This is a genomic window from Geodermatophilus sp. SYSU D00691 (genome assembly GCF_054050275.1).
In genome coordinates, this window is sequence record NZ_JBJGYZ010000040.1 from 1 (window position 1) to 51,367 (window position 51,367).

60 protein-coding genes are annotated in these 51,367 nt (G+C 76.2%); 32 read left to right on the forward strand and 28 right to left on the reverse strand.

The window, feature by feature from the left end:
• The 8 genes from ACI797_RS23350 to ACI797_RS23385 form a co-directional block, all read left to right on the forward strand.
• On the forward strand, positions 1-199 hold a 199-nt coding region (locus ACI797_RS23350), incomplete at its 5' end, for a hypothetical protein (RefSeq protein ID WP_456861900.1).
• Positions 200-208: 9 nt separating this feature from the next.
• Complete coding sequence (locus ACI797_RS23355; RefSeq protein ID WP_456538725.1) at positions 209-895, forward strand: maleylpyruvate isomerase N-terminal domain-containing protein; 687 nt, start codon at positions 209-211, stop codon at positions 893-895.
• A gap of 69 nt (positions 896-964) precedes the next feature.
• The gene (locus tag ACI797_RS23360; protein WP_456861902.1) at positions 965-1,486 is read left to right on the forward strand and encodes a SigE family RNA polymerase sigma factor; all 522 of its coding nucleotides are present in this window, start codon (positions 965-967) and stop codon (positions 1,484-1,486) included.
• Positions 1,483-2,871, forward strand: coding sequence for a hypothetical protein (locus tag ACI797_RS23365; protein ID WP_456861904.1), 1,389 nt, complete (start codon positions 1,483-1,485; stop codon positions 2,869-2,871). The genes ACI797_RS23360 and ACI797_RS23365 overlap by 4 nt, the downstream gene beginning before the upstream one ends.
• Before the next feature lie 109 nt (positions 2,872-2,980).
• On the forward strand, positions 2,981-3,670 hold the full coding sequence (locus ACI797_RS23370) for an LppU/SCO3897 family protein (RefSeq protein ID WP_456861906.1): 690 nt from the start codon (positions 2,981-2,983) through the stop codon (positions 3,668-3,670).
• 121 nt (positions 3,671-3,791) lie between these two features.
• On the forward strand, positions 3,792-4,361 hold the full coding sequence (locus tag ACI797_RS23375) for a DM13 domain-containing protein (protein WP_456861908.1): 570 nt from the start codon (positions 3,792-3,794) through the stop codon (positions 4,359-4,361).
• Positions 4,362-4,465: 104 nt separating this feature from the next.
• Entirely contained in the window at positions 4,466-4,891 is a 426-nt protein-coding gene (locus ACI797_RS23380) for a YciI family protein (protein WP_456861910.1), read from the forward strand.
• 31 nt (positions 4,892-4,922) lie between these two features.
• Positions 4,923-6,245 carry an RNA polymerase sigma factor gene (locus ACI797_RS23385; RefSeq protein WP_456861912.1) on the forward strand — a complete coding sequence of 441 codons (1,323 nt, stop codon included), beginning with the start codon at positions 4,923-4,925 and terminating at the stop codon, positions 6,243-6,245.
• On the opposite strand, the gene ACI797_RS23390 is transcribed toward ACI797_RS23385, so the two are convergent.
• Entirely contained in the window at positions 6,178-6,540 is a 363-nt protein-coding gene (locus ACI797_RS23390; RefSeq protein ID WP_456861914.1) for a hypothetical protein, read from the reverse strand. The genes ACI797_RS23385 and ACI797_RS23390 overlap by 68 nt on opposite strands.
• A gap of 12 nt (positions 6,541-6,552) precedes the next feature.
• Complete coding sequence (locus tag ACI797_RS23395) at positions 6,553-6,981, reverse strand: MarR family winged helix-turn-helix transcriptional regulator (protein ID WP_456861916.1); 429 nt, start codon at positions 6,979-6,981, stop codon at positions 6,553-6,555.
• Positions 6,982-7,050: 69 nt separating this feature from the next.
• On the opposite strand from ACI797_RS23395, the gene ACI797_RS23400 reads away from it, so the two are divergent.
• Together ACI797_RS23400 and ACI797_RS23405 are read left to right on the forward strand one after the other, a co-directional pair.
• A complete protein-coding gene (locus tag ACI797_RS23400; protein ID WP_456861919.1) occupies positions 7,051-8,457 on the forward strand; it encodes an alkaline phosphatase PhoX in 1,407 nt (468 codons plus the stop codon).
• A gap of 51 nt (positions 8,458-8,508) precedes the next feature.
• Positions 8,509-8,898, forward strand: coding sequence for a VOC family protein (locus tag ACI797_RS23405; RefSeq protein ID WP_456861921.1), 390 nt, complete (start codon positions 8,509-8,511; stop codon positions 8,896-8,898).
• 476 nt (positions 8,899-9,374) lie between these two features.
• Here ACI797_RS23405 and ACI797_RS23410 read toward each other — a convergent pair whose 3' ends face one another.
• Both ACI797_RS23410 and ACI797_RS23415 read right to left on the reverse strand, forming a co-directional pair.
• The gene (locus ACI797_RS23410) at positions 9,375-9,677 is read right to left on the reverse strand and encodes a hypothetical protein (protein ID WP_456861923.1); all 303 of its coding nucleotides are present in this window, start codon (positions 9,675-9,677) and stop codon (positions 9,375-9,377) included.
• A gap of 145 nt (positions 9,678-9,822) precedes the next feature.
• Positions 9,823-10,284, reverse strand: a complete 462-nt coding sequence (locus tag ACI797_RS23415) for a GNAT family N-acetyltransferase (protein WP_456861926.1) — start codon at positions 10,282-10,284, stop codon at positions 9,823-9,825.
• A gap of 106 nt (positions 10,285-10,390) precedes the next feature.
• On the opposite strand from ACI797_RS23415, the gene ACI797_RS23420 reads away from it, so the two are divergent.
• From ACI797_RS23420 to ACI797_RS23450, 7 genes are all read left to right on the forward strand, one after another.
• Positions 10,391-11,413 (forward strand): iron ABC transporter substrate-binding protein, encoded by a 1,023-nt coding sequence (locus tag ACI797_RS23420; RefSeq protein ID WP_456861928.1) that lies wholly within the window; start codon positions 10,391-10,393, stop codon positions 11,411-11,413.
• A gap of 212 nt (positions 11,414-11,625) precedes the next feature.
• Positions 11,626-13,008, forward strand: a complete 1,383-nt coding sequence (locus ACI797_RS23425; protein ID WP_456861930.1) for an ABC transporter permease — start codon at positions 11,626-11,628, stop codon at positions 13,006-13,008.
• A complete protein-coding gene (locus ACI797_RS23430; RefSeq protein WP_456861932.1) occupies positions 13,005-14,057 on the forward strand; it encodes an ABC transporter ATP-binding protein in 1,053 nt (350 codons plus the stop codon). The genes ACI797_RS23425 and ACI797_RS23430 overlap by 4 nt, the downstream gene beginning before the upstream one ends.
• A gap of 30 nt (positions 14,058-14,087) precedes the next feature.
• The gene (locus tag ACI797_RS23435) at positions 14,088-14,885 is read left to right on the forward strand and encodes an aldolase/citrate lyase family protein (RefSeq protein WP_456861934.1); all 798 of its coding nucleotides are present in this window, start codon (positions 14,088-14,090) and stop codon (positions 14,883-14,885) included.
• Positions 14,882-15,736 (forward strand): NAD-dependent epimerase/dehydratase family protein, encoded by an 855-nt coding sequence (locus ACI797_RS23440; protein WP_456861936.1) that lies wholly within the window; start codon positions 14,882-14,884, stop codon positions 15,734-15,736. The genes ACI797_RS23435 and ACI797_RS23440 overlap by 4 nt, the downstream gene beginning before the upstream one ends.
• A complete protein-coding gene (locus ACI797_RS23445) occupies positions 15,733-16,416 on the forward strand; it encodes a glycosyltransferase (RefSeq protein WP_456861938.1) in 684 nt (227 codons plus the stop codon). Before ACI797_RS23440 ends, ACI797_RS23445 begins: the two co-directional genes overlap by 4 nt.
• Positions 16,417-16,475: 59 nt before the next feature.
• Positions 16,476-16,715, forward strand: coding sequence for a hypothetical protein (locus ACI797_RS23450; protein WP_456861940.1), 240 nt, complete (start codon positions 16,476-16,478; stop codon positions 16,713-16,715).
• A gap of 1 nt (position 16,716) precedes the next feature.
• On the opposite strand, the gene ACI797_RS23455 is transcribed toward ACI797_RS23450, so the two are convergent.
• Both ACI797_RS23455 and ACI797_RS23460 read right to left on the reverse strand, forming a co-directional pair.
• On the reverse strand, positions 16,717-18,156 hold the full coding sequence (locus ACI797_RS23455; protein WP_456861943.1) for a hypothetical protein: 1,440 nt from the start codon (positions 18,154-18,156) through the stop codon (positions 16,717-16,719).
• A 31-nt stretch (positions 18,157-18,187) separates the two neighbouring features.
• Positions 18,188-18,700, reverse strand: coding sequence for a DUF6328 family protein (locus ACI797_RS23460; protein WP_456538705.1), 513 nt, complete (start codon positions 18,698-18,700; stop codon positions 18,188-18,190).
• Positions 18,701-18,800: 100 nt separating this feature from the next.
• Here ACI797_RS23460 and ACI797_RS23465 point away from each other — a divergent pair, with 100 nt between their 5' ends.
• Positions 18,801-19,037: a hypothetical protein gene (locus ACI797_RS23465; protein WP_456861945.1), complete on the forward strand. Its 237-nt coding sequence runs from the start codon at positions 18,801-18,803 to the stop codon at positions 19,035-19,037.
• On the opposite strand, the gene ACI797_RS23470 is transcribed toward ACI797_RS23465, so the two are convergent.
• On the reverse strand, positions 19,034-19,309 hold the full coding sequence (locus ACI797_RS23470) for a DUF2277 domain-containing protein (protein WP_456861947.1): 276 nt from the start codon (positions 19,307-19,309) through the stop codon (positions 19,034-19,036). The genes ACI797_RS23465 and ACI797_RS23470 overlap by 4 nt on opposite strands.
• Positions 19,310-19,339: 30 nt before the next feature.
• Entirely contained in the window at positions 19,340-19,954 is a 615-nt protein-coding gene (locus ACI797_RS23475) for a hypothetical protein (RefSeq protein ID WP_456861949.1), read from the reverse strand.
• 90 nt (positions 19,955-20,044) lie between these two features.
• On the opposite strand from ACI797_RS23475, the gene ACI797_RS23480 reads away from it, so the two are divergent.
• Together ACI797_RS23480 and ACI797_RS23485 are read left to right on the forward strand one after the other, a co-directional pair.
• Positions 20,045-20,452 carry a hypothetical protein gene (locus ACI797_RS23480; protein ID WP_456861951.1) on the forward strand — a complete coding sequence of 136 codons (408 nt, stop codon included), beginning with the start codon at positions 20,045-20,047 and terminating at the stop codon, positions 20,450-20,452.
• A gap of 38 nt (positions 20,453-20,490) precedes the next feature.
• Positions 20,491-21,375, forward strand: coding sequence for an SDR family NAD(P)-dependent oxidoreductase (locus ACI797_RS23485; protein WP_456861953.1), 885 nt, complete (start codon positions 20,491-20,493; stop codon positions 21,373-21,375).
• Between the two features lie 102 nt (positions 21,376-21,477).
• On the opposite strand, the gene ACI797_RS23490 is transcribed toward ACI797_RS23485, so the two are convergent.
• Complete coding sequence (locus ACI797_RS23490; protein WP_456861955.1) at positions 21,478-21,885, reverse strand: nuclear transport factor 2 family protein; 408 nt, start codon at positions 21,883-21,885, stop codon at positions 21,478-21,480.
• Positions 21,886-21,998: 113 nt separating this feature from the next.
• Positions 21,999-22,811 (reverse strand): AraC family transcriptional regulator, encoded by an 813-nt coding sequence (locus tag ACI797_RS23495; protein WP_456861957.1) that lies wholly within the window; start codon positions 22,809-22,811, stop codon positions 21,999-22,001.
• Between the two features lie 59 nt (positions 22,812-22,870).
• Here ACI797_RS23495 and ACI797_RS23500 point away from each other — a divergent pair, with 59 nt between their 5' ends.
• From ACI797_RS23500 to eutC, 4 genes are all read left to right on the forward strand, one after another.
• On the forward strand, positions 22,871-23,485 hold the full coding sequence (locus ACI797_RS23500) for a TIGR03086 family metal-binding protein (protein WP_456861959.1): 615 nt from the start codon (positions 22,871-22,873) through the stop codon (positions 23,483-23,485).
• A gap of 191 nt (positions 23,486-23,676) precedes the next feature.
• Positions 23,677-25,029 (forward strand): MFS transporter, encoded by a 1,353-nt coding sequence (locus ACI797_RS23505; RefSeq protein ID WP_456861961.1) that lies wholly within the window; start codon positions 23,677-23,679, stop codon positions 25,027-25,029.
• Between the two features lie 18 nt (positions 25,030-25,047).
• A complete protein-coding gene (locus tag ACI797_RS23510) occupies positions 25,048-26,463 on the forward strand; it encodes an ethanolamine ammonia-lyase subunit EutB (protein ID WP_456861963.1) in 1,416 nt (471 codons plus the stop codon).
• A complete protein-coding gene (gene eutC, locus ACI797_RS23515; protein WP_456861965.1) occupies positions 26,460-27,170 on the forward strand; it encodes an ethanolamine ammonia-lyase subunit EutC in 711 nt (236 codons plus the stop codon). The genes ACI797_RS23510 and eutC overlap by 4 nt, the downstream gene beginning before the upstream one ends.
• On the opposite strand, the gene ACI797_RS23520 is transcribed toward eutC, so the two are convergent.
• Positions 27,167-28,459 carry a PP2C family protein-serine/threonine phosphatase gene (locus ACI797_RS23520; RefSeq protein WP_456861968.1) on the reverse strand — a complete coding sequence of 431 codons (1,293 nt, stop codon included), beginning with the start codon at positions 28,457-28,459 and terminating at the stop codon, positions 27,167-27,169. The genes eutC and ACI797_RS23520 overlap by 4 nt on opposite strands.
• Before the next feature lie 48 nt (positions 28,460-28,507).
• The gene (locus ACI797_RS23525) at positions 28,508-28,735 is read right to left on the reverse strand and encodes a hypothetical protein (RefSeq protein ID WP_456861970.1); all 228 of its coding nucleotides are present in this window, start codon (positions 28,733-28,735) and stop codon (positions 28,508-28,510) included.
• A 17-nt stretch (positions 28,736-28,752) separates the two neighbouring features.
• On the opposite strand from ACI797_RS23525, the gene ACI797_RS23530 reads away from it, so the two are divergent.
• Complete coding sequence (locus tag ACI797_RS23530) at positions 28,753-29,394, forward strand: hypothetical protein (protein ID WP_456861972.1); 642 nt, start codon at positions 28,753-28,755, stop codon at positions 29,392-29,394.
• Positions 29,395-29,712: 318 nt separating this feature from the next.
• Here the strand turns inward: ACI797_RS23530 and ACI797_RS23535 are convergent, their stop codons facing one another.
• Positions 29,713-30,669: a helix-turn-helix domain-containing protein gene (locus tag ACI797_RS23535; protein WP_456861974.1), complete on the reverse strand. Its 957-nt coding sequence runs from the start codon at positions 30,667-30,669 to the stop codon at positions 29,713-29,715.
• A 197-nt stretch (positions 30,670-30,866) separates the two neighbouring features.
• Here ACI797_RS23535 and ACI797_RS23540 point away from each other — a divergent pair, with 197 nt between their 5' ends.
• Complete coding sequence (locus ACI797_RS23540; protein WP_456861976.1) at positions 30,867-31,694, forward strand: alpha/beta hydrolase; 828 nt, start codon at positions 30,867-30,869, stop codon at positions 31,692-31,694.
• 14 nt (positions 31,695-31,708) lie between these two features.
• On the opposite strand, the gene ACI797_RS23545 is transcribed toward ACI797_RS23540, so the two are convergent.
• The 4 genes from ACI797_RS23545 to ACI797_RS23560 are packed head-to-tail and all read right to left on the reverse strand — an operon-like array spanning position 31,709 to position 38,100.
• On the reverse strand, positions 31,709-32,146 hold the full coding sequence (locus tag ACI797_RS23545) for a YccF domain-containing protein (protein ID WP_456861978.1): 438 nt from the start codon (positions 32,144-32,146) through the stop codon (positions 31,709-31,711).
• A gap of 40 nt (positions 32,147-32,186) precedes the next feature.
• Entirely contained in the window at positions 32,187-35,555 is a 3,369-nt protein-coding gene (cydC, locus tag ACI797_RS23550; protein ID WP_456861980.1) for a thiol reductant ABC exporter subunit CydC, read from the reverse strand.
• Complete coding sequence (gene cydB, locus ACI797_RS23555; protein ID WP_456861982.1) at positions 35,552-36,571, reverse strand: cytochrome d ubiquinol oxidase subunit II; 1,020 nt, start codon at positions 36,569-36,571, stop codon at positions 35,552-35,554. The genes cydC and cydB overlap by 4 nt, the downstream gene beginning before the upstream one ends.
• A gap of 11 nt (positions 36,572-36,582) precedes the next feature.
• Positions 36,583-38,100: a cytochrome ubiquinol oxidase subunit I gene (locus ACI797_RS23560; protein WP_456861984.1), complete on the reverse strand. Its 1,518-nt coding sequence runs from the start codon at positions 38,098-38,100 to the stop codon at positions 36,583-36,585.
• Positions 38,101-38,213: 113 nt separating this feature from the next.
• On the opposite strand from ACI797_RS23560, the gene ACI797_RS23565 reads away from it, so the two are divergent.
• Positions 38,214-38,555: a BlaI/MecI/CopY family transcriptional regulator gene (locus tag ACI797_RS23565; RefSeq protein ID WP_456861986.1), complete on the forward strand. Its 342-nt coding sequence runs from the start codon at positions 38,214-38,216 to the stop codon at positions 38,553-38,555.
• 3 nt (positions 38,556-38,558) lie between these two features.
• Positions 38,559-39,491, forward strand: coding sequence for a M56 family metallopeptidase (locus ACI797_RS23570; protein WP_456861988.1), 933 nt, complete (start codon positions 38,559-38,561; stop codon positions 39,489-39,491).
• Between the two features lie 7 nt (positions 39,492-39,498).
• Here ACI797_RS23570 and frdD read toward each other — a convergent pair whose 3' ends face one another.
• Genes frdD through ACI797_RS23595 form a run of 5 tightly spaced genes read right to left on the reverse strand, consistent with a single transcriptional unit; the run spans position 39,499 to position 42,955 of the window.
• Positions 39,499-39,846: a fumarate reductase subunit FrdD gene (frdD, locus tag ACI797_RS23575; protein ID WP_456861990.1), complete on the reverse strand. Its 348-nt coding sequence runs from the start codon at positions 39,844-39,846 to the stop codon at positions 39,499-39,501.
• A complete protein-coding gene (locus ACI797_RS23580) occupies positions 39,843-40,232 on the reverse strand; it encodes a hypothetical protein (protein WP_456861992.1) in 390 nt (129 codons plus the stop codon). The genes frdD and ACI797_RS23580 overlap by 4 nt, the downstream gene beginning before the upstream one ends.
• Positions 40,229-40,978, reverse strand: a complete 750-nt coding sequence (locus ACI797_RS23585) for a succinate dehydrogenase/fumarate reductase iron-sulfur subunit (RefSeq protein WP_456861994.1) — start codon at positions 40,976-40,978, stop codon at positions 40,229-40,231. Before ACI797_RS23585 ends, ACI797_RS23580 begins: the two co-directional genes overlap by 4 nt.
• A gap of 2 nt (positions 40,979-40,980) precedes the next feature.
• Complete coding sequence (gene frdA, locus ACI797_RS23590; RefSeq protein ID WP_456861997.1) at positions 40,981-42,735, reverse strand: fumarate reductase (quinol) flavoprotein subunit; 1,755 nt, start codon at positions 42,733-42,735, stop codon at positions 40,981-40,983.
• Positions 42,728-42,955 (reverse strand): hypothetical protein, encoded by a 228-nt coding sequence (locus ACI797_RS23595; RefSeq protein ID WP_456861999.1) that lies wholly within the window; start codon positions 42,953-42,955, stop codon positions 42,728-42,730. Before ACI797_RS23595 ends, frdA begins: the two co-directional genes overlap by 8 nt.
• Positions 42,956-43,097: 142 nt before the next feature.
• Here ACI797_RS23595 and ACI797_RS23600 point away from each other — a divergent pair, with 142 nt between their 5' ends.
• The 4 genes from ACI797_RS23600 (at position 43,098) to ACI797_RS23615 (ending at position 46,279) form a co-directional block, all read left to right on the forward strand.
• On the forward strand, positions 43,098-43,589 hold the full coding sequence (locus tag ACI797_RS23600) for an inorganic diphosphatase (RefSeq protein WP_456862001.1): 492 nt from the start codon (positions 43,098-43,100) through the stop codon (positions 43,587-43,589).
• Positions 43,586-44,653 (forward strand): epoxide hydrolase family protein, encoded by a 1,068-nt coding sequence (locus ACI797_RS23605; protein WP_456862003.1) that lies wholly within the window; start codon positions 43,586-43,588, stop codon positions 44,651-44,653. Before ACI797_RS23600 ends, ACI797_RS23605 begins: the two co-directional genes overlap by 4 nt.
• A gap of 5 nt (positions 44,654-44,658) precedes the next feature.
• Positions 44,659-45,027 (forward strand): VOC family protein, encoded by a 369-nt coding sequence (locus tag ACI797_RS23610; RefSeq protein ID WP_456862005.1) that lies wholly within the window; start codon positions 44,659-44,661, stop codon positions 45,025-45,027.
• Between the two features lie 196 nt (positions 45,028-45,223).
• The gene (locus ACI797_RS23615; RefSeq protein ID WP_456862007.1) at positions 45,224-46,279 is read left to right on the forward strand and encodes a zinc-binding dehydrogenase; all 1,056 of its coding nucleotides are present in this window, start codon (positions 45,224-45,226) and stop codon (positions 46,277-46,279) included.
• Positions 46,280-46,380: 101 nt separating this feature from the next.
• Here ACI797_RS23615 and ACI797_RS23620 read toward each other — a convergent pair whose 3' ends face one another.
• From ACI797_RS23620 to ACI797_RS23645, 6 genes are all read right to left on the reverse strand, one after another.
• The gene (locus ACI797_RS23620) at positions 46,381-47,067 is read right to left on the reverse strand and encodes an SDR family oxidoreductase (protein ID WP_456862009.1); all 687 of its coding nucleotides are present in this window, start codon (positions 47,065-47,067) and stop codon (positions 46,381-46,383) included.
• On the reverse strand, positions 47,064-49,364 hold the full coding sequence (locus ACI797_RS23625) for a heavy metal translocating P-type ATPase (RefSeq protein WP_456862011.1): 2,301 nt from the start codon (positions 49,362-49,364) through the stop codon (positions 47,064-47,066). Before ACI797_RS23625 ends, ACI797_RS23620 begins: the two co-directional genes overlap by 4 nt.
• A complete protein-coding gene (locus ACI797_RS23630; RefSeq protein ID WP_456862013.1) occupies positions 49,357-50,253 on the reverse strand; it encodes a hypothetical protein in 897 nt (298 codons plus the stop codon). Before ACI797_RS23630 ends, ACI797_RS23625 begins: the two co-directional genes overlap by 8 nt.
• Positions 50,254-50,260: 7 nt before the next feature.
• Positions 50,261-50,470: a heavy-metal-associated domain-containing protein gene (locus tag ACI797_RS23635; RefSeq protein ID WP_456862015.1), complete on the reverse strand. Its 210-nt coding sequence runs from the start codon at positions 50,468-50,470 to the stop codon at positions 50,261-50,263.
• 20 nt (positions 50,471-50,490) lie between these two features.
• Complete coding sequence (locus ACI797_RS23640) at positions 50,491-50,799, reverse strand: metal-sensitive transcriptional regulator (protein WP_456862020.1); 309 nt, start codon at positions 50,797-50,799, stop codon at positions 50,491-50,493.
• Positions 50,800-50,896: 97 nt separating this feature from the next.
• Positions 50,897-51,241, reverse strand: a complete 345-nt coding sequence (locus tag ACI797_RS23645) for a helix-turn-helix domain-containing protein (RefSeq protein WP_456862018.1) — start codon at positions 51,239-51,241, stop codon at positions 50,897-50,899.
• Between the last annotated feature and the right edge of the window lie 126 nt (positions 51,242-51,367).

Below are 51,367 nucleotides of genomic sequence, written 5' to 3' on the forward strand. Positions count from 1 at the left end.
GGGGCGGGTGTGCGGTGTGGGGGGGGTGTCCCGGGTGCCCGGGGGGGGTGGGGGGAGGGCGGGCATCGCCGCCGTCCGCACGGTGGTGGACGCCGCCGGCGGCGACCGGGCCCGTGCCATGGCCGACGCCGGGGCGCTGCTGGAGGAGGTCGGCGCCGGGCTCGCCCGCGAGGTCGTGCCCGCGGCTCCGGATCGCTAGCGTCGCGCCATGGTCCCGGAGACGCTCCCCTGGTGGGAGGACGGCGAGCGGCACCTCGCCACCGCCCTCGGCCGGCTGGTCGACGAGGAGTTCGACCGCCCGTCGCGGCTGCCCGGCTGGTCGCGGCGGACGGTGCTCGCGCACGTCGCCCGCAACGCCGACGCCCTGGTCAACCTGCTCACCTGGGCGCGCACCGGGGTCGAGACGCCGATGTACCCCTCCCAGGAGGCCCGCGACGCCGGGATCGCCGAGACCGCCCGGCTGGGGTCCGACGAGCTGCGCGGCGAGGTGCTGCTCGCCACCAAGCGGCTGGTCGACGCCGTCCGCGAGATGCCCGAGGAGGCCTGGACGGCCGACGTGCGCACCTTCCAGGGGCGGACCGTGCCGGCCGCGGAGGTGCCGTGGATGCGCTGCCGCGAGGTCTGGGTGCACGCGGTCGACCTCGACACCGGGGTCACCTTCGCCGACGTCCCCGAGGACGTGCAGGCCGCGCTGGTCGACGACGTGTTCCGCATGTGGGACCGCCGCGACACGGTGCCCGACGTGGTCGTCTTCGCCGGCGACCGCGAGTGGGGGACCGGGGCGCTGGCCGTCGCCGGGTCGCTGCCGGCGGTCACGGCGTGGGTCACCGGCCGCAGCACCGGGGACGGGCTGACCGCCGACGGTCCGCTGCCGGCCCTGGCCCCCTGGCTCTGACCGGGCGGCTGTCAACCCGGCCCGCGGCTCGCGGCGTGTACCCGGGTGAGGGACGGCTGGGGGTGGGCGATGGCCGCGCAGGACGACGACGCGTTCCGGCGGTTCGTCGTGCAGCAGCGCCGCTCGCTGCTGCGCACGGCCTACCTGCTCACCGGGGACCACGGGCACGCCGAGGACCTCGTGCAGACGGCGCTGCTCAAGACCTACCGGCACTGGGGGCGGATCAGCGCGCGCGGTGAGCCGACCGCGTACGTGCGGCGCGTGCTGGTCACCACCCACACCAGCTGGCGGCGCCGGCTGTCGAGCACCGAGCAGGTGATCGAGGCGGTGCCCGACCGGGCCGAGCGCCCGCAGGCCGACCGCGACGAGCAGCTGCTCGCGGCGCTGCGCACCCTGCCCCCGCGGATGCGGGCGGTGGTCGTGCTGCGGTTCTACGAGGACCGCTCCGAGGCCGACACCGCCGAGCTGCTCGGCTGCTCGGTCGGCACGGTGAAGACCCAGAGCTCCCGGGCGGTGGCCCGGCTGCGCACCCTGCTCGCCCCCGGCGCGAGCCGACCGGAGGCGGGACGGCGAGAGGCGGGACGGCGATGACCTTCGAGACCGAACTGCGCGACCGGCTGGTCGACGTCGCCGGCCGGGTGCCGGTCCGGGGCCCGGACGACGACGGCGCCGTCGACGACGTGCTCGAGCGGTTCCGCACCGGGCGGCGCCGCCGGATCGCGCTGGCCGCGGGCGCGGCGTGCCTGGTCGCGGCGCTCGCCGTGCTCGTGCCCGTGCTCGGCGGGAACGCCCCGGCCGACCGCGGGGCGCCCGCCACCGAGGCCCCGCCGCCGGCCGGCGGGCCGGAGTGGACCGAACCGGTGCGCGGCTCGCTGGCGGGCGACACGGCGTTCCTCGAGGAGGTGCTCGACCGCCGGGTGACCGACGTCGACGGCGCCGAGGCGCCGGCGGCCACCCACCGCGTCGTCTTCGCCGGCGACGGGGACGGCGTGCGGTGGGCCCTGGTGGCCGGCGTGGTCGACGGGCGGCCGGTCGCGCGGTGGTTCACCGGGCCCGCGGGCGCTCCCGCGGCCGACCTGGAGGCCGGGGGCAGCGAGGGCGGGCTGCGGCCCGGCCGCCCCCTGGGCTACGCCCGCACCACCGCCGAGGGGACCGTCGTCCTGGTCCTCTGCCAGCCGGGCGACACGGTGCTCTTCTCGACCGGCGTCGAAGTGGACGCCGACGGGTCCTTCGGGCGCACCTGGACCGCCGACCCCGCCGTCGACGGCACGGTGGTGCACCGCGCCCCGGCCGGGACCACCGGCACCGGTCTGCGCTTCCGGGTCGAGCGGGACGGCGTCCTGGTGGGCGCCGGGCCCACCGCGAAGACGTTCGCCGACGGCCCGGAGCCGTTCGACCCCTCCGCCGTCCTCACCCGGCCGCCGGTGCGCGGCGGCGGCACGGCGCCGGCCGCGGCCGTGGTGACGGCGGTGCACCGGGTGCTCGACCCGACGGGGCTGCCGGCCGACGCGGTCGACGTCGCCACGCTGTGGACCACGCCGCTCCCGGAGCACTTCGGCCGGGACGCGCGGGCGGTGGTCGTCGCCGTGACCGTGCCCTCGGGCGCCGTCGTCACCTCCACCGCCTACGGGTACGCCACCGGCGACGGTCCGGTGGCCCGGCCGTGCGGGACGGCGGTGCACCCGGCCGGCACCGCGCTCGACGACCTGCTGGTGGCCGCCGAGTGCGAGGTGGTGACCTCCGAGGGCGACCGCCGCTCGGTGCTGGTGTCGGCGCCGCCGGGAGCCGGCTCGGTGCAGCTGCTGTCCGCGTCCGGGGAGCTGCTGCGGGAGGCGGCGCTGACCGCCGGGGCCGCCGTCGTCGGCGACCCGGGGGAGGCCGACCGGGCGGTCGTCGCCGGCCCCGGGGTCGCCCCGCAGCAGGTGGCGGTGAGCCAGGGACCCCCGGACGAGGCGCTCGACGTCGACGGGGGGTGACCGGCCGGGAATCCGTGGGCGTGTCGCTCTCGGCGTGTCACGATGCCCGGGCCGCAGCGCCCCAGGGGATGCTGCCGCGACCGCATGCAGGCAACTCCCAGGAGCAACGATGACCCACCCCGGCCAGGACAACCAGCCGCCGCAGCGGCCGGCCGATCCCACGCGGGCCGTCCAGCTGCCGTCGGTGCCGCCCCCGCCGCCGGGCGCACCGCAGCACACCCCGCCGCCGCCCCCGCCGGCCGGTGGGCCGCAGCAGGCGCCGCCGCCCCCGCCGCCGGGCGCCCCCCAGCCCCCGTCGGGCTGGGCGCCGCCGCCCCCCGGCCAGCACGCCCCCGGCCAGCCGGTGCCCGGCCAGCCCGGCCCGCAGGGCGGCTGGACCCCGCCCGGTCAGCCCCCGCAGGGCCAGCCGCCGCAGGGCCAGCCCTACCAGCAGTGGGCCCCCGGCCAGGGTGCCCCGGGCCCGGGGCCGCGAAGCGGCGGCAAGGGCAAGGTGATCGGCATCGTCGCCGGCGTCGTCCTGCTCGTCGCGGTGGTCGTGCTCGCCCTTCTGTTCTTCGGCTCCGGCCGCTTGGAGGAGGGCGACTGCGCCACGATCAGCGCCGCCGGCGAAGCCGAGGAGGTCGACTGCGACTCCGCGGATGCGGTGTTCAGGGTGATCGGGGTGCAGGAGGGCGAGCAGACGTACGAGGAGTACCTCGCCGATCCCAACACCTGTGTGGACTTCCCCGAGACGACCCAGCCGATCTGGCAGGGCGCCGAGGGCGAAGAGGGCACCGTCCTCTGCGCCGGCCCGGTCTGAGCCGCTGACCCGGGCCCTCGGGGTGGCCTCTACCACCCCGGGGGCCCTGCGCGCCAGCGGCGGGTCGGACGGCGTCCCGAACCCCGCTCCGCCGGCTCCGCCGCCGCTACCCTCCGCCGCCATGGCTCTCCGGCGACGTACGTGGATCTGGTCGGTCGCAGCGGTGCTGGTGGTGCTCGCCGCCGTCACCCTCGTGTGGTTCCAGCCCCAGAAGCTCTTCTACGACCAGCGGGTCGACGAGGCGCTGCCCAGCGTCGCGGCCGGGGAGACCGACGGCACCGAGCCGCAGGCCGACGGGTCCGGCACCGCCGACCCGACCGAGCCGCCCGCGCCGACCGGCCCGGTCGAGCTGGCCAGCGGCACCTTCGTCTCCCGCGAGCACGAGACGGTCGGCACCGCGCGCGTCCTGCAGCTGCCCGACGGCCAGGTGATCATCCGCTTCGAGGGCTTCGAGACGTCCAACGGCCCGGTGCTGGTCGTCTGGCTGTCGCAGAACACCGCCACCGGGCCCGACGACGCCTTCGACGACGAGTACCTCGACCTCGGCCCGCTCAAGGGCAACATCGGCGACCAGAACTACGTCGTCCCCGAGGGGGTGGACGCCGCCTCCTTCACCAGCGTCGTGGTGTGGTGCGACCGGTTCAACGTCTCCTTCGGCGCGGCCGACCTGAGCCCGTCGGCGGCGTCCTGAAAGAATCTTGGGAGATCTCCCGCGACCGTGTCGATCCGGCGGCGGGCCGTTCGACGTTCGTGCAGAGCGGGGAGCGGCCCCGCCACCGACGAAGGGACAGCCCGATGCGCTTCATGGTGATCGTCAAGGCCGACGAGCGGACCGAGGCCGGCGCGATGCCGACCGAGCAGGAGCTCGCCGAGATGGGCTCGTACAACGAGGAGCTGGCCAAGGCCGGCGTCATGCTCGCCGGCGAGGGGCTGCACCCCAGCTCCAAGGGCGCCCGCGTCCGCTTCGACGCCGACGGGAAGGGGACCGTGATCGACGGTCCGTTCGCCGAGAGCAAGGAGCTCATCGCCGGCTACTGGATCCTGCAGGTCTCCTCGCGCGAGGAGGTGCTGGAGTGGGTGAAGAAGGCGCCGTTCCGCGGCACCGAGATCGAGGTCCGGCAGGTGTTCGAGGCCGACGACTTCGGCGAGGCCTACACCGACTCGATCCGCGAGCAGGAGGACCGGGTCCGCGCCTCGGTCGAGGCGCAGCAGGGCAGCTGAGCACGCGCCCGGCACCGGCGGGACGGCGTCGATGACCGCGGTGGACGTCCACCGCGTCGTCGACGCCGTCTGGCGCATGGAGTCGGCCCGGCTCGTCGGCGCGCTCACCCGCGTGACCGGCGACGTCGGGCTCGCCGAGGAGCTGGCCCAGGACGCCCTGGTGGCCGCCCTCGAGCAGTGGCCGTCGTCCGGCGTCCCGGACCGGCCCGGTGCGTGGCTCATGGCGACGGCGAAGCACCGGGCCGTCGACACCTTCCGCCGCAACGAGACGCTGCGCCGGAAGACCGCCGAGCTCGGCCGGGAGCTGCCGGAGGCCGAGGAGCCCGACTGGGCGGCGGCGCTGGACGAGGTGGTCGAGGACGACGTCCTGCGGCTGGTGTTCATCTCCTGCCACCCGGTGCTCAGCCGGGAGGCGCGGGTCGCGCTCACCCTGCGGCTGGTCGGCGGTCTCACCACCGACGAGATCGCCCGGGCCTTCCTCGTGCCGGAGTCGACGCTGGCGCAGCGGATCGTCCGCGCCAAGCGCACGCTCACCGCTGCCCGCGTGCCCTTCGAGGTGCCGGCCGGCCCCGACTTCACCGCCCGGCTCTCCTCGGTGCTCGAGGTGCTCTACCTCGTGTTCAACGAGGGCTACGCCGCCACCGCCGGCGAGGACTGGGTCCGCCCCACCCTCTGCCAGGAGGCGATGCGGCTCGGGCGGATCCTGGCCGCGCTGACCCCCGACGAGCCCGAGGTGCACGGCCTGGTGGCGCTCATGGAGATCCAGGCCTCCCGGCTGGGCGCCCGCGTCGGGCGCGACGGCGCGCCGGTGCTGCTCGCCGACCAGGACCGCAGCCGCTGGGACCACGTGCTCATCGGCCGCGGCCTGGCCGCGCTCGAGCGCGCGGAGTCGACCGGCCGGGCGCTCGGCCCGTACGCGCTGCAGGCCGCCATCGCCGCCTGCCACGCCCGCGCCCGCACCGTCGAGGAGACCGACTGGGAGCGGATCGCCGCGCTCTACGAGGCGCTGGCCGAGCTGTCGCCGTCGCCGGTGGTGGAGCTCAACCGGGCGGTGGCGGTGTCGCGCGCGTACGGCCCGGCCGCGGGCCTGGAGCTGGTCGACGCGCTGCGCGAGGTCGCCGCGCTGCGCGGGTACCACCTGCTGCCCAGCGTGCGCGGTGACCTGCTGGAGCGCCTCGGCCGGCTGGGCGAGGCCCGCGCCGAGTACGAGCGGGCGGCGTCGCTGACCCGCAACGAGCGCGAGCGGACGCTGCTGCTCGACCGGGCCGCCGCCTGCGCCGGATCGCTCAGCCCCGGGCCAGCCGGTCCGCGTGCTCCCGCTCCGCCGGCCGGACCTCCGACGCCGACGAGCTGACCAGCCGCCACCGCACGACCGCGCCGTCCGGCGTCCCGCCCGTCCCGCGGGCCAAGGCGTCGGCGATGCCCGCCCGCACCCGTTGCTCGTCGTCGGGCTCTGCGGCGAACAGGATCCGCAGCGCGACCTCCTCGCCGCTGCGGTCCGCCCTGGTGTGGTGCGGCGCCAGGGGGCACGGCGGCTCGTGCTCCCAGCTGCCGCACAGAGCCACGGTGATCGCCCCGCCCGGCGCCCGCTCGTCCTCACCGGGTGCCATCGCGAGCACCGCGTCGTGCGCGAACGGCCGCCGAGCCACGCGGCGATGGTGTCAGTCGGGCTGGGAGTTCTCCACCAGGTGAGCGAGCAGGCGGCGGAGCTCGGCCACCTCGTCGTCGTCCAGGCCGGCCTTGAGCCGGCCGTCGAAGGCCGCCGCGGCCCGGCGCAGCCGGAGGAACAACTGCTCCCCGGCGTCGGTGAGGGCGATGCGCTGCACCCGCCGGTTGCCCGGGTCGGCGGCGCGCGTGACCAGCCCGGCCCGCTCCATGCCGTCGAGGTGGTGGGTGAGCGTGGGCTGCCGGATGCCCATCGCCTCGGCCAGCTCGCGGTGGCTCCCGGGCGCTGTGTTCTTCAGTGACGAAAGCACCTGCCAGGTGGCCGCCGAGCCGCCGACGGCGGCCAGCGCGTCGTCGTACGCCCGGGTCAGCGCCTTGGCCGTGCGGCCGACCAGCAGGCCGATGGGGAGCTGTCCGGGGGCCATGAGCGCACCTTAGCCGCCTAACGGTTAGAGGCCTAACACTCGCTTGCGCCGGTGAGCACACTCCGGGGCATGACGACGCGCGGCGATGCGTCACCGGCCGACCTGTCCCGGCGGTCCTTCCTCGGCCGCGGGGCCGCGACGGGGCTCGGCATCCTCCTCATCGGCAGCGCCGACGCCGTCTTCGGCGCACGGCCCGCGCTGGCGGCCGGGTACGGGCCGCTGGTCGCCGACCCGCGCCGGGTCCTCGGGCTGCCGGCGGGCTTCGGCTACCGCGTGGTGGCGCAGGTCGGCGTGACCCGCCTGACCACGGGCCAGCCCACGCCCGCCGCTCCCGACGGCACCGCCTGCTTCCCGCGGCCCGGCGGCGGCAGCGTGCTGGTGGTCAACCACGAGATCGGGGGCGCCGAGCGCAACCGGGTGCCCGCGATCCCGGGCTACACCTACGACAGCGGTGCCGGCGGCGGGACGACGACCCTCGAGGTGGACGCCCGGGGCGACCGGGTCCGCGAGTACGTCAGCCTCGCCGGCACCTACCGGAACTGCGCCGGCGGCGTGACCCCGTGGGGCACGTGGCTCAGCTGCGAGGAGACCGAGGCCGTCGCCGGCGGCGCGCTGCGCCGGCGGCACGGCTACGTCTTCGAGGTGGACCCGCTCGACCAGCAGGCCAACCGGGACCCGCAGCCGGTCCGGGCGCTGGGCCGGTTCGCCCACGAGGCGGTCGCGGTCGACCCGGCCACCTCCCGGATGTACCTCACCGAGGACGCGTCGGGGCCGAACGGGCTGCTCTACCGGTGGACGCCGCCGGGCGACCGGGTCCCGCTCGGCAAGGGCTCGCTGCGGACCCTCGGCGCCACGGAGGGCGCCCTGGAGGCGATGCGCGCGCTGTCGGGCACCCGGCACGTGGCCGACCTGTCCGAGGCCACCGCCGTCGGCACGTCCTACCGCGTCGAGTGGGTGGCGGTGCCCGACCGGGACGCCCGCTCCACCGCCACGCGGCGCCAGGCGTACGCCCGCCCGGTCACCCGCGGCCGCAAGCTCGAGGGGATGTGGTGGGGCGGCGGCGGCGCCTACGTCGTCTCCTCCTACGCCCGCCGCTCGGAGGGCCAGGGCACCGACCACGACGGCCAGGTGTGGTTCCTCGACCCCGAGGCGCGGACGATCACGCTGCGGCTGCGGTTCGCCTGCACGCCCGCCGACCCCGACGGCGACGTCGACGGGCCCGACAACATCACCGTCTCTCCGTACGGGGGCGTGATCGTCGCCGAGAACGGGGCCGGCCGGCAGCACCTCGTGGGGGCCACGCCGTCGGGGCAGACCTACCTGTTCGCCCGCAACGAGGCGAGCACCGCGGAATTCACCGGCCCGGCCTTCTCGGCCGACCGCCGCTTCCTGTTCGCGAACATCCAGGGCGACGGCGGGTCGGAGGATCCCGGCTACGTCCTCGCGGTCACCGGGCCGTTCCGGACGCAGGCCTGACCCGCCGGGACGGTCTTCCGCCACACGGTTGCGCGCCACTAGCCTCCGCCCATGGCGCGGCTCTTCGCCTACCGCAGCTACCGGGACGCCCCGGCCGCCCTCGACTGGCTGACCGCCGTCGGCTTCGAGACCGTTCGGCGCCAGGAGGACGAGACGGGCCGGGTGGTCCACTGCGAGGTCCGCCTCGGCGACGTCGTCCTCATGGTCTCCAGCAACGACGCCGACTACGTCCGCCCCCCGCTGGTCGGCAGCTCGACCGGCGACGGCCTCTACCTGCTCGTCGAGGACGTCGACGGGTGCCACGACCGGGCGGTCGCCGCGGGCGGCCGCTCCGTGTTCCCGCCGGAGCGGACGCCGTTCCACACCCGGCGGGCGCGGGTGCTCGACCCCGAGGGCGGTGAGTGGAGCTTCGGCACCTATGAACCCGGGGTGGCCTGGTGACGACCGGGTCCCGGCCGGACGGCCCCGTGCGGGCCGCCACCGTGAGGAGTGGCGCGCGTGGCTGGCCGAGAACGCGGAACGGTCCGGCGGGGTGTGGCTGGTCGACGACGAGGGGCCCGGCCGGCTGCTCGGCTGCGACGACATCGTCGAGGAGTGCCTCTGCGCCGGCCGGGTCGACAGCCGGCCGCGCCGCCTCGACGACGCCCGGGCCATGCTCTACCTCTCGCCGCGGCCCGGGAGCCGGTGGTCGCGGGCCGACGAGCAGCGCGTCGCCCGGCTGACCGACGCGGGGCTCATGACGGCGCGGGGGACGGCGGTCGTCGCGGCCGCCCGGGCCGACGGCTCCTGGACGGCGCCCGACGAGGTGGAGGACCTCGTGGAGCCGCCCGATCCGAGACCCGGGCGGCCCGGGTGGCGACCGTCGTCGCCGAGGCCGCGGCGGGCCGGCGCCACCCAGGGGCGGCGCGGCCGACCGATCAGCCGAGGCGCTCCAGCAGGACGCGGGCGACGCGTACCGCGGCCTCGTCCACGGGTTCGCTCCGCGCGGCCGAGCGCAGCCAGGCCGCCAGCGGGCCGGCGACGGCGGGGGAGAGGCCCACGATCCACCGGGCGCTGCGGGCCCGCACCTCGGCCACGTGCTCCGTGGCGCCGTCCGGCCGGTGGGCGACCACCTCCGGGCGGCTGGCCAGCAGCCCGCCGACCCGCCAGTCGCCCCTCGGCGCCTGCCGGGCCACCTCCTCGACGCGGTCGGCGGCGCGGCGGATCTCCTCCGGTGTCACCCCTTGACGGTACGTGACCGACAGCAGTGGGCGACTTCTGTCGAAGCAGTGCCAGTCCTCGATCGGATCTTCGTCGATGTCGCCAAAGCGGAACTTGATCGTCATCGATAAGGTTCGTCCTGGGTCACACCGGGTGTCCCGGCGCTCACGGGGGTGCGCCGGGCCCCCGGCCCTCACCCCTCCGCATCGGGACGTGCGGGATGCCGTCCTCGACGTAGCCGGGACCGCTGCGCCGGAACCCGAACCGCTCGTACCAGCCCTCGAGGTGCGCCTGCGCGCCGAGCGTGATCGGGGCGTCACCGCACAGGGCGATCCCGGCGTCGAGCAGGCGCGCGGCCAGACCCTGCCCGCGCCACCCGGTGGCCGTGGCCACCCGCCCGATGGCCCGGCCCTCGGCCTCGCGCAGCACCCGGATGGTCGCGACCGGCTCGCCGCCGGCCTCGAACCACAGGTGCACGGTGCCCGGCTCGGTGTCGCGGCCGTCCAGCTCGGGATAGGGGCACTCCTGCTCGACGACGAAGACGTCGACCCGGAGCCGGCACAGGCCGTACACCTCCCGGCCGGTCAGCTCGGCGAAGCGGGCCTGGCGCATGGTCGGTCCGGTCACCCCCGAGTTGTAGCGCAGGCGGCGGGGCCGCCCGAGGGCGGAGGTCCCGGTGTGCGGGATCCTTCTGCTTAGGTGTGCCTCGCCTATCTTCTGGGAGGATCAGCTCGTGCTCAGGCTCCGCAGGGTCGTCGTCGCCCCCGCCACCGCTCTCGCCACCCTTGTCGCCGTCGCCGCCTGCGGGTCGGCCGAGGGGGCCGACGCCGAGACGCTGACCGTCTACAGCGCCCAGCACGAGAGCCTGGTGCGGGCGATGCTCGAGGACTTCACCGCCGAGACGGGCATCGAGCTGGAGTTCCGGGACGGCAACGACTCCGAGCTGGCCAACCAGATCGTCCAGGAGGGGGAGGCGTCCCCGGCCGACGTCTTCCTGACCGAGAACAGCCCGTCCATCCACGTCGTCGACGAGGCCGGCCTGCTGGCACCGCTCGACCAGGCGACCCTCGACCAGGTCGGTCCGCAGTACCGGCCGGCGTCGGGGACCTGGACGGGCTTCGCCGCGCGCGCCACCGTGCTCGGCTTCCAGCCGGCCGCGGTCTCGGAGGACGAGCTGCCGCCCTCGATCCTCGGCCTGGCCGACCCGCAGTGGGAGGGCCGTGTCGGGATCGCGGCCGGCGGCGCCGACTTCCAGGCCATCGTCAGCGCGGTGCTCGCCCTGCGCGGCGAGGAGGAGACCAGGGCCTGGCTGGAGGGCCTCGAGCGCAACGCCGAGATCTACGCCAGCAACACCGCGGTGATGAAGGCCGTGGACGAGGGCGAGGTCGACCTCGGCGTGATGTACCACTACTACTGGTACCGCGACCAGGCCGAGAACGGCCTCGTCGGTGACGACGTCGTCCTGCACTACTTCCGCAACCAGGACCCGGGCGCCTTCGTCAGCGTCTCCGGCGCCGGGGTGCTCGCCTCCTCCGACCAGCAGGAGGACGCCCAGCGGCTCGTCGAGTACCTGACCAGCCGGACCGCGCAGGAGCGGCTGGCCGACAGCGACGCCCTCGAGTACGCCGTCGGGGTCGACGTCGCCTCGGCCGAGGCGCTGCCGCCGCTGGCCGACCTCCAGGCCCCCGAGCTCGACCCCGGGTCGCTCGACGCCCCCACCGTCACCGAGCTGATGCAGGAGGTGGGGTTGCTCTGAGCGTCGCGGCCGGGCTCACCACCGGCCCCGGGCCGACGGCGGCGCCCGCGGGCCGGGTCCGTCCTGCCCGCGGGCGGCTGCGCCGGCACCCGGTCACGCTGCTGCTGGCCGCCGCCGTCGCGGCGCTGGCCCTGCTGCCGCTCGGCTACATCGCCTACTACACCGCCGACGTCGGCTGGTCCGGCGTCCGCGAGCTGGTCTTCCGGCCGCGGGTGGCCGAGCTGCTGTGGAACACGGCCCGCCTGGTCGTCGGCACGGTCGCCTGCTGCGCCGTCCTGGGGGTCGGCGCGGCCTGGCTCACCGAGCGGTCCTCGGTCCCCGGCCGGCGGGTCTGGCACGTGCTGCTCGTCGCGCCGCTGGCCGTGCCGGCGTTCGTCAACGGGTACGCCTGGATCTCCCTGCTGCCCGGGCTGGACACCTACGGCGGCGCGCTGCTGGTCGTGACGCTGTCCTACTTCCCGTTCGTCTACCTGCCCGCGGTGGCCGCGTTCCGCGGGCTCGACCCCGCGCTGGAGGAGACCGCCCGCGGTCTCGGGCTGTCGAACTGGTCGGTGTTCCGGAGGGTGCAGCTGCCGCAGCTGCGGGTGGCGGTGCTGGGCGGCAGCCTGCTGGTCGCGCTGCACCTGCTCGCCGAGTTCGGCGCCTTCGCGATGCTGCGCTACCCGACCTTCACCACGGCGATCTACGACCAGTACCGCGCCACGTTCAACGGGCCCGGCGCGACGATGCTCGCCGGCGTCCTGGTGCTGCTGTGCCTCGGGCTGCTGCTCGCCGAGCTGCGGCTGCGCGGCCGGCACGGGTTCGCCCGCACGGGCAGGGGGGCGGCCCGCCCGGGCCGGCCGGTGGCGCTGGGGGCGGCGACCGCCCCGGCGCTCGCCGGCCTGACCGCGCTGGTGGCCCTGGCGCTGGCCGTGCCGCTCGGCGTGCTCGTGCTCTGGCTGGTCCGCGGCACCTCCGCCACCTTCGACGGGGCGCGGCTGCTCGCCACCACCGGCAGCACCCTCGCGCTGGCCGCGGTCGCGGCCGTGGTCACGACGGCGCTCGCGGTGCCCACCGGCTGGCTCGCGGTGCGGGTGCGCGGCCGCGTCAGCACGCTGCTCGAGCGCAGCACCTACCTCGGCAGCGCCGTCCCGGCCATCGTGATCGCGCTGGCGCTGGTGACGCTCAGCATCCGGGCGACGCCGTGGCTCTACCAGACGGTGCCCGTGCTGCTGGCCGCCTACGCGATCCTCTTCCTCCCGCGGGCGGTGGTGACCGTGCGGGCCGCGGCGGAGCAGTCGCCGGTCCTCTACGACGACGTCGCCGCGTCGCTGGGCGCCTCGCCGCTGGACCGGCTGCGCCGGGTCACGCTGCCGCTGCTCGCCCCCGGCATCGGCGCCGGCGCCGCGCTGGTCTTCCTCGCGGTGGTCACCGAGCTGACCGCCACCCTGCTGCTCGCCCCGACCGGGACGACGACGCTGGCCACCGCGTTCTGGTCGGCCAGCAGCGCCCTGGAGTACGGGGCCGCCGCGCCGTACGCCCTGGTCATGGTGCTGCTCTCGGCGCCGGCCACCGTCCTGCTCTCCCGTGACGCCCGACGAGGTCTGACCACATGAGCTCCCTGACCGTCCAGCAGGTGACGAAGTCGTTCGGCGCCACGCCCGTGCTCACCGGCGTGGACCTGTCCGTGCCGACGGGGAGCTTCACCGCCCTGCTGGGCCCGTCGGGCTGCGGGAAGACGACGCTGCTGCGGCTGATCGCCGGCTTCGACGACCCCGACGCGGGCACGATCACCGTCGGCGACACGGTGGTGGCCGGCGCCGGCCGCAGCGTGCCCGCCCGCCGACGGGGCATCGGGTTCGTGCCGCAGGAGGGCGGGCTGTTCCCGCACCTGTCGGTGGCCGGCAACGTGGCCTTCGGCCTGCCCCGCCGCGAGCGCCGCGACGCCGCCCGCGTGCGCGAGCTGCTCGCCCTCGTCGGCCTCGACCCGGAGCTGGCCGGGCGCTCACCGCACCAGCTCTCCGGCGGTCAGCAGCAGCGGGTCGCGCTCGCCCGCGCGCTCGCGCCCCGGCCCTCGCTCGTGCTGCTCGACGAGCCGTTCTCCTCGCTGGACGCCTCGCTGCGGGAGGAGACCCGGCAGGCCGTCGCCACCGCGCTGCGCGCCGCCGGCGCCACCGCCGTCCTGGTCACCCACGACCAGGCGGAGGCGCTGTCGACCGCCGACCAGGTGGCCGTGCTGCGGGGCGGCCGGCTGGTGCAGCTCACCGACCCGCGGACCCTCTACCGCAGCCCCCGCGACCTCGACGTCGCCACCTTCGTCGGGGAGGCCGTGCTGCTGGAGGCGGAGGTCAGCGGCGGGCGGGCCCGGTCGGTGCTGGGGCCGCTGCCCGTCGCCGGCGCCCCCGGCGAGGGGCCGGTGCGGGTGCTGCTGCGCCCCGAGCAGCTGCGGCTCGGCGAGCCCGACCCGGCGCTGCCGGCGGCGCGGGTGCGCAGCGTGGACTTCTTCGGCCACGACGCCCGGGTGTGGCTCGACCTGCCGTCTGGGGAGTCGGTGGCCGCCCGGCTGGAGGGGATGCACCTGCCGGTCGCGGGTCAGGAGGTCTCGATCTCGGTGCGCGGCGCGGCGCTGGCGTTCCCGGCGGACGGTGCCGTGCCCCGGCTGTGAACCGCGGTTAGGAATGCCTACGCTAACCCCGTGGATCTCTTCCTCTTCACCGTCGATGCAGGACGAGGTCGCGACGTCCTGGCCGCCGGCGCGGCCGGGATCGTGGTCGACTGGGAGCGCCGCGGCAAGGCCCGCCGGCAGGCCGGCGAGGACACCCAGATCAACAGCGACACCCCGGCCGACCTCACCCGCATGCGGACGGCGGTCGACGGGCGGATCCTCTGCCGGGTCAACGGGTTCGGCCCGTGGACGGCGGGCGAGGTGGAGGTCGCCGTCGCGCGGGGCGCCGACGAGATCCTGCTGCCGATGGTCCGCACCACCGACGAGGTCGACCGGACGCTGGACGCGGTCGCCGGCCGGTGCGGGGTCGGCATCCTGATCGAGACCCAGGACGCCGTCGACCGGGCCGCCGCGCTCGCCCGGCGGCCTCTGTCGCGGGTCTACGTCGGGCTCAACGACCTGCGGATCGACCGCCGGTCGGACTCGCTGTTCGAACCGCTCGTCGACGGCACCGTGGAGGAGGTCCGCTCCGTCGTCGACGTGCCCTTCGGCGTCGCCGGTCTCACCCTGCCCGGCGGCGGGAGCCCGGTGCCCGGCGTGCTGCTGGCCGGCGAGCTCGTGCGCCTCGGGGTCGACTTCACCTTCCTGCGCCGGTCGTTCACCGCCGACATGGTCGGGCGCGACCCGTTCGTCGAGGTGCCCCGGCTGCTGGCCGCCCTCGACGACCTGCGCGCGGCGGGGCCCGCCGAGACCGCGGAGCGCTGCGCGCGGTTCGTGGCGGCGGTGACCGGCCGCGGCGTCGCCGAGCCGGTCCCCTCGCCGGCGTGAGGGCCCTGGTCACCGGGGCCGGCGGGTTCGTCGGCCGGCACCTGGTGCAGCGCCTGCGCGCCGACGGGTGGGACGTCGTCGGGCTGACCCGGGCCGACGTAGACCTCGCCGATCCGGCGGCCGGCGCGGCCGCGGTGCGCGCCGCGGACCCCGACGTCGTCTTCTCGCTCGCCGCCGCGCGGGCGAAGGCGACCCCCGCCGAGCGGGCGGCCACCGTCGCGGTCAACACCAGCCCCTGGCTGGTCGACGCGCTGCCCGACCGGTGCCGCGCGGTGGTCCGGCTCGGCTCCTCCACCGAGTACGCCGCCGGGCCGGCGCCGCTGGACGAGTCGGCGGCCCTGCGCCCGCGGGGCTTCTTCGGGGCGAGCAAGGCGGCCGGGTCCCTGCTGCTGCAGGCCGCCGCGGCCGAGCGCGGGGTGCGCGCCGCCGTGCTGCGCGCCTTCCAGGTCTACGGCCCGCACGACCACCCCACCCGGCTGGTCCCGGTCGTGCTCGCCGCCGCCCGCACGGGCGCGGTCGTGCCGCTCCCGGCACGCGTCAGCCGGCGCGACTGGGTGTGGGTCGGCGACGTCGTCGACGCGTGCGTGCGCGCCGCGCTGGCCGACGACCTGCCGGCCGGCGCGGTGCTCAACGTCGGCACCGGCGTGCAGACCAGCACCGAGGAGCTGGTGGCCACCGCCGAGCGGGTCACCGGACGGCGGGTCGCGACCGCGCCCGGCGCCCACCCGGGCCGCGAGTGGGACAGCGCCGACTGGGTCAGCGACCCCGGCGCGGCCCGGCGCCTGCTCGGCTGGGCGCCCGCCGTCGACCTCGCCGAGGGCCTGGCCCGCACGTGGCGCGCCGAGACGTGAGCGCCGGGGTGCGCGTCGCCGTGGTGGTGCCCGTGTACCGCAACGCGGGCACGCTGCGCCCGCTCTGCGAGCGGTTGGCCGCCGCCCTCGACGGTCACGACTGGCACCTGCGGCTGGTCATCGACGCCTCGCCCGACGAGAGCGTCCGTGTCGCGCACGAGCTGGCCGCCACCGACCGCCGGGTGGCGATCACCGGCCTGACCGTCAACGTCGGCCAGCACGCCGCGCTCGCCGTCGGGCTGGCCGCCGAGGACGACGTCGACGTGTGGGTCTGCATGGACGCCGACCTGCAGGACCCGCCGGAGGCGGTGCCCCGGCTGCTGGACCGGCTGGCCCGCGGCGACGTCGACGCCGTGTTCGCCGGCCGCCGCGGCCGCTACGAGCCGGCCGTGCGCCGCGGGACCGGCGCGCTGCACCGGCGGCTGGCCGCCCGCCTCACCGGGCTGCCGCCCGACGCGGGGGCCTTCCTGGCGATGACCCGGCCGGTGCGCGACGCCGTCCTCGCCGCGCGGGCGCCGAGCGTGGTGCTCGCCGTCGGGCTGGCCGGGCGTCCGGTGACCAGCATCCCGGTCGAGCGCGCCCGCCGCGCCGAGGGCCGGTCGGCGTGGACCTCCGCACGGCGGCTCCGGCAGTCGGCCCGTTCGCTGCTCTGGGCCGCGCGCGCCCGCCGTCGTCGCTAGCGGGCATCCTTCCCGACCCTCGTGCGTTGCCCTGGTAGGCACGACCAGGAGCGCGCAGCATGACCACCCACTGGCACCCACCTGATGTCCTCGACGACATCCTGGCGATCGCCCGGCGCCCCGGCGTCGCCGAGCCCGTCGAGATCCGCATCCGGCCAGAGGTCCGCGACCTCCTGGTGTCGCAGGGCCGCGACGGCCCGGTCGAGCTCGACGGCATCCGGTTGGTCGTGGACGAGGAGCTACCTGCGTACCCCGGCTACGAGATCCACCGGGCGCTGCCGGGGCCTCGGGCGGCGTGAGCTACCGCAGCCAGAGCTGGACGACGAGGTCGGTCTTCGACCCGGGGAAGGACCGCTCGTCGACCAGGCGCAGCCCGGCGCCGACCAGGATCTCGTCGTCGTCGGTGGGTTCCGGCTCGCCGTCGATCAGCCGGCGGACCACCCACACCCGGTCCTCGCCGGGCGGGGCGTCGTCGGGGGGCAGGACGACGTCGGCGCGCAGCCGGGGCGCGAGCAACCGGACGTAGTGGTCCAGACCGAGCGCGGACCGCTGGTCGGCGGCGACCACCGGCTCACCGGCCCGCTGCACGCTCGCCAGGTGGCGGACGACGTCGTCGGACCGCTCGCGCGCCTCGCGGACGAACAGCGGCGAGGACACCAGCAGCGCCAGGCCGACGAGCAGCCCGGCCACCGGCAGCCGCGCGGTGCGGGGGAGGGCCCAGGCACCCGCCGCGGCCAGGACGCCGATGCCGAGCAGCCCGGCGAGCAGGTAGCGCGGCAGGTACACCGGGCGCACCAGCTCGGCCAGCGTGAGCAGCAGCAGCGGGACCACCGCCCACGCCGTCCCGACCACCCGGACCCCGGCGCCGCGCAGCCCGCCCACGACGGCCAGGCCGGCGGTGAGGAACAGCAGCGGCCAGGAGCGGCCGGTCCAGGCGGCGAAGGCCAGGTCGGCCAGCCGCCCGCCGGTGTCGCGCAGGTGCTCGGCGTTGCGCGCGCCGGTGCCGTTGAGCAGGTTGACGCCGATCAGCGCGGCGGTCGGCAGCGCGGCCGCGGCGCCGACGGCGACCAGCGGCAGCGCCCGCCGGCCGCGCAGGAGCAGCCCGGCGACGACGAGCGCGGCGACCACGGTGACCGCGTACCAGTGCATGAGGCCCGCGCCGGCCCCGGCGAGGCCGAACAGCAGCAGCCCCCGCGGCGCGCCGGCCAGCCAGCGGGCCAGGCCGAGCGCGGCGCCGCCGGTGGCCAGCACGGCGAGGCCGTAGCTGCGGGCCTCGACCGCCTGCTCGAGCACCAGCGGGCTCACCGCGAGCACCAGCCCGGCGAGCACCCCGGTGGGCCGTCCGGCCAGGCGGGTGACGGCGCGGGTGACCAGCGCGAGCCCGCCGGCGGTGGCCAGCAGCGAGAGCACCCGCAGCGAGGTGTCCCCGCCGAGGCCCGGCAGCGAGACCCAGGCGTGCGCGACCACGTAGTACGGCGCGTTGTAGGACGGCGGCACGCCCGCCAGGTAGCTCGCCGTCCCCTCGCCGGCGGCCACCGCGGCCAGGACGTCGCCCAGCGGCAGGCGGGCGACCTCGGCGGTGAACAGCTCGTCGAACCACAGCCCGTGCCCCGGCGCGAGCAGCAGCCCGCCGAGGAGCAGGACCAGGGCCGGGGGGAGCAGTTCGAGCAGCCACCGGCGGCTGCGGGCGTCGCGGCGGTCGGCGGGCGCGGGGGCGCCACGGAGCGCCGTCGAGGTCACGCGCTAGAGGTTAGGCAACCCGCCCGCGGGTTCAGCCCTCGTCGTCCGCCCGGCCGCGGGCCCGCTGGTAGAGCGGCGTGGCGAACCACCACCACGCGAGGAGCACGGCGACCGCCCCGGCGGTGATCCAGGCCTGGGTGGCGCTGAACAGCACGTCGACGACGAGGAGCACCGCCGAGCAGATGGCCACCGCCAGCACCGCGGTGCCGGCGATCGTCGACTTGCTGCTGCGCTTGAGCAGCGCCTCCTTGTCGTGCTTGCGGAAGAGGATCCGGTGCTGGGCCGTCGGCGCGATGAGCAGACCGGTCGCGACGGCCGCGGCGACGAGGCTGACGAAGTAGACGTCCTTCTGGAACGCCGTCATGTCCTCGACGCCCTGCGAGAAGGGCACGACCAGCAGGAAGGCGAAGAGGAACTGCACCCCCGGGAGCGCGACCCGGAGCTCGTTGAGGAGCTCGATCAGCTCCCGGTTGACCCGTTCCTGGTGCGTCTCGCCGGGCTCGCCGTCGTCCCGCCCCGGACGTTGCCGCACCTCCACGCTCATGGCCACGCCTCGCTCTCAGCCGAATGCCGTCCCGCTGCCCGTTCACCTGCTGTTCACCCGTGCCCGGGAAGGATGCCGCACGAGCGGGTATCGCGGCGGCATGTCGACGACGAGTCCGCTCGAGCCGGAGCAGGGGATGCCGGACCAGGGCATCCCGGCCGCCGACCCGGGGGCCGGTGCCCCCGAGCCGGCCGACGGGTTCGGGATCGAGGGGGAGGAGCCGGACGTCGCGCACGCCCAGCCGGGCGACCGGGCCGATCCACCCGACGACCCGCCGGACCTGCCGCGCGACGACGTGCCGTTCCGCACGCCGGACCCGCGGGACGTCGGCGGCTAGGCGGGCGTCCCGTACCGCGCGGCAGCCCGGGCGCGCGCCTTGGCCGCCTCCACCTCGCGGTCCTTGGGCGGCGCCGTCGTCACCAGCGCGTCGAGCAGCCGCTGCGAGGCGGCCGCCACCTCGGCCACGGCCTGCTCGAACACCTCGGTGTTCGCCTGCGACGGCCGCGTCGTCCCGCTGATCTTGCGGACGTACTGCAGCGCCGCCGCCTGGACCTCCTCGGAGGTCACCGGGGGCTCGAAGTTGGCCAGCGGTCGGATGTTCCGGCACATGCCGGGCAGCCTACGAGCCGGGGGTGACGCTCAGAGGTCGAAACCGGCGCGGTCGATCCGCCGGTGGTAGCGGTCGCCGAGCTTGCCGCCCAGGACCGCGCCGACCAGCGTGACCACGAGGATCGCGACCAGGGTGATGATCCCGGCGGTGGTGGCGGTGCCCTCGTCGACCGGGATGCGCGGCAGGTTCAGCTGCTGCAGCACGTTGTACTCGGCGCCGAGCGCCACCCCGGCGAGCGCGAGCAGCACCACGACGAGCAGCCCGATCAGCCACACGGCCAGCCCCTGGCGGGCGCCGTCGAAGCGGGCCATCCGCCCGGCGACGTAGCCGCCGGCGAGGTAGGCGAGGAAGAGGACGACGAGGACGCCGATCCCGCCGGCCAGGCCGAGGGTGTCGGCCTGTGCGGCGGCCTCGTCGGCGGTGTCGACGCCGTTGGTGAGGCCGATCGCGACGCCGGCGGCCGACAGCAGGGCGATCAGGACGACGGCGAGCCCGTTGGCCGACAGCCAGCCGAAGAACGCCGCCCCCCACTTGATGCCGCCGAAGCGCGCCCGCTGGGCGGCGACCGCGTCGCGGGCCGTGCCGCGGGTCGCATGCGACCCTTCGGTCGTGGTGGTCCCGTCGCGGTCCTCGTGGATCGCCATGCCCGGCCTCCTCCGTCGCAGGTCGGACAGGGGATTCCCGCAGGCCGGGCCGCGGAAACGGCGCCGCCCGTCGCCCGATCGGGGGACGCGGTGACCGTCGTCCTGGTCGACGCGGCGAACGTGGTCGGCTCGCGGCCGGACGGCTGGTGGCGGGACCGGGCGGGCGCGACCGCGCGGCTGCTCGCCCGGCTGGCCGTGCTCCCGGGGACGTCGACGACCGGCCCGGACGGCGCCCCGCTGCAGGTCACCGGGGTGGTGGTCGTCGTGGAGGGGCAGGCCCGGGACGTGGCGGCACCGGACGGCGTCGACGTCGTCCGGGCGCCCGGCAGCGGGGACGACGCCCTGGCGGCGCGGGCGGCCGCGCTCGCCGGCGCCGGGGACCCGCCGCTGGTGGTCACCGCCGATCGCGGACTGCGGGCCCGTCTGCCGGCGGGCACCACGGTCACCGGCCCGCGCTGGCTGCTCGAGCGGCTGCATGGATCCGGGGCCGACGGGTAGGTCGTGCACAACCCTTCCCGAGCCACCGGAGTTCCCGCATGCCCTCCTCGCCCCAGACCGTGCTGATCACCGGCGCCTCGAGCGGGATCGGCCGCGCGACCGCCCGCCGCTTCGCCGAGAGCGGGGCGTCGGTCGTCCTGGTCGCCCGGGGCCGGGAGTCCCTCGAGGCGGCGGCGGAGGAGGCGCGCGCGGCCGGTGCCGTCGCGGCCGTCGTCCACCCCGCCGACGTCACCGACGCCGACGCCGTCCGGGCGGCGGTCGACGCCACGGTCGAGCGGTTCGGCCGGCTCGACGTCGTCGTGCACTCGGCGCAGGTGATGGCCTACGGCCGGGTCGAGGACGTGCCCGCGGAGGTCTTCGACCGCGTGGTGGACACCGCCCTGCACGGCACCGCGAACGTGGGCCGGGCGGCGCTGCCGGTGTTCCGCCGGCAGGGCGCCGGCCACCTCGTCGTGGTCAGCTCGCTGCTCGCGTCGGTCGCCACCCCCCTGATGGGCAGCTACATCGCGGCGAAGTGGGGCCAGATGGGGCTGGTGCGGGTGCTGCAGCAGGAGGTCCGGGACGTGCCGGGGATCAAGGTCTCCGCGGTCGCCTGCGGCGGCGTCAGCACGCCGATCTACTACCAGGGCGCGTCCTACATGGGCCGCACCGGCCGCCCGCCGATCCCGGTCTACACGCCCGAGCGCATCGCGAAGCGCATCGCGCGCGTCCTCGACCGGCCGCGGCGCATGGTGCACGCCGGGCCGCTGAACCCGCTGGTCATCGCCGGCTTCCGGCTCTTCCCCGGGGTGTACGACGCCCTGGTCGGGCCGATGCTGCGCACGTTCGCCGTCTCCCGCGACGAGACCGGTCCCACCGAGGGCAACGTCTTCGCGTCGCGGCCGGCGACCAACGCCACCCGGGGTCCCTGGCGCGGCATCTGAGCCCGGCCTCCGGGCCGAGAAGGCACTCCGTGCACGGGACACGCGCGAACACGCCGAACCGCCGTGCACGGACCGCCTTCTCGGCGCGTTCCCGCGGGGACGTCAGCCCCACTGCCTGGCGACGGTGTGCGGGTCGCCGAAGAACTCGACCAGCTCGGTGATCCGCCCGCCGTCGAGCCGTACCAGGCAGGCGTTGTGCTCGTCGACGACCTCGTCCCCGACCCTGCCGGTGCCGTGGAAGGTCGCGATCACCCGGTCGCCGTCCGCCCCCTCGACGGCCGAGTCGACGAGTCGCACCTGCAGCGTGCCGGCACTGGCCTGGACGAGCTGCCCGAAGGCGCCGAGGAACCCGTCGGGCCCGTGGAACGTGCCGGCGTAGCGGAAGGACCCCGGGATCACGAGGGTCACGTCGTCGGCCAGGGTGCCGCGGATCGCGTCGAGATCTCCCTTCCCCATGGCGTCGAACAGGGTGCGCACGGTCTCCAGGTTCTGCAGCCCTCGATCGGTCACGGCGGTCTCCTTCGTCGGCGTCCCCCGCGGAGCCCACCGTCGTGAACCCGGCCGGTTCGCGACAGGGGCGTTGGTACCGCCGTCCCGGAAGCCCGGGCGTTCCCGCGTCGACGTCAGCCGGACGCCTCCGCGCGGGCGTACCGGGCGGGCGGCTCGCCGACCACGCGGGTGAAGTCCCGCACCAGGTGCGCCTGGTCGGCGTAGCCGAGCTCGACGGCCAGCGCCGCCCAGTCCACCCGGCCGGCGGCGGCGCGGCCGGCGGCCTCGTGCAGCCGCGCCCAGCGCACCAGCTCCTTCGGCCCGACCCCGATCCACTCGGCGCAGAACCGCTGCAGGCTGCGCGGCGTCGTCGCCAGCCGGGCGGCGAGGTCCTCGACCCGGCGGATCGCCGGTTCGGCGTCGACCAGGGCGACCAGCCCGTCGGCGCGGTCGACGGCGCGGTCGGGCTCCGGGCACAGCGGGGTGAGGACGGCGTCCACGATCCCGGCGGCCGCGGCCGCGGAGGGCGCCGCCGCCACCTGCGCCAGGACGGCGTCGGCGTCGAGGTCGGCCATCGTGCCCACCGGCACCTCGGTGTCGGTCAGCGCCGACACCGGACCCGGCAGCCACGGCCGCGCCCCGCCCGGCCGGAACCGCACCCCCACCACCCGGCCGCGGCCGGTCAGCTCGTAGCCGGAGTCCGACCGGCGCAGCGGGCCGGTCACCCGGGCGCGGTCGGGCTCGAACGACAGGTGCACCGACGGGTTGGGCAGGATCCGCTGCCGGTGCGTCCCCCCGGGCGGCAGCGCCCACTCGACCGTCCAGAGGTAGGAGACGAAGGCGGCCAGCCGGGGCGAGGGCGCGTGCCGGCCGACGTCGAACGCCGCCTCCGCGGTGCGCGGGTGCAGGATGCCGCGGTCGTCGCCGGGCGGTTCGTCGGCGGGCACCGGCCGATTCTGTCGCGAATCTTCAAGACCCGCGGCCACCCCTGGAGTGGGCTGGGGGCATGACGAACACGACCGCGAAGCCCGAAGCCCTGCAGGTCCGCACCGCTGCCGAGCTGGCCGCGTCCGCCGTCGCCGCCGTCCCGGCCGACCGCTGGACCGCGCCGACGCCGTGCGCCGACTTCGACGTCCGGGCCCTCGTCGAGCACCTCGCCTGGGGAGCGCTGCTGTCGCTGCACGCGGCCCGCCGGGAACCGCTCGAGCGCGACTGGAGCAGCGCCGGGCCGCCGCCGTTCCTCGCCGGCCTGCCGCCGCAGGACTGGGCGCCCGCCGTGGCGCAGCAGCTGCGCGCCGCCGCCGACGCCTGGGGCGAACCCGGCGCCTGGGAGGGGGAGACGGTGATGGGGACGTCGCCGATGCCGGCCGCCGCCGTCGGGCCGATGATGCTCGCCGAGTTCGCCGTCCACGGCTGGGACGTCGCCCGGGCGGTGGGCGCGCCCTACGACGTCCCCGAGGAGCTCGGCCGGACCGCGCTCACCGCCGTGGAGGGGATCGCGGCGATGGGCCGCGACGGCGGGTGGTTCGGCGCCGAGGTGCCGGTGCCCGCCGATGCACCTGCCTTCGCGCGGGCGCTCGGCCTCGCCGGCCGCGACCCCGTCGGGACGGCGTCCGTGTGAGAGCGCCGCCACAGGAGCCGTTGCCGCCGTGGGCGGTGACGGCTCCTGTGGCACGACGGTGGTTCGTCTCACGCCCGATTCCCGGGCGAGGAGCGGCATGAGCGCCGGGAGCCGGGGCACGGTGGAGAGGAACGGGTGCCCGAGGTCGTGTGCTCTTCCCTGCCCCTCGCCCTCCCGAGAGACGAACTCCCATGACGACTCCTCCCTCGCTGGCGCGCGCCCGCGTCCCGGTCGCGGACCTGCTCCGCTCGACCGCCTCGCGCGCGCCGGAGCCCTCGACGTCGCGGCTGCGCGCCGCCGTCACCGCCCTCTTCGTGCTCGACGGCGCCGTCTTCGGCAGCTGGGCCGCGCGCGTCCCCGACGTGGCCGCCGGGGTCGGCGCCGGCCACCGCACGCTCGGCATCGCGCTGCTGTGCCTCTCGCTCGGTGCGCTGGTGTGCATGCGCGTCACGGGGGCGTGGTGCGCCCGGTTCGGCGCCGGGCGGGTGGCCGCGGTGGCCGCGGTCGCCGTCTCCGCCGGTGCGGTCCTGCCCGGTCTGGTGGCCGGCGTCCCCGGGCTGTGCGCGGCGCTGTTCGTGTTCGGCGCCGCGACCGGCATGGTCAACGTCGCCGCCAACTCCGTCGGCGTGGAGGTGGAGGCCCGCGTCGGCCGGCCGATCCTGTCGGGCCTGCACGCCGGCTTCAGCCTCGGCGGGCTGGCCGGCGCGCTGCTCGGCGGCGCCGTCTCCTCCCTGCTCGGCGTGACCGCGCACCTCGCGCTGGTCGCCGCCGCCGGCCTGTTCGTCAGCGCGTGGGCGCTCCCGGCTCTCGTCGGCGCCCCGCGGTCCACCGCGCCGCCGGACGCGCCGGACGGCGCGGACGGCCCGCGCCGTCGGCCGACCGCCGTCCTCGTCGTGCTCGGCGCCATCGCCGGCTGCACCGCGTTCGGCGAGGGCGCGCTCACCGACTGGGGCGCGCTGCTGCTGCGCGAGGAGCTCGCCGCCCCGGCGACCGTCGCGGCGGCGGGGTACGCCGGGTTCTCCCTGGCCATGGCCGCGGGCCGGCTCGCCGGCGGCCGGCTGCTGCAGGCCGTGGGGGAGCGGCGGCTGCTGGTCGGCGGCACGCTGCTCGCCGCAACGGGCGCCCTCGCCGCGGTGACGACGTCGTCCCTGACCGTGGCGCTCGCCGGCTTCGTGCTGGTCGGGCTCGGGCTGGCCAACGTGTTCCCGCTGGCCGTCGCCCGCGCCGGGCTGCTCGGCGGCGCCCGGGGCATCGCCCTGTCCACCACCGTCGGCTACACCGGCCTGCTGGGCGGCCCGCCGGTGATCGGGCTGCTCGCGGAGTCCGCCGGCCTGCCGGTGGCGGTCGGCTCGGTGGCCGTCCTCGCGGTGGTCGCCGGCGTCCTCGTGCTCACCGTGTCCGGCGAGCGGGTCCGGCTGCCGCGGCCGCGCACCCTCCTCGACCGGGCCGTCGCCGGGGTGGGGCGCCTGCAGCCGGCGGTGTCCGGCTTCGGGCACGGCACCGGCGTGTACGTGCGCGAGCTCACCACCCTCGTGCCCGACTGATCCTGGTTCACTGCCCGCATGACCGTCCGCCGCGGCACGCTGGCCGGGCACACGTACGAGTTCGGCTCGCTGGCCGACCTGCTGGCCAAGGCCACGCCGCCGCGGTCCGGCGACGTCCTCGCCGGCATCGCGGGAGGGTCGGCGGCGCAGCGGGTGGCCGCGCAGGCCGTGCTCGCCGACCTGCCGCTGGCGACCTTCCTCGAGGAGCAGGTCGTCGGCTACGACGAGGACGACGTCACGCGGCTGGTCCTCGACACCCACGACGCCGCCGCCTTCGCACCGGTGGCGTCGCTGACGGTCGGGGAGTTCCGCGACCGGCTGCTGCAGTGGGCGGCCGACGGCGACGAGGCGTCGATCGGCGGGCTGGCCCGCGGGCTGACCCCCGAGATGGTGGCGGCGACGTCGAAGCTGATGCGCAACGCCGACCTGGTCGCCGTCGCCCGGCGGACCCGGGTCGTGACCGGGCTGCGGAGCACGCTCGGCCTGCCGGGCCGGCTGGCGTCGCGGCTGCAGCCGAACTCGCCGACCGACGACCCGCTGGAGGTCACCGCGTCGGTGGTCGACGGCCTGCTGCACGGCTGCGGCGACGCCGTCATCGGCATCAACCCGGCCACCGACTCCCCGGCGCGCACCGTGGCCCTGCTGCACCTGCTCGAAGAGGTCATCGACCGGTACGGCATCCCCACGCAGTCGTGCGTGCTCGCCCACGTCACGACGACGCTGCGCGCGCTGGAGCAGGGCGCGCCGGTCGACCTGGTGTTCCAGTCGGTGGCCGGCACGCAGGCGGGCAACCGCTCGTTCGGCGTCACGCTGGACCTGCTCGCCGAGGCGCGGGCCGGCGTGCGGGCGCTCGGTCGCGGCACCGTCGGGCGCAACGTCGTGTACTTCGAGACCGGGCAGGGGTCGGCGCTGTCGGCCGACGCGCACCGCGGGGTGGACGGCGTCCCGGTCGACCAGCAGACCCTCGAGGCCCGCGCCTACGCCGTCGCCCGGCACTTCGAGCCGCTGCTGGTGAACACCGTCGTCGGCTTCATCGGCCCGGAGTACCTCTACGACGGCAAGCAGGTGCTGCGCGCGGGGCTGGAGGACCACTTCTGCGGCAAGCTGCTCGGCCTGCCCATGGGCGTCGACGTCTGCTACACGAACCACGCCGAGGTGGACGGCGACGACACCGACGCGCTGATGCTGCTGCTCGGCGCGGCGGGCTGCACCTTCCTCATCGCCGTCCCCGGGGCCGACGACGTGATGCTGCACTACCAGTCGCTGTCCTTCTCCGACGTCCTCACCACCCGGCAGGTGCTCGGCCTGCGGCCGGCGCCGGAGTTCGAGGCCTGGCTGGCGCGGATGGACCTGCTCGACGACGCCGGCCGGGTGCGCGCGCTCGCCCCCGACGCGCCGGCGGCCCGCGCGCTGCTCGCGGCGGCGTCCCGGTGAGCGACGCGGCGCCGGACGCCTGGGCCGTGCTGCGGTCGGCCACCCGGGCCCGGGTGGCCCTCGGCCGGGCCGGCGACGCCCTGCCGACGGCGCGGGAGCTGGAGTTCCGCGCCGCGCACGCCGCCGCCCGCGACGCCGTCCACGCGCCGCTCGACCGGGGCCGGGTGGCCCTCGACGAGGTGCTGGAGGTGCGCTCGGCCGCCCCCGACCGGGCCACCTACCTGCAGCGCCCTGACCTCGGCCGGCGGCTCGCCGAGGGCACGTCGCTGGACCGGACCGACGCCGACCTCGCCGTCGTCGTCGCCGACGGGCTCTCGCCGCGCGCGGTGCACGAGCACGCCGCGGGCGTCACCACCGCGCTGCTCGCGCGGCTGCCGGGCTGGTCGGTGGCGCCGGTCGTGCTGGCGCACCAGGCGCGGGTGGCGCTGGGCGACGCGATCGGCGCGGCGCTCGGCGTGCGCGCGGTGGTGGTGCTGATCGGGGAGCGGCCCGGGCTGTCGGCCGCCGACTCCCTCGGCGCGTACCTGACCTGGGACCCGCGGCCCGGCCGGGTGGACGCCGAGCGCAACTGCGTCTCCAACATCCGCCCGCCGCACGGGCTGACGTACGCGCAGGCCGCCGACACCGTCGCCGCGCTGCTCACCGCCGCCCGCCGGCTCGGCGCGTCCGGGGTGGCGCTCAAGGACGAGTCCGCGCTCACGCCCTAGCGGCTCTCCGGCTTCGCCTCGGGGATGTCGGGCGCCAGCTCGTCGTCGCGGGGCGGACCCTTCCACTCGACCAGCAGGAGCGACGCGTCGTCGCTGGTGCGCCCCCGCCGCGCGGCCATGAGCGCGTGCGAGAGCCGGCGCACCGTCTCGGCCGCGGCCAGTCCCTCGGCGGTGGTCTCCTCGATCACCTCGCGCAGCCGGGCCTCGCCGAACTGCTCGCCCGCGACGCGCTCCTCGACCACGCCGTCGGTGAAGAAGAGCACCCGGTCCGCCGGCTCCAGCCGGGCGGTCTGCACCCGCGCCGGCCGCCCGTCGGCGAGCCCGACCGGCCGGGTGATCGGCCCGGTCAGCTCGCCGACCACCCGGCCGCCACGGACGTGCAGCGGAGCCGGGTGGCCGGCGTTCACCCAGCTCAGCTCCCCGCTGGCGGTGTCCAGCCGGCCGATCTGCGCGGTGGCGAACCTGCCCGGGAAGGTGGCGGCCACGGCGTGGTCCATGCGCTCGTAGAGCTCGGTCAGCTCGGCGCCGGACTGCCGGGCGTGCCGGTACGCGGCGATGACGACGGTCGCCATCGTGGCGGCCTCCAGGCCGTGCCCCATCGCGTCGAAGACGGCGACGTGCAGCAGGTGCTCGTCGAGGGCGTAGTCGAAGCTGTCGCCGCCCACCTCGTACGCGGGCTCGAGGATGCCGGCCAGGTCGACGTCGGGCGTCGTCATGGCCAGCGGCGGCAGGGTGTCGCGCTGCAGGCGGGCGGACAGGGTCATCGGCCGGGTGGCACGGGTCAGCTCGATGGCGTCCGTGTAGGCGGACTTGGTGACCACCAGGTCGGCCACCAGCCCGGCGAGGCGCTGGGCCAGCCGCCGGTCGCCGTCGGAGACGGCCGGCAGCGTGACGGAGAGGACGCCGACCCGGTCGGAGCCGTCGAGCATCGGCAGGTGGAGCCGGCGCCGTCCGTCGGGCAGCTCCGCCTCGACCGGCTCGTCGGTGCTGAACGCCCGTCCCTCCGGGGACTCGTGGATCGGCACCCGGTGCCCCGCCATGCCCCGCCCCGCCAGCGGCTGCAGGCTGACCTGGTCGTGGTCCTGCAGGTGGATCGCGACGTCGTCCCCACCCGCGGCCCCCACCTCCTGTGCCACCAGCGGCCCGACGAGACGGGGCGGGATGAGGTGCGCCCGGTCCAGCAGCGAGCCGAGCAGCGCCTCGCCGAGGCTCTCCTCCGCCGACCGGTCGCCCGCCCGGTCCCGGAAGCCGATCGGGGTGCTGCGCTGCTCCTCGTCACCAGCAGGCATGGGGAGTTCGATGCGCGCCCGCCCGCGTCGGTAAACGCGGGCCGCGGCTCAGGACCGGCGCAGCAGCCGGGCCAGCCGGTGGGTGCGACCGGCGGACAGCTCCTCGGCCGTCGGCGGCTCCGGCTCGGCCGCCAGCGCCGCGTGCCGCTCGCGCAGCCGCACGCGGACGTCGTCGGGCGTGTAGGACCGCCGCTGCCGCTCGTTGCGCGCGAGGACGGCGCCGGTGGCCGCCACCCCGGCGAGGCCGGCCAGTCCGAGCAGCTTCCACAGGCGCACGTCCGTAAGTTAGCGCCGTGCCCGCCCGCCGCGCCCTGCCGCTCGACGAGGCCGTCGACCTGACCCGCACCGGCGACGTCTGGATCTTCCGCGGCGGCTCGCCCGCCGACCGGGTCATCCAGGCGGTGACCAACGCGCCGGTCAACCACGTGGGCATGGCCGTCGTCCTCGACGACCTGCCGCCGCTGCTCTGGCACGCCGAGCTGGGGCGGTCGCTGCCCGACGCGTGGACCGGCGACCACCACCGCGGGGTCCAGCTGCACGACCTGCGCGATGCCGTCCTCACCTGGCGGCACCGGTACGGGCAGCGCGCCTGGCTGCGCCAGCTGGTCGGCCCGGCCGACGACGGCGGCGTGACCCCCGAGATGGAGGACGCCGTGCTGCGCACCGTCGCGCGGCTGGACGGCAAGCCGTTCCCGACCACCCGCGGGCTGGCGGCGGGCTGGATCAACGGCCGGCTGCGGCGTCGGACCACCACCGAGGCCGTCTACTGCGCGGAGCTCGTGGCGGCCACCTACACCGCGATGGGGCTGCTGCCGGCCGAGCGGCCGCGCAACTGGTACGACCCGGGCAAGTTCTGGTCCGGCGACGACCTGGAGCTGCAGCTGGGCGCCACGCTGGGCGACGAGATCGCCGTCGACGTGCCCGCCGCCGGCTGACGCACCTGCACACCCCATGGGGTGTGTTCCCGGGGTTCGGCTGCGCCGCTAGCGGGAACGGGCCGATCCGCAACCCGTGTCCACGATCCTGCCCCACCGTCGGGCCCGAGGTCCTCCGCCGCGAGCCGTTCGCCGCGGACGGCCTGCTGCCCGGCCCCGCCGCCATGCGCGCGGTGACCGCCCTGCTCGCCAGCGGCGTCCGGGGGGACGACTGGCTGGCCCGCGAGGGTGCCGCGGAGTTCGCCGTCCTGATCGCGGGGGGTCCGGACGGCGCCGAGGTCGCTGTGCGCCGGCTCGTGGGTGGCGTCGGCGGCGTCGTCACCGGGGTGGCGGCCGCCGCCAGTCCCGCGGGCTCAGCCCGTAGGCGTCGCGGAACCGCCGGCTGAAGTGCGACGGGTCGGCGAACCCCCACCGCCGGGCGACCATGGCGATCGACCGGTGCTCGGCGGCGGGGTCGGCCAACTCCGCGCGGGCGCCGGCCAGCCGCTGCTCGATGATCCACTGCTCGAGGCTCAGGCCGGCCGCCCGGCAGAGCCGGTACAGGTAGCGGGTGGAGATGGCGTGCTCCCGGGCGATCCGCTCGGGCCCGAGGTCGACGTCCCCGAGGTGCTGCCGCACGTAGGTCCGGACCCGGGTCAGCAGGGTGTCGGCGAGCGCGTCGCGGGCGCCGCGCCGACCGCCGGACGCCGAGGCGAGGAGCGCCCGCACCAGGTCGACGGTGGCCGCGGCGAGGCTCGCGACCACCGGGTCGCCCTCCAACCGGGGCGCGTCCCGGGTCACCTGGTCCACGTGCACGCGGACGAGGTCGTACATGGCGCTGCGCCCGATGGCCGGTGCCGCCGCCCGGACGGTGTCCACGGGCAGCCCCAGCCGGCTCACCGGGACGTGCAGCGCGCGGCCGGCGCCGTGGCCGGTCCACCGGAACTCGTACGGCGCGGTCAGCTCGGTCGTCGCGAGGCCGCCCGCCGGCACGGTGCGCCGCTCGTCGAACTGCTCCTGCCGGCCGGTGCCCCGTTCCTGCACCGAGACCGAGAGCACCTCCACCTCGCCGCTCCGGAGCAGCCGCGGCGGACGGACCAGGGAGAGCCCACCGCTCACCTCGGCGCGCAGCACGGCCAGCCCACCGAGGTCCCAGCCGTCCATCCGCGCCGACCACGGCCGGTCGGCGTCGTGCACGTCCACGCGGGAGGGCATCGTCGCCTCGATCATCGCCGCGGCGAACGCGGGGCGCCGGTCGGCGGGCGCCAGTGCGGCGGTGTCGAACAGCGTGGCCACGGGGCTCCCTCCGCAGAAGCTCTGGTCGGCGACGCTGCCTCGGCGCCGATCGTGGTGGGAGCGATTCCATCCTGTAAAGCCCCCGCCGGTGCGAGGACGGGCAGGCAGGGCCCGGAGCGTGGCGCGCAGGGACCACCGCGGTCGGCGGCGCGGCCCTAGCGTCGCCGTCGCCGATCCCCGCCCTCCGGAGGTGCTGCGTGGCCGAGCCCGACCGCGTCCCCGTCGTCTTCGTGCACGGACTGTGGCTGCACTCGAGCGGCTGGGCGCCGTGGGTGGAGCTGTTCACCGAGCGCGGGTTCGACGCGCATGCGCCGGGCTGGCCCGGCGACGCCGCGACGGCCGCCCAGACCCGGGCCGACCCCGGGGCGGTGGCCGACGTCGGCATCGCCGCGGTGACCGACTCCTACTCGGCCTTCATCTCCGAGCTGCCGTCGCCACCGGTGGTCGTCGGGCACTCCTTCGGCGGGCTGGTGGCCCAGCGGCTGCACGCGATGGGGTTCGCGCGGGCGTGCGTCGCGCTGTCGCCGACCCAGTTCAAGGGCGTGCTCGGCCTGCCGCCGGTGCAGCTGCGCAACGCGCTGCCCGTGCTGTCACGGCCCTGGCTGCTGCACCGGACCTGGATGCACTCGCCGGACAGCTTCCACCAGGCGTTCGCCAGCGCCGTCCCCCGGGAGGAGTCCGACGCGCTGTACGAGGCGCACGTGATCCCGGCGCCGGCCAAGCCGCTGTTCCAGGCGGGGCTGGCGAACTTCTCGCCCCGCAGCGAGGCGGCGGTGGACACCCGCGCGGAGCGCGGCCCGCTGCTGATGGTCGCGGCGGGGGAGGACCGCACCGTCCCGGAGTCGACGGTGCGCGCCGCCCACCGCATCCAGGCCAGGCGCAACGCCGGCGTCACGGGGTTCCTCTCCTTCCCCGGTCGCGGCCACTCCTACGGGGCCGACTCCGGGTGGCGCGACGTCGCCGACGCCGCGCTGGAGTTCCTGACCCGGCACCGCGTCACGGCCGCGCCGGCGGCGGCGGGGTAGCCCGGAGGAGGAGCTCAGCGCGCCGGCGCGGCGCCGACGGTCGTGCCGGCCCGGAAGTACGAGGAGGGCAGCTCGGTGTCGACCACGCGCTTGCCCAGGGGGAAGAGGCCGACCAGGGCCAGCTTGAACAGCGCGACGCCGAACGGGATCCCGATGATCGTCACGCAGTAGGCGATGCCGGCGAGCACGTGCAGCAGCGACAGCCACCAGCCGACCAGCACGAACCACAGCAGGTTGCCGACCGCCGAGGCGATGCCGGCACCGGGCGCCGGCACCGTCGTGCGCCCGAACGGGATCGCGGCGTACCCGGCCAGCCGGAAGCAGGCGATGCCGAAGGGGATCGTGACGATCAGCAGGCAGGCGAGGAGCCCGGCCAGCAGGTAGGCCAGCGCGAGCCACCACCCGGTCAGCACGAACCAGACGACGTTGAGGATCAACCGGAGTCCGTCCACACCCGTCTCACGAGCCGCGCCCGCGCCCCGTTCCCGTGCCTCAGGCGGCCACCGTCGCGGGCGCACCGAGGCGCACCACCGTGTCGCCGGGCTCCGCCAGGTCGTCGTCGTGGGTCACGCAGACCACCACCCGCCCGGCCAGGGCCGCGCGCAGGTCGCGGACGAGCGCCCGCGCCGTCGGCGGGTCGAGGTGCGCGGTGGGCTCGTCGAGCAGGACGACGTCGCGGTCGGCCAGCAGCGCCCGGGCCGCGGCCAGCCGCCGCCGCTCGCCGCCCGACAGCGCCGTGCCGCCGGCCCCGACCTGGGTGTCCAGGCCCTCGGGCAGGCCCGCCAGCAGGCCGCCGAGGCCCGTGGCGGCCAGCGCGGCCCGCATCCGCGCCTCGCCGCCCGGACCGGCCAGGGCGCCCCGCGGGGCGGCGGTGGCGAGGTTGGCCCGGATGCTCGAGGCGAACACGTGCGACTCCTGCGGCAGCCAGGCCGTCCGCGCCCGCAGGTCATTCCCGGCGATCCGCGCGGCGTCGACGCCCGCGACCTCGTAGCGGCCCGCTCGCGGGCGCAGCGCCGCCAGCAGGACGGCGAGGAGCGTGGACTTGCCCGAGCCGGACGGCCCGCGGACGACCAGCCAGCCGTCGGTGCCGGCCGCCGCGTCCAGCCCCACGAGGACGTCGGGACCGCCGGGCCAGCCGGCGGTCAGCCCGGAGACGGCGAGCTCGCGGACCGGTGCGGGCGCGGGCACCGGGTCGGCCGGGTCGGCCGGCACCGGGGCGGTGAGGACGGCGTCGAGCCGGGCGCGGGCGTCGGCGAGCGCGCCCCGCCGCCGCAGCGCCGCGACCAGGGCGGCCAGCGGCTCGGCCAGCGCCAGCGGCGCGAGGGCCAGCACCGCGACACCCGGGCCGTCGAGCGGACCGCCCGCGCCGACCGCCGTCGCGACGACCGCCGCGAGGCCGGACCCGAGGACGACGAGGCCGGTGCCCAGCGCCCCCGCCCGGGCACCGGTGCGCGCCGCGGCGCCCTGCCGGCCGGCCAGCGCGGCGAGGTCGGCCGCGGTGTGCCGGGCGAGCCCGTGCGCGCGCAGGTCGCCGGCGCCCTCGAGCACGGTGGCCGTCTCCCGCAGCGCGGTCACCGCCAGCGCGGCCTCCGCGCGGGCGGCGCCGGCGTCGACACTCCGGTGCACGAGGACGACGAGGGCGACGGTGACCGCGAGGACGAGCGCGACCGCCCCGGCCGCCGCGGGGTCGAGCAGCGCCAGCGCGCCCACGGTGCCGGCGAGGACGGTGGCCGCCACCAGCACCGGCGGCACCACGCGCACCGAGAGGTCCTGCACCAGGCCGACGTCGCCGACCACGCGGGCCAGCGCGGCGCCCGGCGTCCGGTCGGCGGCGACGCCCTGCGCGGCCAGGGCGCGCCAGACGCGCACCCGGGTGTCGGCGGCGAGCCGCAGCGCGGCGTCGTGGGCGGTCATCCGCTCGACCCAGCGCATGCCCGCCCGGCCGATGCCGAAGGCCCGCACACCGACGATCGCGACCATCAGCGTGAGGATCGGCGGCATCTCCGCGGCCCGGACGATGAGCCAGCCCGAGACCGCGGTGAGCGCGACGCCCGCCCCGGAGGACAGCATCCCCGCCGCGACCGCCTTCAGCAGCGCCCGCCGCGGCCACCGCAGCCCCCCGCCCGCCGCCGTCCGCCCCTCGCCGGTCGCCGTCCCCCCGCTTTCCGCACCGAGAGCGGAACCGCTTTCCGCGCCGAAAGCGGGACCGCTTTCGGCGCCGAAAGCGGGGGAGGGGGCCGGGGCGGGGGCGTCGGGGGCGGGGAGGTCGACGGTGCGGTCGGCGAGGGCGGCCAGCGCGGGATCGTGGGTGACCAGCACAGCCGTCACCGTGCCGCGCAGGTCGGCGAGCACGCGGGTGACCGTGGTCGCGGCGGCCTCGTCCAGGTGCGCGGTCGGCTCGTCGAGCAGCAGCAGGCGGGCGCCGCGGCGGATCCGCACGAGCGCGCGGGCCAGCGCCACGCGCTGCAGCTCGCCGGGGGAGAGGGTGGTGCACTCCCGTCCCGCGAGCGACGACGCCCCCACCCGGGCCAGCGCCTCCACGACGAGCGCCTCGCCCACCACCTCGTCGGCGTCCGGCTCGCTGCCCGCGTGCCGGCGCAGCTCGTCGGCGACGGTGGCCCCGGTGGTGCGCGGGTGCTGCGGCACGTACGCCACGGGCCCGACGCCGCTCACCGCCCCGGTGACGACGGCGGCCGGCGGCGTCAGCCCGGCCAGGACGGCGAGCAGCGTCGACTTGCCCGAGCCGCTGCGCCCCCGGACGGCGACCAGCTCGCCCGGCCGCACCGCGAGGTCGACCGGGGGCAGGGCCGCCACCGGACGGCCGGGGTAGCGCACCGACAGCCGGGACACCGCGACGTCGGCTCCGCGCGGGTCGTCGTCCGCCTCGCCGCGCACCACCGGCGGCACGGGCGCCGCGGCCAGCACGGCCCGCGCCTCGGCGGCCGCGAGGGTCGCGGCCTCGTTCGCGTGGTGCGTGGCGCCGACCGCGCGCAGCGGGGCGAACGCCTCCGGGGCGAGCAGCAGCGCGAACAGCCCGACGGCGAGCGCGAGCTCGCCGTGCACCAGCCGCAGGCCCACCGTCACCGCGACCAGCGCGACCGACAGGGTGGCGATCAGCTCGAGCACCAGCGCGGAGAGGAACGCCAGCCGCAGCGTGGCGAGGGTCTTCCGCCGGGAGGAGTCGCCCAGCTCGGCGAGGGCGGCGGCCTGGTCGGCGGCGCGGCCCAGGCCCACCAGCACGGGCAGCCCGCGGACCAGCTCGGCCACGTGCGCGGCGATGCGGTCCAGCGCGCGGGCGGCGGCGGTCGTGCCGTCGCGGGTGTGCTTGCCGACCAGCACCATGAACAGCGGCACCAGCGGCAGGGTGAGCGCGACGATCACGGCCGAGAGCAGGTCGGCCCGGGCGAGCACGAGCAGCAGCACCGGCGGCACGACGAGCGCCTGCGCGAACGCCGGCAGGAAGGCGGCCAGGCCGGGGCCGAGGTCGCCCAGCCGGGTGGTGGCCAGGACGGCGGCCGGGCCGGGGCCGCCGGCGGCCTCGACCGCGACCGGCTCGGCGGCCAGCCGGTCGAACAGCTCCCGGCGCAGCTCGTCCTCGGCCCGGCGGGCGTCGCGGGCGGCCAGCGCCTCCCCGGCGGTCTGCGCCAGCGCGCGCAGCGCGACGCCGGCGATCGCGACGACCAGCGGGGTGGTCGGGGCGCCGGACGACAGGCCGGCGACCCGGGCGATCGCCGTCGCCAGGCCGCCGGCGAGCAGGACCAGGCCGGCGGTGGAGACCAGCGCCGCGGCGGCGGCCCGGACCAGGGCACCGTGCAGCTCGGGCACGCCGGCGAGGGCGCCGAGCGGTCCGCGGGAATTCATGCGGGCAGGGCCTCCTCGTGCACCTCGTGCACCGGCTCGGCGGTCAGCCGCTTGCGGAACACCCAGTAGGTCCAGGCCTGGTAGGCGAGCACCACCGGCAGGCCGACCGCGGCGACCCAGGTCATGACGGTCAGCGTGTAGTCGCTGACCGACGCCTCGGCGACGGTCAGGTCGAACGCCGGGTCGACCGTCGAGGGGATGACCACGGGGTAGGCCGCGCCGAACAGCGTCGCCGCCGAGGCCGCCAGGAGGACGGCCCAGCCGGTGAAGGCCTGGCCCTCGCGGTCCAGCCGGATCCGGGTCCAGGTGACGACGGCGGCCAGCGCGGCTCCCACCCAGAGCACCGCGGTGACCGGGGTGCCGTACCGCAGGTGCACCAGCCCGGCCCAGGCGAGCAGCGGGAGGGCCGCGAGCGGCGACCAGCGCAGCGCGAACGCCCGCGCCCGCAGCCGCACGTCGCCGTCGGTCTTCAGCGCCAGGAACAGGGCGCCGTGCACCACCGCGAAGGCGGCCACGGCCACCGCGCCGAGCAGCGCCGACCAGTCCAGTCCGGAGAACGCGCCGCCGACCCGGTTGCCGGCGTCGTCGATCGGCAGGCCGAGCGTCGTCGCGCCCAGGGCGGCGCCGACGCCGAGGCCGGCGACCAGCGAGCCGGCCGTGATGACGTGGGTCCAGGTCGCGTCCCAGCGGGGGTCGTGGTGGGAGTGCCGCCACTCGAAGGCGACCGCCCGCACGATCAGGCCGAGCAGCACCAGCACGAACGGCAGGTACAGCGCCGGCAGCCAGCTGGCGTACCAGCCGGGGAAGGCGGCGAAGATCGCGCCGGCGGCGGTGATCAGCCACACCTCGTTGCCGTCCCAGACCGGGCCGATGGTGCGCAGCATCAGGTGCCGGTCGTGCCGCGAGCGGCCGAGCACCGGCAGCAGCGCGGCCACGCCGATGTCGAAGCCCTCGAGGAGCAGGAAGCCGGTCCAGAGCACGGCGACGGCGACGAACCAGAGGGTCTGCAGGTCCACGGAGGCGCTCCTCAGTACGCGAACGAGAGGACGTCGTCCTGCTCCGGCGTGCCCTCGCGGGGCTCACCGGGGGTCGGGGCGTCGTCGTCCGACGCGCCCTTCCGGACGAAGCGGGTGATCAGGAACAGCTCGATGACGGCGAGCACGCCGTAGACCGCGGCGAGCGAGATCAGCGACGTCCACACCTCGGCGGCGCTGATGCCGGGCGAGACGGCCTGCGCGGTGAAGAAGTACACCTGCTCGCCGACCGGCACGTCCGGGTTCGGGTAGACCACGAACGGCTGCCGGCCCATCTCGGTGAAGATCCAGCCGGTCGCGTTGGCGACGAACGGCGCGGCGACGGCGAGCAGCGATCCGTAGACGCCGATCCGCCAGGTCGGCACCCGCCCCTTCCGGGTGGCCCAGAGCGCGTAGGCGGCGACCGCGGCCGAGACCGCGCCCATGCCGATCATCAGCCGGAAGCTCCAGTAGGTCACCGCGAGCACCGGCGTGTAGTCGATCGGCTCGCCGGCCTTGTCCCCGAACGACGGGTCGTCGGGGTAGGTCTCGCCGTAGACCGCGGCGTACTCCTCCTGCAGCTCGTTGACACCCGGGACGGCGGTGGAGAAGTCGCCGTGGGCGAGGAACGACAGCAGCCCCGGCACGGTGATCGAGTGGACGTCGTCGCACTCGTTGGAGCCGAGCTTGCCCCAGGCGAAGACCGAGAACGGCGCCGGCGCCTCGGTCTCGCAGAGCGCCTCGGCCGAGCTCATCTTGAGCGGCTGCTGCTCGTACATGAGCTTGCCCTGCCAGTCGCCGGTGACCGCGACCAGCACGAACGCGGCCAGCGACACCCACCCGCCGAGCCGGACCGAGCGGCGCCACACCGAGTGGTCGACGTCGGCCGTGGGCCGGCCGGCGAGCGTGCGCCGGCGCAGGTGCCACAGCCCGATGCCGACCAGCAGCGCGCCCGCGACCATCAGCGAGGCCACGACGGCGTGGCTGTAGGCGGCCAGCGCGGTGTTGTTGGTCAGGACGGCGAGGAAGTCGACCTGCTCGGGGCGGCCCTCGTCGGTGAGGGTGACGCCCACCGGGTGCTGCATCCACGAGTTGGCCGCGATGATGAAGTACGCGCTGATCCACGAGCCGACGACCGCGGCCCACAGCGCGCCGAGGTGCAGCTTCCTGGGCAGCCGATCCCAGCCGAAGATCCACAGGCCGAGGAACGTCGACTCGAGGAAGAACGCCAGCAGCGCCTCCATCGCCAGCAGCGAGCCGAAGACGTCGCCGACGAACCGGGAGTACTCGCTCCACGCGAGGCCGAACTGGAACTCCTGGACCAGCCCGGTGGCCACGCCCAGGGCGAAGTTGATCAGGTAGATGCGGCCCCAGAACCGGGTCATCCGCAGCCACTCCGGCTTGCCGGTGCGCAGCCACATGGTGTGCATGACCGCGACCAGGACCCCCAGGCCGAGGGTCAGCGGGACCATGAGGAAGTGGTAGACGGTCGTGATGCCGAACTGCCACCGGGCGATGTCGAGCACGTCCACCGTGCGGTCTCCCTCTGTCGTACGATCGACGTGTTCTTTCTACGCCCTGTAGAAGACAATTTTCTACAGCCCGTAGAGGATCGGCGTGTGAGACCGGGAACAGGGAGGGACCTTTGGCCTCATTGGGAGAGCTGGAGCGCACGATCATGGACCGCCTCTGGGTGGCCGAAGGTCCCGTCTCCGCCGCTGACCTGCGCGAATCCCTGGCCGACCGGGGGCTGGCGCTCACCACGGTGCACACGGTGCTCACGCGTCTCGAGCAGAAGGGCTTCGTCGTCCACGACGACGCGCGGCCCCGCCGCTTCTCGCCGCGCGCGAGCCGCGAGGAGCACGCCGCGGAGCTCATGCACGAGGTGCTCGGGCAGTCCGCCGACCGGCAGGCGGTGCTGGCCCGCTTCGTCAGCAGCGTGAGCGAGGACGAGGCGAGGCTGCTGCGCGAGCTGCTCGCCGACTGACCCGTGCTGCCCCTGACGGCGATCGCGCTCGCCTGCCTCGCCGCGCTGCTCGCGTGGCCGGTGCCGGCGCTGCTCGCACGCGCCCGCTGGCCGCGCCGCGACCCGCTGGTGGCGCTGGTCTGCTGGCAGGCGCTGGGGCTGGCCGGCGGCCTGTCGATCATCGGCGCGCTGCTGGTGCACGGCCTGGCGCCGTGGGGGCACTCGCTGCCCGAGGCGGGGTGGGCGGTGCTGCGCGGGCACGCCGCCGTCGACCCGGTGCGCGGCGACCACTGGGTCACGCTGACGCTGGCCGGCGTGCTCGCCGCCGAGCTGCTCGGCGTCCTGGCGCTGTCGTGGGTGCGCACCGCGCGCACCCGCCGGCGGCACCGCGCGCTGCTGGAGCTGGTCGTGCAGCCGGCCGCCTCGCCCGACACCCGGCTGCTCGAGCACCCGGCGCCGGTGGCGTTCTGCATCCCCGGCGCCCGGCCGCTGCTCGTGCTGTCCTCCGGCATGGTCGCGGAGCTCGACGACGACCAGCTCGCCGCGGTCGTCGCGCACGAGCGGGCGCACCTGCGCGAGCGGCACCACCTGCTGCTGCTGCCGTTCGTCGCCTGGGAGGAGGCGCTGCCGGTGCTGCCGGCCGCCGCCCGCGCGCACGCCTCGGTGCGGCAGCTGGTCGAGATGCGGGCCGACGACGTCGCGCTGCGGCTGCTGCCCGACGGGTCGCGGCGGACCCTGGCGAAGGCGATCGTCGCGGTGGCCGGCGGCGCCGGGGGAGGAGCGGGGGTGCCGGCCGGTGCGCTCGCCGTCACCGGCAGCGCCACCGGGGCCCGCGTCGTCCGCCTGCTCGAGCCGGCGTCCCCGCTGACGGCCGCCGCCCGCTGGGGTGCGCTCGCCGGCGCCGCCCTCCTGCTGCTCCTCCCGACCCTGCTGCTGCTCCTGCCCGCCGTCCTCTGAGCCCCGCTCAGGCGGCGGACCAGAGGACGGCGAACGCGGCGACCGAGCCCACCGCCGCCGCGCCGTAGCAGAGCACCGCGACGGTGCGCCGCCGCTTGATCTGCAAGCCGTCGTACAGCGTGTAGCGGAAGCGGTGTGCGCTGTGCACCAGCATCAGCACGAAGAGGCCCAGCAGGACCACGAAGGTCAGCGGGTGCCCGAGGACGGCGCGCAGCTGCGCGTGGTCCGGCTCGAACCAGCCCAGCGGGACGGCGAGGCCGAACACGACCACCAGGACCGGCAGGAAGACCGCGGCGAGGACCCCGCCGGCGCTGAACATCAGCCAGACGAGGGGCTCCACCCGCCGTCGGGTCACCGGGTCACCAGCCACAGCACGAACAGCGAGACCACCACCAGGCCGGTGTACTGCCCGGCGATGATGTGGAACCGGGGCACCCTGCGGCCGTCGATCCGCACCTCCATCGCCTGCGGCGTCAGGCTGAACCAGGTCACCGTGTGCAGCAGCACGAAGACCAGGGCGACCGCGTTCAGCGCGATGACCCACGGCGCGGCGGCCCAGTCGAGGAAGCGTTCGTAGGCCGCCTCGCCCTGCCCGGCGGCGTACACGAGCAGCAGCAGGTACAGCACGAACCAGGCGATGAAAACGCTGCTCAGCTCGCGCAGCACGAAGACCAGGTAGGTGCGCTTGCGGGTCCACCACCAGGTGGAGACGCGCGGGTGGTGGAGACGGAGATCCGTCATCGCGCGCCCCGCGGGAGCACGAACGCCTTGACCGTCTGCAGTGCGGCCTTGAGCTTGTAGCGCTGGATGGCCGACGCGGGATCGACGTGCTTGGGGCACACCCGCGTGCACTCGCCGACGAAGGTGCAGCCCCAGACGCCGTCGTGCTGGACGAGGACGTCGAGCCGCTGCCGGTTGCCCACATCGCGGGAGTCGAGGTCGTACCGCTCGGCGAGCGCGATCGCGGCCGGGCCGATGAACTCCGGATCGAGCCCGTAGACCGGGCAGGCGGCGTAGCAGAGCATGCAGTTGATGCACATGCTGAACTGCCGGTAGACGTCCAGCTGCTGCGGCGTCTGGAGGAACTCCACGTCGGGCTCGACGTTCCGGTGGTCCTCCTTCGGGACGATCCACGGCTTGACCCGCGGCAGCTTCTCCATGAAGTCGGTGAGGTCGACCACCAGGTCGCGGACCACCGGGAAGTGCGCGAGCGGCTCGATGGTGACCGGACCGGGCGCGTAGTCGCTCAGGAACGTGCCGCAGGTCAGCTTCGGTTCTCCGTCGACGTCCATGCCGCAGCTGCCGCAGATGCCCATCCGGCACGACCAGCGGAACGACAGGGTGGTGTCGATCTCGTTCTTGACGTGGTTGAGCCCGTCGAGGACGGTCCACTCCTTCCGGAGCGGCACGTCGTACTCCTGCCAGTGCGGCCCCCCGTCGGTCTCGGGCCGGTACCGGGACACCTTCAGCCGGATGCTGTCCGCCATGGCTACCTGCCGTAGACCCGCTCGCCCGGGGGCCAGCGGGTGATGGTCACCGGGAGGCGCTCGACGCGCGACGTCCCGTCGGGGTTGCGGTGCACGAGCAGGTGGGTGAGGAAGCGGTCGTCGTCGCGGCCCGGGAAGTCGGTGCGCTGGTGCGCGCCCCGGGACTCATCCCGCTCCAGGCCGGCCCGGAGGATGCACTCGCTGACGTCGAGCATGTTGGCCAGCTCCAGGGCGGCCAGGAGCTCGGTGTTGAACGACCGGCTGGTGTCCGCGAGGCCGACGTTCCCGACGCGCTCCTGCAGGGCGGCGAGGGTGTCCGCGCCCTTCTCCATCTCGGGTCCGGTCCGGAAGATGCCGGCGGCCTGCTCCATCGTGGCCTGCATCTCGTCCCGGAGGGCCGCGATGCTCTCGGTGCCGGGCCCCCTGCCGAGCAGCTCCCGCTCCAGGCGGCGCACCTCGTCGCGGGCCTGCGCCTCGACCACGGACGGCGTCCTGCCCGCGGCGGCGGCGTGCTCCGCCGCGGCTCGCCCGGCCCGGGCGCCGAACACGAGGCACTCGGGCAGCGAGTTGGAGCCGAGCCGGTTGGCGCCGTTGATGCTCACGCAGGCGGTCTCGCCCGCGGCGTAGAGCCCGCCGAGCGGGGTCGCCCCGTCGATGTCGGTGGCGACCCCGCCCATCATGTAGTGGACCACCGGGCGGACGGGGATCAGCTCGTGGACGGGGTCGATCCGCTCGTACTTCAGGCACAGCTCGCGGACGAACGGCAGCTTGGCGTCGATGAGCTGCTCGCCCAGGTGCCGCAGGTCGAGGTGGACGACGTCGCCGTAGGGCGAGTCGACCGTCCGGCCCTTCTCCATCTCGTGCACGAACGCCTGCGAGAGGCGGTCGCGGGGGCCGAGCTCCATGCTCCGCAGCTGCGGCTCCAGCGTCGGCCTGCCGAGGTCGTAGTCCTGCAGGTAGCGGTAGCCGTCCTTGTTCAGCAGCCAGCCGCCCTCGGCGCGGGCGGCCTCGGTGATGAGGATGCCGGTGAACGGCAGCCCGGTCGGGTGGTACTGGACGAACTCCATGTCCTCCAGCGGCGCGCCCGCGCGGTAGGCCAGGGCCATGCCGTCGCCGGTGTTGATGGTGGCGTTCGTGGTGAACGGGAAGACCTTGCCGCAGCCGCCCGTGCACAGGACGACCGCCTTGGCGGTGATCGCCCCGATCCGGCCGCTCAGCAGCTCGATCGCCACGACGCCGTGCACCCGGCCGTCGTCGACCAGCAGCCGGGTCACGAACTGCTCGTCGTACCGCGTGACCTCGCCGAACCGGAGCGACGTCTGGAACAGCGTGTGCAGCATGTGGAAGCCGGTCTTGTCCGCGGCGAACCACGTGCGCATCTTCTTCATGCCGCCGAACGCCCGGACCGCGACGCGGCCGTCGGGTCGCCGGCTCCACGGGCACCCCCAGTGCTCGAGCTGCAGGAGCTCCTCGGGGGCCTCCCGGACGAAGGCCTCGATGGCGTCCTGGTCGCCGAGCCAGTCGCTGCCGGAGACGGTGTCGTAGCAGTGCTCGTCGAGGCTGTCGTCCTCGGCGATCACCCCGGCCGCGCCGCCCTCGGCGGAGACCGTGTGGCTGCGCATCGGGTAGACCTTGGACACCACGGCCACGTCGAGCCGGGGGGAGGTCTCGGCGATGGCGATGGCGGCGCGCAGCCCGGCGCCGCCCCCTCCCACGATCAGGACGTCGTGCGCGGCGCGCACGACGCCGTCACTCACCGCGCCACTCCTCGTCCCTCAGCACCTTGCCGTTGTGGTGGACGACCATCCGGTGGCAGCTGCCGTCGTGGAACTCCTCCCGCGTGGTCCGGCAGCCGCACGACCAGCGCAGGTCCTCCGTGACCAGGCCCTGGTGGTCCTCGGTCAGGTACTGCTCGCCCCCGTGCCGGTGCCCGCACGGCGCGAGCCTCGGTTCGAACGTGGCAGCGGTTGCACTCACGGCCCACCACCCCCGGCGCACGGAGAGCGACCTCGAACGGGCAGGATGAGCGTGCTCCGCGTGGCCCGGAATGTGAAGGGATGCGGCGACGCGGGACGTCCCCCGGCTTGCGGGGGCCCGGAACGCGGGCCAGGGTCGCGGCGTGGACGTCGACGTGATCGTCGAGATCCCCAAGGGGTCCCGGAACAAGTACGAGTACGACTCGACGGTGGGGCGGATCCGGCTGGACCGCACGCTGTTCACCGCCACCGGCTATCCGGCCGACTACGGCTTCGTGCCCGACACCCTCGCCGAGGACGACGACCCGATCGACGTGCTGCTGATGGTCGGTGAGCCCACGTTCCCCGGCTGCCTGGTGCGGGCGCGGATCATCGCCGTCTACTGGATGCGCGACGAGGCCGGCCCGGACGCCAAGCTGCTGTGCGTGCCGGCCGAGGACCCGCGGTTCGCGCACCTGCACGAGCTCGAGGACGTGCCGATGCACCAGATCGCCGAGTTCTGGCACTTCTTCGACGTCTACAAGCAGCTCGAGCCCGACAAGACGACCGAGATGGGCCACTGGGAGCAGGCCGCCGGCGGCGTGAAGGCGCTGGAGGACGCCCGGCGGCGCTTCGTCGAGCAGCAGCAGGCGTGACCGACGTCGCGGCGTTCCGCGTCGAGGTGCCGCAGGCCGACGTCGACGACCTCGCCGAGCGCCTCCGCCGGACCCGCTGGCCGGTCGAGCAGGACCTGCCCGGGGAGCGCGGCATCGCACCGGCCCGGGTGCGCGAGCTGGCCGCGCGCTGGGCCGGCGGCTGGGACTGGCGCGCGCACGAGGCGGCGCTGAACGCCTTCCCCCAGGTGACGACGACGATCGACGGCACCCGCGTGCACGCGCTGCACGTGCGCTCGGCCGACCCCGGCGCCGTGCCGCTGGTGCTGCTGCACGGCTGGCCCGGCTCGGTCGTGGAGTTCCTGCGGGTGCTCGAGCCGCTGAGCGCCGGGCACCACCTCGTCGTCCCGTCCCTGCCGGGCTTCGGCTTCTCCGGCCCGACACCGGACGGCGGGTGGACGCCCGAGCGCATCGCCCGCGCCGTCGCCGAGCTCGTCCACCGGCTCGGGTACGACCGGTACGTCGTGCACGGCGCGGACTGGGGGTCGCACGTCGGCCGGGACCTGGCCCGGGTGGACGGCGACTCGCTGCTGGGCCTGCACGTGACCATGACACCGGGCGTCGACGTGCGCGGCGACGCAGCGGCCGCGGCCCGGTGGGACCGCTACCGCGGCGAGCTCTCCGGCTACAACAGCCTGCAGTCCACGCGGCCGCTGTCGCTGGCGCCGGCGCTCACCGACTCGCCGGCCGGGCTGCTGGCCTGGATCGCCGAGCGGTTCGCCGAGTGGACCGACCCGGCGAGCGAGATCGACGTCGACCAGCTGCTGGCGAACGTGGCGGTCTACTGGTTCACCCGCACCGGGCCGTCGTCGGCGCAGATCTACTGGGAGCGGGCGCACGCGCCGACGCCGGCGTGGGCGCGCGGCGTCCCTACCGGCGTGGCCGTCCTGCCGCACGACCTCGCCCGGCCGCCGCGCGCGGCCGTGGCCGACGCCGTCGACCTGGTGTCGTGGACCGAGTTCGACCGCGGCGGCCACTTCCCCGCGATGGAGGTGCCCGACCTCCTCGTCGACGAGCTGCGCCGGTTCGTCCGGCTGGTCGGCTGACGCCGGTGCTCGGCCTGGGCGTGGTCGTGCTCGGCGTCACCGACGTCGAGCGGGCGGCGGCGTTCTGGACCGCGGCGCTGGGCTACGAGCGGCGGACCGACGGCTTCGGCGGCTGGGCGCTGGTCCTCGTGCCGCCCGGCGGCGGGCCGGGGCTCGCGCTGCAGCGCAGCCGGACGCCGCCGCAGGACCGGCCGCGGCTGCACCTGGACCTGCACGTGGCCGATGCGGCCGAGCAGGCGGCCGAGGTCGAGCGGCTGGTCGGGCTCGGCGCGCAGCGGGTCGACTGGCCGGACTACCCGGAGGACCCGGACTTCGTCGTCCTGGCCGACCCGGAGGGCAACCGCTTCTGCGTGGTCGACCTCGGCCACCGCTGAGCCGTGGCCGGCCCGGTCAGCTCAGCCGTCGACCAGCGGAGCGAGCGCGATCTCGGTCGGGCAGCCACCGACGGTCAGGGCGCGCGATCGGCCGGCTGGTGTCGCCGGTGGCCGCCCGGAGCACCACGCCGGAGGCACGCGCGGACCGGTACGGTCCCGCGATCACGTGTGGCGGGGCAGGGCCCGGGGAGGGGACGTGGCCGAACAGGAAGTGATGAGAGCGGCCCGGTTCGAGGGCGTGGGGAAGCCACTGGCCGTGCACGAGCTCCCGGTACCCCGGGCGGCGCCGGACGAGGTGCTGGTGCGGGTGGCGGCGACGGGGCTGTGCGGGTCGGACGTCCACATCGCGGTGGAGGGCATCACCCCGACGCCCTACCTCCCGATCACGCTCGGCCACGAGATCGCCGGCACGGTCGCCGCGGTCGGCGACGCAGTCCACGACCGGATGGTCGACGAGCGGGTGTGCGTCTTCCCGCTCACCTACGACGGGACCTGCACCAGCTGCCTGGCCGGCCACAGCGAGATCTGCCTGAACCGCCGCGCCATCGGCATCCACACCGACGGCGGACTGGCCGAGTACGTCGCTGTACCCGCGAGGAACCTGGCCGCCGTCCCGGACGGTGTGCCGTTCCCCCACGCCGCGATATGCACCGACGCCGTCATCACGCCCTTCCACGCCCTCGTCGACGTCGCCCGGCTGGCACCTGGTGAGTCGGTCGTCGTGCTCGGAGTCGGGGGCCTGGGGCTCCACGCGGTCCAGATCGCCAAGCTCGCCGGGGCCGCACCCGTGATCGCCGTCGATGCCCGGGCGGTCCAGCTCGAACGAGCGGGGCAGGCCGGCGCGGACGTGGTCGTCGACGCGGCCGCGGGGTCGGTGGTCGAGGCCGTGCTGGCCGCCACCGCCGGTGTCGGCGTCGACGTGGCCGCCGAATTCATCGGCACGCAGGCCACGATCGGGCAGGCCGTCGAATGCCTGCGCACCGGTGGGCGGGCGGTCGTCGTGGGACTCGGCGCCGACCCCATCACCGTTCCGCCCCCGACCGTCTTCGTGCGGAAGCAGCTCCAGCTGCTCGGGTCGTACGGGGGGACGCTGGCCACGTTGCAGAGCGTGCTGCGGCTGGTCGGCAACGGCCGGCTGGACCTCAGCCGCTCGATCACCCACACGTTCGCCCTGGACGACGCCGACGCCGCACTCCGGACCCTGCACGAGAAGAGCGGCGAGCCACAGCGGGTGGTGGTCACCCCGGGTTGACCCGCCCAACGCGGCGAGAAGGCACTCCGTGCTCGGCCGCGCGGCGTGTCGGGCCGTGTCCCGTGCACCGAATGCCTTCTCGGCAGGACCGGGCCGGGCCCTCAGCCGTCGACCGGTGGGGACAGCACGACCTCGGTGGGGCAGCCGGGGCCGGGGAAGGTGACGACGAACCGCACGGCCGCCGCGACGTCCGACGGCCGGAGCAGCAGCTCGGGGGAGGTCTGCGCGACCGGCGCGCCCAGCGCCGCGCCGGCCGCCACCAGCCCCGGCGAGACCAGGCTGACCCGCACGCCGCGGGCCTTGACGTCGTGCCACACCGCCCCGGCCAGCCCGGCGAGCCCGTGCTTGCTGGCCACGTACGCCGCGTTGTTCGGGAACGCCTGCCGGGACGCACCGGACCCGAGGTAGACCAGCGCCCCGCGCGTCTCCAGCAGGGCCGGCAGCAGCAGCGGGGTGACGACGGCGGCCGCGGTGAGGTTGACGTCGAGCAGGTCGCCCCAGGTGCCGGGGTCGGCGACGTCGGCGGGCGCCCAGTCGAACAGCCCGGCCGCCCACACGACGGCGCGCAGGTCGCCGCCGGCGACGAGCTCGTCGGCGGCCGCCCGCAGCGCGGCGCGGTCGGTGACGTCGACCTGCCGGGACGTGCCGCCGCAGACCGCTGCGGCCTCGGCCAGCCGGCCGGCGTCACGGCCCCACAGCGTCACGTCCAGCCCGAGGCCGGCCAGCTCGCCGGCGATGGCCCGGCCGATGGCGCTCGACCCGCCGGCGACCAGCGCCCGGCCGCTCACCCGCGCGGTCCGGCGCCGGCGGGCTCCCGGACGCGGCCGGCGGGCACCGGCAGCGCGGCGTCGCGGTTCTCCGGCAGGGGTGCGAAGCCGCGCAGCCGCAGGCTGTTGCTCACCACGAACACCGAGCTGAACGCCATCGCCGCGCCGGCGATCATCGGGTTGAGCAGCCCCGCGACCGCCAGCGGCAGCGCCGCGACGTTGTACGCGAACGCCCAGAACAAGTTGCCCTTGATGACCGCCAGCGTCCGCCGCGACAGCCGGATCGCGTCGGCCGCGGCCCGTAGGTCGCCCCGCACCAGGGTGAGGTCGCTGGCCTCGATCGCCACGTCGGTGCCGGTGCCCATGGCCAGCCCGAGGTCGGCCTGTGCCAGCGCGGCGGCGTCGTTGACGCCGTCCCCGACCATCGCCACGACCCGGCCCTCGCCCTGCAGCCGCTGCACGACGTCGACCTTGTCGGCCGGCAGCACCTCGGCGACCACCTCGTCGATGCCCACCTCGGCGGCGACCGCGCGGGCGGCCCGCTCGTTGTCGCCGGTCAGCAGCACCGGCCCCAGCCCGAGATCGCGCAGCTGCCGCACCGCGGCGGCCGACGTCGGCTTGACCGCGTCGGCGACGACCAGCACGCCGCGCGCGGCGCCGTCCCAGGCCACCGCGACCGCCGTCCGGCCCTCGGCCTCGGCGGCGCGCCGCGCGTCGTCCAGCGACGGGGGGAGCGGCACCGACCAGTCGGCGAGCAGCCGCGGCCGGCCGACGACGACCGCCCGCTCCCCGACGGTGCCCTGCACGCCGAGCCCCTCGACGTTGGTGAAGCCCTCGACGCCCGGCAGCGGGCCGCGCTCGGCCGCGGCCCGGGCCACCGCCTGCGCGATCGGGTGCTCCGAGGCCGCCTCGAGCGCCCCGGCCACCCGCAGCAGCTCGTCGCCGTCCTCGCCGGGCGCCGGGACGACGTCGAGCAGGGTCATCCGGCCGGTGGTGACCGTGCCGGTCTTGTCCAGGACGACGGTGTCGACCCGGCGGGTGCTCTCCAGCACCTCCGGGCCCTTGATCAGGATGCCCAGCTGCGCACCGCGGCCGGTGCCGACCATCAGCGCGGTCGGCGTGGCCAGCCCGAGGGCGCAGGGGCAGGCGATGATCAGGACGGCGACGGCAGCGGTGAACGCGGCCGGCAGCCCGACGCCCGCGCCGATCCAGAAGCCCAGCGTGCCGACGGCGAGGGCCAGCACGACCGGCACGAAGACGCCGGAGATGCGGTCGGCCAGCCGCTGCACCTCGGCCTTGCCGTTCTGCGCCTCCTCGACCAGCCGCGCCATCTGGGCCAGCTGCGTCTCGGCGCCGACGCGGGTGGCCCGCACGGCCAGCCGGCCGCCCGCGTTGACGGTGGCCCCGGCGACGGCGTCGCCCGGCCCGACCTCCACGGGCACCGACTCGCCGGTGAGCATCGAGGCGTCGACCGCCGACGAGCCCTCGGTCACCACGCCGTCGGCGGCGATCTTCTCGCCCGGCCGGACGACGAACAGGTCCCCGGCGCGCAGCTCGGCGACCGGCACCCGCCGCTCGGTGCCGCCCCGCAGGACCGACACCTCCTTGGCGCCGAGCTCGAGCAGCGCCCGCAGCGCCGCGCCGGCCCGCCGCTTGGAGCGGGCCTCGAAGTACCGCCCGGCCAGCAGGAACGCGGTCACCCCGGCCGCGGCCTCGAGGTAGATGTTCGCGCTGCCGTCGCCCCGCTCGATCGTGAGCTCGAAGGGGTGGGTCATGCCGGGCTCGCCGGCGGTGCCCCAGAACAGCGCGTACAGCGACCACGCGAACGCGGCCAGCGTGCCGAGCGAGACCAGGGTGTCCATGGTCGCCGCGCCGTGCCGCAGGTTGGTCCACGCCGCCCGGTGGAACGGCAGGCCGCCCCACGCCACGACCGGCGCGGCCAGGGTGAGCGAGAGCCACTGCCAGTACTCGAACTGCAGGGCCGGCACCATCGCCAGCGCGACCACCGGGATGCTCAGCACGACGGAGACGAGCAGCCGCGTGCGCAGCGCGCCGACGGGGTCCGCCTCGGCGGGGGCCTCCGGCTCGGCCGGCTGCGGCAGCGCCGCGGTGTAGCCGGTCTTCTCCACGGTGGCGATGAGGTCGTCGGTCGTGACGCCGTCGGCGAAGGAGACCCGCGCCTTCTCCGTCGCGTAGTTGACGGTGGCGGTGACGCCGTGGAGCTTGTTCAGCTTCTTCTCGATGCGCGCGGCGCACGAGGCGCAGGTCATGCCGCCGATCAGCAGCTCGGTGGACCGCAGCCCGGTGGTCTCAGCCATGGTCGTGCCCCTCGCCGGCGTCAACGGTGAACTCCGCCGTCCGCACCACGTCGCCGTGCCGGAAGTCGAGGAACAGCCGGTAGGTGCCGTCCGTGGGGGCGGTGGTGGTGAACGGGATCCGCGGCCCGGCGCCGGCGCCGTCGTCGGGGTGCACGTGCACGTAGGCGAGGTCGCCGGCGCGCAGCACCACGAGGTGGCCGTACGCGCCGAGGTAGGGCTGCAGGTCGGTCACCGCCTGCCCGTCGCGGGCGACCGTGGCGGTCAGCCGGGTCTCCTCGCCGGGCACCAGGTCGCCGTCGAGCGTGACGGTGTAGCCGTCGACCTCGACGGTGCGGGTGGTCGCGGGCAGCGCGGCCGGCACGAGCTCGCCCGGCACGGCGAGGTCGGCGCCGAGCACGCGCTTCGCGCCGTCGGCCGCCGGCACGAAGTCGGCGAGGACCCGCCAGCTGCCCGGGGTGAGCGCCAGGGTGGCCGTCCACGTGCCGTCGGCCGCCATCTGCGGGTGCAGGTGCTGGTAGCCGGAGAGGTCGCGGCGGACGGCGATCAGGTGCAGCCGCTGCTCGTGCTCGACGGCGAAGTCGGTGACGGCGGTGCCCTCGTCGTCCAGGACGTGGAAGGTGACCGGGGTCGCCGGACCGGACGGGGCCGTGTCCGCGTCGAGGTGGAGCGTGTAGCCGCCGTCGGAGATGGCCAGACCGGCGGGCTGCGGGCTCGTGCCCCCGGCCGGGTGCTCCTCCTCGGCGGCGTGCCCGCCCCCGGTCGCGGCGTGCTCGGCGTCGGCCGCGGGTGCGACGTCGACCGGGCCGACCGCCGCGCCCACGCCGAGGGCGGCGCCGAAGGTGGCGACCAGGCCCAGGGCGAAGGCGGCGACCTTGGCGGGGGTGCTCACCGGGCCCTCAGCGCCCCGCGAGCGCGTAGCCCGCCTCGTCGACGGCCGCGGCCACCGCGTCGTCGTCCACGGGGGCGTCGCTGGTGACCGTCAGCGCGCCGGACTCGAGGTCGACCTCGACGGCGGTGACGCCGGGCAGGGCGCCGACCTCGTCGCTCACCGCGTTCACGCAGTGGGCGCAGGTCATGCCGGTGACGGTGTAGGTGGCGGTGCTCATGGGGGTGGTTCCTCTCGGGTTCAGGAGCGGACGAGCCGGGCGATCGCGTCGGCGGCCTCGCGGACCTTCTCGTCCGCCTCGGGGCCGCCGGCCTGGGCGGCGGAGACCACGCAGTGGGAGAGGTGCTCCTCGAGCAGGCCCAGCGCCACCGACTGCAGCGCCTTCGTCATCGCGGAGACCTGGGTGAGGATGTCGATGCAGTACTTCTCGTCCTCGACCATGCGCTGCAGCCCGCGGGCCTGGCCCTCGATGCGGCGCAGCCGGGTCAGGTAGTCCTGCTTGCGGTTGATGTAGCCGTGGTGCGCCGGCGCGGTGCCGGCCTCCTCGATCGCCACGCCGTCTCTCCCTGCCGTCGGTCCCGGCCGCGGGCGTGCGCCGCGGCCACGGCAGGAACCATACCCCCCTAGGGTGTCTGCTGCCAGGCGGTCAGCGGTCCTCGTCCCGCTCCGCGGTCAGGCGGTCGACGTCGGCGCGCAGCCGGTCGGCGTCCGCGCGCGCCTCGGCGAGCTCGTCCTGCAGGCCCACGATCGCCTCGGCCGAGGCCAGGGAGTGGCCGTCGTCGAGCAGGCCGCGCATGCGCGCGGCGACGTTCAGCTGGGTGCGCGAGTAGCGCCGGTGCCCGCCGGGGGAGCGGTGCGGCTGCAGCACGCCGGAGCTGTCCAGGCTGCGCAGGAACGCCGCCTGCACGCCGAGGAGCTCGGCGGCCTGGCTCATGGTCAGCGCCGGGTAGTCCGGGTCGTCGAGCCGCCGCAGCGGGTCCTGCTCGGTCACGGCACCTCCTCGGGAAAGGCCGGCTCGGAAAGGGGGAGGGGGGGGGGCCGCGGGGGGGGGGGGGCCCCCCCCCGGGGGCCGGGCGGCGCCGGCCCCCCCGCCCCCATACACCCCCCGATCGAGCGG

Coding starts and splice junctions, on each gene's coding strand:
- ACI797_RS23355 (WP_456538725.1), top strand. CDS start 209: ATGGTCCCGGAGACGCTCCCCTGGTGGGAGGACGGCGAGCGGCACCTC.
- ACI797_RS23360 (WP_456861902.1), top strand. CDS start 965: ATGGCCGCGCAGGACGACGACGCGTTCCGGCGGTTCGTCGTGCAGCAG.
- ACI797_RS23365 (WP_456861904.1), top strand. CDS start 1,483: ATGACCTTCGAGACCGAACTGCGCGACCGGCTGGTCGACGTCGCCGGC.
- ACI797_RS23370 (WP_456861906.1), top strand. CDS start 2,981: ATGACCCACCCCGGCCAGGACAACCAGCCGCCGCAGCGGCCGGCCGAT.
- ACI797_RS23375 (WP_456861908.1), top strand. CDS start 3,792: ATGGCTCTCCGGCGACGTACGTGGATCTGGTCGGTCGCAGCGGTGCTG.
- ACI797_RS23380 (WP_456861910.1), top strand. CDS start 4,466: ATGCGCTTCATGGTGATCGTCAAGGCCGACGAGCGGACCGAGGCCGGC.
- ACI797_RS23385 (WP_456861912.1), top strand. CDS start 4,923: ATGACCGCGGTGGACGTCCACCGCGTCGTCGACGCCGTCTGGCGCATG.
- ACI797_RS23395 (WP_456861916.1), bottom strand. CDS start 6,981: ATGGCCCCCGGACAGCTCCCCATCGGCCTGCTGGTCGGCCGCACGGCC.
- ACI797_RS23400 (WP_456861919.1), top strand. CDS start 7,051: ATGACGACGCGCGGCGATGCGTCACCGGCCGACCTGTCCCGGCGGTCC.
- ACI797_RS23405 (WP_456861921.1), top strand. CDS start 8,509: ATGGCGCGGCTCTTCGCCTACCGCAGCTACCGGGACGCCCCGGCCGCC.
- ACI797_RS23430 (WP_456861932.1), top strand. CDS start 13,005: ATGAGCTCCCTGACCGTCCAGCAGGTGACGAAGTCGTTCGGCGCCACG.
- ACI797_RS23450 (WP_456861940.1), top strand. CDS start 16,476: ATGACCACCCACTGGCACCCACCTGATGTCCTCGACGACATCCTGGCG.
- ACI797_RS23460 (WP_456538705.1), bottom strand. CDS start 18,700: ATGAGCGTGGAGGTGCGGCAACGTCCGGGGCGGGACGACGGCGAGCCC.
- ACI797_RS23465 (WP_456861945.1), top strand. CDS start 18,801: ATGTCGACGACGAGTCCGCTCGAGCCGGAGCAGGGGATGCCGGACCAG.
- ACI797_RS23470 (WP_456861947.1), bottom strand. CDS start 19,309: ATGTGCCGGAACATCCGACCGCTGGCCAACTTCGAGCCCCCGGTGACC.
- ACI797_RS23475 (WP_456861949.1), bottom strand. CDS start 19,954: ATGGCGATCCACGAGGACCGCGACGGGACCACCACGACCGAAGGGTCG.
- ACI797_RS23485 (WP_456861953.1), top strand. CDS start 20,491: ATGCCCTCCTCGCCCCAGACCGTGCTGATCACCGGCGCCTCGAGCGGG.
- ACI797_RS23500 (WP_456861959.1), top strand. CDS start 22,871: ATGACGAACACGACCGCGAAGCCCGAAGCCCTGCAGGTCCGCACCGCT.
- ACI797_RS23505 (WP_456861961.1), top strand. CDS start 23,677: ATGACGACTCCTCCCTCGCTGGCGCGCGCCCGCGTCCCGGTCGCGGAC.
- ACI797_RS23510 (WP_456861963.1), top strand. CDS start 25,048: ATGACCGTCCGCCGCGGCACGCTGGCCGGGCACACGTACGAGTTCGGC.
- ACI797_RS23520 (WP_456861968.1), bottom strand. CDS start 28,459: ATGCCTGCTGGTGACGAGGAGCAGCGCAGCACCCCGATCGGCTTCCGG.
- cydC (WP_456861980.1), bottom strand. CDS start 35,555: ATGAATTCCCGCGGACCGCTCGGCGCCCTCGCCGGCGTGCCCGAGCTG.
- ACI797_RS23580 (WP_456861992.1), bottom strand. CDS start 40,232: ATGACGGATCTCCGTCTCCACCACCCGCGCGTCTCCACCTGGTGGTGG.
- ACI797_RS23585 (WP_456861994.1), bottom strand. CDS start 40,978: ATGGCGGACAGCATCCGGCTGAAGGTGTCCCGGTACCGGCCCGAGACC.
- ACI797_RS23625 (WP_456862011.1), bottom strand. CDS start 49,364: ATGGCTGAGACCACCGGGCTGCGGTCCACCGAGCTGCTGATCGGCGGC.
- ACI797_RS23635 (WP_456862015.1), bottom strand. CDS start 50,470: ATGAGCACCGCCACCTACACCGTCACCGGCATGACCTGCGCCCACTGC.